This window comes from Primorskyibacter marinus, assembly GCF_003313245.1.
Taxonomy (GTDB): Bacteria; Pseudomonadota; Alphaproteobacteria; order Rhodobacterales; family Rhodobacteraceae; genus Primorskyibacter; species Primorskyibacter marinus.
In genome coordinates this window covers 1-57,671 of sequence record NZ_QJSD01000008.1, presented here as the reverse complement: position 1 = coordinate 57,671, position 57,671 = coordinate 1, and the positions used below count along the sequence as shown (strand labels likewise).

The window sequence follows — 57,671 nt, the reverse complement described above, 5'->3', positions numbered from 1 at the left end:
AAACCTCTGTGCAGGCGTGGAAATACGCCAAGGGGCTATATCTTGTCCCGCTTTTCCTGGTGTTCAATCCCTCGCTGATCGAGGGCGGTCCCGTCCCGGTTGTCCTGTGGAACGGCGTGATCGCCATCCTCGCCCTGACCGCCTTTGCCGCTTCTCTGGAGGGGTTCCTGTTCGGTCCCATGCCGATCTGGGCGCGGGTTCTGGCGCTGCCCGGCATCGTCGCGATCTTTTGGCCCAGCTTGCAGGGCGAAATCGCGGGTGCGTTGCTGATCGCGGTGTTGCTGGCGCTGAATTGGGCAACCGCCCGAAGGCAACGCGACGCACCGACACCGGCCTGACGAGGGGTGGTTTTTGATACTTGGGAACAAACCAGCGCGCCCGGTCAAACAGCGATCAGGCGACCCCCTGCCTGTCGCTTGGGGGCTGCCCTGACACGATCACCGTTTTGCGGCGGCCCATACCGAATGGCGGATGCGCGCGGTTTTGTAGGCGTCATAGATCGCCATCGCATAGACAAAGATCCCGCCCGAATACTTGCCGATAAGCGACACATCCGGGGCCGCTGTCTTCAGCGTGTATCCACCCAGAAGCACCACGAAGAACAAGAACAGCAATCCGCGGACCGGCTGACGGTTCAACACCTGGCCCGACGCGGGCAGAATGATGGCGCTGACCAGTACCAGATAGGGATTGAAGGGCGCGCGCGTGACGATGCTCATGCTGGTATCTTCTCTATCTTGTCGGCTGCCGCGTCCAGAATATCTGCCCGCAACGCCAGAAGCGCCTCCAGTTTCGGGATCACCTGCTCGGCAGGCAGTGGTTTCAGCCCCATTTCCGCGTCGCGGTAAATCAGGTAGCGGCTGCGCTGCGCCTCTTCCGCCAGAAACACGATCCGCAGACCGTCCGGCGAAATCACCAGCTCCTTCACCCTGGGATCATCGAAGATATGCAGATGCCGGCGCATCAGATCCTCGGACGGCATAAGCGCGGGATTGTCTGTGCGGATGGCGCAGGTTTCCGGAAAACCTTCGGGCAGATCCAGCTGGTTGTGCAAGGACTGAAAGCGCGAGAATGGCTCGATCCCGGTGGACCGGACCATCAGATCCAGCGTAGCGCCCACGGGCAATGGGCCGGGCAATGTCACAAGCACCCACAAGGCCGGAAGTTTGCGAAAGGTCAGCGTGTCGGGCATGGCCTGAATGTCGGTCTCTTGCCCCTGATAGCTGCCTGCCAACCGGGCAAACCCGGTGGGGGACACACCCATGCGCGGTTGATCCAACAGCGCACGACACGCGTCCATATAGGCGGCGCGCGTCCGATGCCGCGCAGCAGAGGCACGGCGAATGTTGATCGCGAGGGTCGCTACCAGCGCCCCCAGCACGACGATGATCGCCATGAGCAGAAATCGGTCCATCCCGGCAGCCTTCACTCACAAGGAACCGGCCCGCGAGATTGCGGGCCGGTCCGGGGTCTCAGTATCCGCGCGGACGTGGCCACGGCATGGTGAACTGCGCCGCCCGGCGCACGAAGCGATAGCGCCAGAAATGGAACCACAACGAAACGATGATGTAGAAAGAGATCATCGCGACCAGTTGCGACCCATAGCCAAGGAAGACCGCAAAGAATGTCACCCCGCACAGGCATAGCAACAGGATCGCCGGGATCGGGTGGAACGGATGCTCATACCCCCGCTTGATCGTGTCCAGTGGCCATTTGCGACGGAACAGGATCACGTTCAGCGGCATGAAGGTATATCCCAGCAGGCCCGACAGGATCGAGAAGGTGATGACCTGATCCAACGGCGCACCCAAGGCAAAGATCAGCGCGATCGGGATCAGGAAGATGATCGACCGGTAGGGCGTGCGGAACTTGGGGTGCACCGCTCCGAACCATTCCGGCAGATAATGGTCTCGCCCCATCGCGAACCAGGCGCGGCTGGCATCGTTGATACAGCCATTGGCCGAGGCCAGCGTCGCGAACATGGTGCCGATCCCCAAAAGGATCATCAGTGTCATCGACCCCGACAGCCGTGCCGCGTCAAACAGTGGAACGCCCGCCTGCCCCAGATATTCCCAAGGCATGAGACCCACGCAGACATACCATGTCAGGGTTGCGGCGATCAGCAGCGTCATGATGCCTGCAAGCGTCCCGAAGGGCAGCGACCGCGCAGGCGAACGAACCTCTTCTGCCGCCTGACATGTCCCCTCGATCCCCAGATAGTACCAAAGGCCGAAATGCATCGCGGCCAAGATGCCCAGCCATCCATAGGGAAGATCGGTCATCAACTGCGCGTGACGCAGCGGGCTGTCGCCCATGAACACGGCGGTTGACAGGAACAGGATGATGATCGCCGAGAACGCCACAGCCGTGATGATCAGGCTGAATGTCAGCGTCGCCAGAACCCCGCGATAGTTCAGCCATGCCAGAAACATGATTGCCAGAACAATGAACGGCCGTTGGTCCAGCCCTTCATGCCCCGTCATGCCGGCCACGGTGTCGATCAGGAATCCGAAGGTGATGGCATTCGCCGCCTCCAGCATCGTGTAGGCAAAGACCAGGTAAAGGCCGACATTGAAGGCCATCAACGGCCCGACGATATGCTTGGCCTGGGTATACTGCCCCCCGGCCGCCGCAACGGTCGATGTGACCTCGCTGTCGATCATCGCGACGCAGGAATACAGGATACCGGCGAACCAGCAGGCCAGCAGCGCGGCATAGGCCCCGCCCTTGCCCACGGCAAAGTTCCATCCCATATATTCGCCCACAAGGACGATCCCGACGCCAAGGCCCCAGATATGTGCCGGTCCCAGCACCCGTGCCAGGCCCACTTTGGTCCCACCGGGGCCCATTCCATCCATGTCTTTGGACGTGATATCTGTATCAGACATCCACTTACCCCTCTTAAAGTGTGTGTTCTTCCGTCATCGCCTCAAGCGCGCCCTCGCGCGAGGACATCAGTTCCTCTTCGCTATAGGTGCTGTCGATCCTGAACCAGTCGATGACGATATAAAGCCCGAAGACGATTGAAAGTCCCCACGCGGCGTATTCGAAGATATTCCAGATATCCATTTTCAAAGTCCGATCTTGCGTCTATTTCTTGCCAAATTTCTCTGCGATTACATCGCCGTATTCCTTTTCGGAAAAGCGAAGAATAAGCGCGTAATAGCCGACGACGACCACGATCATGACCAGCAGGCTGAGGATCGAGAACGAGTAGTCAAACCGTGCCGTGATCAGTTCGGCGGCATCGGCCGCTTCGGCATAGCCCAGCTGGTTCCACTTCTCGATCATCGTCGCATTCTGCCCCAGGCTTTCCCATGTCGGGTTCTCGGACACATTGGATGTCTGCGAACTGCCTGCGAGGTTCAGCCACAGCGGCAGGTAAAGCGCGCCGATTGCCAGAACCAGAAGAACGATCACGTCGATGATCTGCCCAAACTTGCTTTGGGTAGGGGGTGTATAATCTGCCATCTTTGTACTTCCGTTCACTGACGTTTCTGCGCGCGGGCAATATCAAGAAACTTGATATCCAGCCCGTACATGAAGTCGCGATCTTCGCGGTAATGGCGCAGCATCGCCAGAATGGCGGCTGTGTTCAGCAGCAAGATCATGCCACCGCCGATCAGCAGCATCGTCCGCGCGGCACTATTTGGTGCAAGCGACCATGTCGCGCTGGCGACGAAGATGATCGCAAGCCACAAACCTACAACAAAAGCCCAGGCAACGCCGATGTCCTGTCGGTGCATCGATTCGATTCGTTTCGCCATGTCAGGCATACGTTTTTCTCCCATGTTGATGTTTGTTGTAACTTTCCAGCGCGTTTTGATAATTTTGTTGCCAAAATTCAGCCTGCCTTGAAGTTAACTCTATTTCGCCCATATTAGGTAAAAATTCCCATAGGTAAACAATTTTTCTCTTAGGGTTAAAAACGCACCGCCCATACAGGGTGAAAAAGCTGCGGAAACAACGCGATTTCGACCGTGGGTTCGGCACAGCCGCCGCGCGCAATGCCGGGTCAATGCGGCCCGGAAACACCCTCTGGAACCGTCAAGTTCATCCATGTCAACTTTGATCACGACATTTCAGATTTCCGAACCCCCGCAGCGCAGCACCACGCGAAGCAACCTCCACGAAATCGCTGTGGCTTAACGCCATGCTCGAAGAACCGGCACGCGGTCCTTGCCATCACTTTCGGATAAGGTAAATTCAGCGCTGTCAGAACCGCGCGCTTTTGCGACGTCAGGATCGTCGCGCAACCTTTGGATATGGAAACGACCATGCCGCGTTGCATCCAGCCCGGATCGCGGTTTGGTCCGGGCGCTTGCTGATCGGCGTGGCAAATGTTTCGTCAGGGTCTGGTTTTCAGGTCGCGTCGGCCGATTGAAAATGGTCGGGACCAACCGTGCAATCCAGATCGCGCAGCCGCCCGTCCTTCAGCCCGTAGATCAAGCCGTGAATGCGTATATCCGCCCCGTGTTGCCACGCCCGGCGAAGGATCGGCGTTTCGGCCACGCGCCGGACACCATCGACCACGTTCAACTCTGCCAGTCTTTCGCGGCGCTGTTCGATGTCCGGCAGCTGCGTCAGATCCGCGGCATAGCTGCGGGCCAGCCTCCGGATCGGTTCCAGCCAGTGATCGGCCAGACCATGGGGGACATCCTCGGTCGCGGCCTTCACACCGCCGCAACCGTAATGGCCGCAAACGATGACCTCGCGCACATGCAGCGTGTCAACGGCAAATTCCAGCGCCGAAAGCAGGTTCATGTCGGAGGAATGAATGACATTTGCAACATTGCGGTGAACAAAGACTTCGCCGGGATCAAGCCCGGCAACCACATTTGCCGGCACCCGGCTGTCCGAGCAGCCGATCCAGAAATACTCGGGTGCCTGTTGCGCGGCGAGCCGGGTAAAAAAGTCCGGCTCTTGTTCCTGCCGCTCTGCCGACCAGTTCCGATTACGCGCAAGAAGATCATTCAACATACGAGGTCTCCGCTGAAGGGCGAAGGTGCCCCGCCGGATCTGGTTGATTCATGTCCCGCCCTTTCGCCTGTGTCAGATCGGCGCAAGGCTTGCGCCTGCAATGCTTGCCGTGGACGCAAGCGTTTCAATGAAATCCCGCGATGCGCGTGCCCAGGCGGCCTTTTCCAACGCCTGCGCGATCTTGGGACGAACCGTTTCATAAGGCAGCACCTGCCCCGGTGCCGTGGCGTTGAGGCGGATGATATGCCAGCCGTGTCGTGATAGCACCGGCGCGGATGTGATGCAATTATCGGACAGGCGGCGCAGCGCGGTCTCGAATTCGGGCACGGTATCGCCCGGCCCCAACTGACCCAGATGACCGCCCGCCTCTTTCGAGCCGCAATCGCTTTCGCGGGCGGCGCGGGCAAACCCCTTTGCATCGCCGTCCAGCTTTGACAACAGCGCCTTGGCGCGGGCCTCGGCCTGATCTCGGGCGATTTCGTCCCGCGGATCGCAGGCGCACAGGATATGCGACACATCCCAAAGCGGTGCGGATCGGTAGCGGCCCGGATCTTTCGCCCATTCGCGGCGCACCGACTCTTCCGTCACCGGCGCGATGTTCAGCGCCTCGTCGAGAAGCGCCCGGATCATCGCCTCGTCCTCGGTTTCGACCCGCCCCGGTGCCAGTTCCGCAGGATCGGGGTGCTGACCGCGCCGCCGCGCCTCTTGCAACAGAAGCGCCCGGATGGTCAGCGCCTGTGCTGCCTTGCGCCACGCGATGCCGGGCTTTTCCTTGGGGCCGGGATGGTTCTGGGCTTCGGCGGCAATCGCTGCCGGGGGTATTTGTTCGCCGTTCACCACAACGTCGGGAAAGAGAGAAACATTCATCGCCGTCACTCCCCTGCTGTCGGGGCGGTGGCACCCGGTTTCGCCTGGCGCGCATCAAACGCATCCCGGCGCTCTTCCAGCGGTCGTTGGCGGCGCGACCGGACGATCTGGTATCCGGGCCGTCTCAGCAGATAGCGAAAGGGTGCTGCAAAGCCCGAGATCATGTGAACCAGCCGGGTGAAGGGAAACAGCGCCGTGATGATCAGGCCAAGGAAGATGTGAAAACGATAGAGCCAGTGCACATCGACCATATCCGTCCAGGCGTTGACGTTCCATGTCAGGATGCTTTGTGACCAGTTCATAAAGCGCACCATTTCCGCCCCATCCATATGCTGAAGCGTTTGGGTGATGGTAAACAGACCCACGATCAACTGAAGCCAGATCAGCGCCAGAATGGCGATATCGGCAAAGCTGGAGGTGGCGCGGATGCGGCTGTCCGTCAGTCGCCGATGCAGCAAGATCGTGGCCCCGATCAGCGACGCAAGCCCCGCCGGGCCACCGATCAAAACGGCCATCCACTGTTTCAGCCCATGGGGCACGCCCAGGGCATCCAGCACCCAAACGGGAGTGAAAAGCCCGATCAGGTGGCCAAAGAACACCGTGATGATGCCCACATGAAACAGGACCGAACCCCAGAACAGTTGCTTCTGGCGCAAAAGCTGGCTCGACGCGCTTTTCCAGGTAAAGGGATCGCGTTCATAGCGCGCGATCGAGCCCACCACGAGAACAGTCAGCGCCGCATAGGGCATGATCCCGAAGATGATGAAGTCGATGTCGAGATTGGCAAACATGTCATGTCCTCCGGTTCAAAGGGGGGGCTGTGGGGCTGTCCATCGCGGCAAGCAGATCGCGCACCTGTGGGCATCCACCGTTCGGATCCGGCCCGAACGTGACCTCGGTCTCCTCCCAGACCGCATCCAAGGCGGCCAGATCGGTCGGGTCGTCATCGGGCAGGGCCAACATTTCGGCCAGCGTCTCGGCATCGGCAGGGCTGCCCGACAGGTGCAGCAGGGCTGCCAATGCGCCGGCATAGCCGCTTTCGCGCCGCACCAGTCGCGCCCGCAACGCGTCAAGGATATGCGCCGCATCTGCAAGGATCTCCTGCGCCTCGGGTTGCGGCCTTGTGGACAGAAACTCCAGCAGCACCGGCAGGTGGTCCGGCAGTTCCGAGGTGGCGGGTTCCACCCCGCCCGCCCGGTAGGTTTCGATCAGGCTGACCATCGCGCCGCCACGCTCCCGGCTTTCGCCGTGGATATGCTCGAACAGGTTCAGCGACAGCGTGCGCGACCGGTCGAACAGCATGACATAGCGCTCTTGCAGATCAACAATATCGCCCTTGGCAAACCCATGCGCGAACTGCCGTAAAACGGCGCGCAGGCTAAGCGGGATACGCGGATCCGCGCCAAGGATCTCGGCAATATCGGGCATGGCGTCCTGTAGCTCTGCCGTCGGGTAGCTCAGCACCAGCGACAGCGCCTTGAGTGTGCGGTCCATCATCAGAATGTCTCCGTCGGAAGGGCAAACGGCTTTTTCTTGCCGCCGAACAGCGTGGTCTTGCCCGTGTCGCCGGTGGAACAGCCATTGCCGTCGGTGAAACCACAGCCGCCGCGAATGTCGCCGCCTTGCTCGTTCTGTTCACGGTGCGACGTGGGAATGGCGAAACGATCCTCGTAATCGGCGATGGCCATGATCTTGTACATGTCCTCGATCACGCGGCCCGCCATGCCCACACGGGCGGCAATCGCTTCGTCACGCACGCCGTCAACGCTGAGGGCGCGCATGTAAAGCCGCATCGCAGACATGCGTTCCAGCGCGTGCACGATGGGTTCCTCGTCCCCTGCCGTCAGCATGTTGGCAAGGTATTTCACCGGGATGCGCAAGCTGCGCACGTCCGGCATCTGATCGCTCATGGCGATCTGCCCCGCCTGTGCGGCGTTCTGAATGGGCGACAGCGGCGGGATGTACCAGACCATCGGCAGGGTCCGGTATTCAGGATGCAGCGGAAAGGCCACCTTCCAATCCATCGCCATCTTCCAGACCGGGCTGACCTTGGCCGCCTCGATCCAGTCCTCGGGCACACCGTCACGGCGCGCCGAGGCGATCACTTCGGGGTCGTTGGGGTCCAGAAACACATCCAGCTGCGCGCCGTACAGATCGGTTTCACGTTCCGAACTCGCCGCCGCCTCGATCTTGTCGGCGTCATACAGGATCACGCCCAGATAGCGGATGCGCCCCACGCAGGTTTCCGAACACACCGTCGGCTGACCGGACTCGATGCGCGGATAACAGAAGGTGCATTTTTCGGACTTGCCGGTATCCCAGTTGTAATAAACCTTCTTGTAGGGGCAGCCGGAAATGCACATCCGCCAGCCGCGACATTTTTCCTGGTCGATCAGGACAATACCGTCCTCCTCGCGCTTGTAGATCGCGCCCGAGGGGCAAGAGGCCGAGCAGGTCGGGTTGAGGCAATGCTCGCACAGGCGCGGCAGATACATCATGAAGGTGTTTTCATATTCCCCGTAAATCTCCTTCTGCACATTCTCGAAATTGTAATCCTCCGACCGTTTGGAAAACTCGCCGCCCAGGATTTCTTCCCAGTTCGGGCCTTTCTCGATCTTCTCCATCCGCTCGCCGGTGATCTTCGACCGGGGCCGCGCAGTCGGAAAGACGCTGCCTTCGGAAGCGGATTTCAGGTGGTCATAGTCGAAATCGAACGGTTCATAGTAGTCGTCGATTTCCGGCATGGACGGGTTGGCGAAAATATTCGCCATGATCCGCCATTTGCTGCCCTGTTTGGGATGCAGCTTGCCACTGGCCGAACGGGTCCAGCCGCCGTGCCAGCGTTTCTGGTTCTCCCAATCGGTCGGATAGCCGGTGCCGGGTTTGGTTTCGACATTGTTGAACCAGGCGTATTCAACGCCGTCGCGGCTGGTCCAGACGTTCTTGCAGGTGACAGAGCAAGTGTGACACCCGATGCATTTGTCGAGGTTCAGAACCTTGCCGATTTGTGCGCGAACTCTCATTCTGCTGCCTCCACTTTTTCGGTTGCGGGCTGATCCAGCCAGTCGATTTTCTTCATCTTGCGCACGATCACGAACTCGTCGCGGTTGCTGCCCACGGTGCCGTAGTAGTTGAACCCGTAGGACAGCTGCGCATAGCCGCCGATCATATGCGTGGGCTTCAGCGTGGTGCGGGTGACAGAGTTGTGGATGCCGCCGCGATTGCCGGTCTTTTCGGACCCCGGCGTGTTCACGATCTTTTCCTGCGCGTGATACATGAACAGCGTGCCTTGCTTGATCCGCTGGCTGACCACCACCCGCGCGGTCAGCGCGCCGTTGATGTTGTAGGCTTCCACCCAGTCATTATCGACCAGCCCGGCCTTCTTCGCGTCCAGTTCGGACATCCAGACAACCGGCCCGCCCCGGTTCAGCGTCAGCATCAGCAGGTTGTCGGTATAAGTACTGTGGATGCCCCATTTCTGGTGGGGCGTGATGAAGTTCAGCACGACATGCGGGCTGCCCTCGGCCGCGTCGTTGTTGACCGCCTTGGTGATCGTTTTCAGGTCCACCGGCGGGCGGTAGCTGACGAAGCCTTCGCCAAAGGCCCGCATCCATTCGTGATCCTGATACAGTTGCTGGCGCCCGGTCAGCGTCCGCCACGGGATCATCTCGTGCACGTTGGTGTAGCCCGCGTTATAGCAGACCTCCTCGCTTTCGATCCCCGACCATGTGGGGCTGGAGATGATCTTGCGCGGCTGCGCCGCGATGTCGCGAAAGCGGATCTTGGTGTGATGCGCGCCTTCGGCCAGATGCGCGTGATGACGGCCCGTGGGCTTTTCCAGCTCTTCCCACGCCTTCACGGCCACCTCGCCATTGGTTTCGGGGGCAAGCATCAGGATCATTTCCGCCGCGTCGATTGCGGTGTTCAGCTTGGGCTGGCCTTTCGAGATACCCTCGTCCAGCACCTCGCCGTTCAGGTCGCGCAGATGCCCGACCTCGTCCTTGGTGTCCCAGTTGATCCCCTTGCCGCCATTGCCCAGCTTTTCCAGAAGCGGCCCGACAGAGGTGAACTTCTTGTAGAGGTTCGGATAATCCCGCTCCACCGCGACATAATTCGGCGCGGTCTTGCCGGGGATCAGGTCACATTCGCCCGTCTTCCAGTCTTTCACATGGGCCTGTGCCAACTCGCCGGGTGTGTCATGCAGCAGCGGAACCTGCACGATGTCCGTCTCCAGCCCCAGCACCTCGGGCGCGACTTCGGAAAACTTCGCGGCAATCGCCTTGAAGATTTCCCAGTCGGATTTGCTTTCATAGGCAGGGTCCACGGCCGCCTGTAGCGGGTGGATGAACGGGTGCATGTCCGAGGTGTTCAGATCGTCCTTTTCGTACCAGCTTGCCGTGGGCAGCACGATGTCGGAATAGACGCAGGTGGTGGACATCCGAAAATCAATCGTCACCAGCAGGTCCAGCTTGCCCTTGGGTGCCTCATCGTGCCAGGCGGCCTCTTTCGGGATCACACCGCCTTCCTCGCCCAGATCCTTGCCCATCACGCCATGATCGGTGCCCAGAAGATGCTTGAGGAAATACTCATGCCCCTTGCCGGAGGATCCCAGCAGGTTCGAGCGCCAGACAAACAGGTTGCGCGGCCAGTTTTCCGGCGCGTCCGGGTCTTCGCAGGACATCTGAAGATCGCCGGATTTCAACTGCTCGACGACGTAATCCTTGATCTCCTTGCCCGCGTCCTTCGCGGCCCTGGACACGTCAAGCGGGTTGGTTTTCAACTGCGGCGCGGAGGGCAGCCAGCCCATACGCTCGGCGCGGATATTGTAATCTATCAGGCTGACATCCCAATCGCCCTTTGGCGCTGTCGGCGACAGGATCTCGCCCGCACTCAGCGTCTCATAGCGCCACTGATCGGTATGCGCGTACCATGCGCTGGTCGCGTTCATGTGGCGCGGCGGGCGGCTCCAGTCCAGTCCGAAGGCCAGCGGTTGCCATCCGGTCTGCGGGCGCAGCTTTTCCTGCCCGACATAGTGCGACCAGCCGCCGCCCTCCTTGCCGATACAGCCGCACATCACCAGCATGTTGATGATCCCGCGATAGGCCATGTCCATGTGATACCAGTGGTTCAGACCGGCCCCCAGAATGACCATGGACTTGCCTTCGGTCTTTTCCGCATTGCCCGCAAATTCACGCGCGACGGCGATGATCTTTTCACGCTCCACACCGGTGATCTTTTCTGCCCAGGCGGGTGTATAGGGGCTGTCATCGTCGAAATCCTTCGACACCCATTTGCCGCCAAGCCCCCGGTCCAGCCCGTAATTGGCGCAGAACAGGTCAAAGACGGTGGCGACAAGCGCCTCCTTGCCATCGGCCAGCGTCACACGCCGCGCCGGGATGTTGCGGGTCAGAACCTCGGGGTGGTCGCATTTCACGAAATCGCCGGTCGCGGCCCCGCCGAAATAGGGGAAATCCACACCGACAACCTCGTCATGGTCGCCGTCAAGGATCTGGCTCAGACGCAACTGCGCCTCGCCCCCCTTGGCGCGCTGTTCAAGGTTCCACTTGCCCTCTTCGCCCCAGCGAAACCCGATAGAGCCGTTGGGCGCGACGATCTGGCCCGACGCCTCGTCATAAGCGACGGTTTTCCAGTCGGGATTGTTGGTCTCGCCCAGCTTGTCGCTGAAATCCTCGGCCCGCAGCATCCGGCCCGGAATAAGGTGGCCATCCTTTTCATCCAGCCGGACCAGCATCGGCATGTCGGTATATTTGCGGGCATACTCCTCGAAATACTCGGCCTGCCGGTCAAGGTGGAACTCGCGCAGGATCACATGTCCCAGGGCCATCGCCAGCGCCGCATCCGTGCCGGCCTGCGGGTTCAGCCAGATATCGCCGAACTTGGCGGCTTCGGAATAGTCGGGGCTGACCACCGCCGACTTGGTACCGCGATACCGGACCTCGGTATAGAAATGCGCGTCGGGCGTGCGGGTCTGCGGCACGTTCGACCCCCAGAGCATCAGAAAGCCCGCATTGTACCAATCGGCACTTTCGGGCACGTCGGTCTGTTCACCCCAGGTCTGCGGCGACGCGGGCGGCAGATCGCAATACCAGTCGTAGAAGGACATGCAGGTGCCGCCCAGAAGCGACAGATACCGCGCGCCGGCCGCATAGCTGACCATCGACATCGCCGGGATCGGGGAGAACCCGAAAACGCGGTCCGGGCCATAGGTCCTGGTCGTATAGGCATTGGCGGCGGCCACGATCTCTGTCGCCTCGTCCCATGTGGCGCGCACGAACCCGCCCTTGCCACGGGTCTTGGTATAGGACGCCCGAAGGATCGGATCGTTCTGAATGGCGGCCCAGGCTGCAACCGGCGTCTTCTTGGCGCGCATCTTGCGCCAGATCCGCATCAGGCCACCCCGGATCAGCGGGTTCTTCACGCGGTTGGCCGAATACAGATACCAGCTATAGGAGGCGCCGCGCGCGCAGCCGCGCGGCTCGTGATTGGGCAGGCCCGCACGGGTGCGCGGATAATCGGTCTGCTGGGTTTCCCATGTGACGATGCCGGATTTGACGTAGATCTTCCACGAGCATGACCCGGTGCAATTCACCCCATGCGTGGACCGCACGATCTTGTCGTGCCGCCAGCGGTTTCGGTAGGTCTCTTCCCAGTCGCGGTTCTCGCGGGTCGTCTGGCCCCACCCGTCCGAGAATGTCTCCAACTCCTTGCTCTGGAAGAAGTTCAGTCTGTCAAGCAAATGGCTCATCTTGCTGTCCTTTCGGTATTCAGGCTGCGGGCGGCGCGTGTCGCCGCCCGCTCAAAGGGGAGTGTCATTGGGCAGGCTGCGCGGTGGCCCCGCCGATACTGCCGCCGCCGCTCTCGATATCGTGCAGCAGGCCACCGGGGCGCGTGTAGACGACCCAGGTGATGACGACGCAGAGCGCGTAGAAGATCAGGAAGCCCCAAAGCGCCCCCACCGCCGATCCGGTCATCGCGATGGATGTGCCGTAGGCCTTGGGGATGAAGAACGCACCATAGGCGGCAATGGCCGAGGTGAAGGCGGTGATCGCGCCGGATTCCATGGCGATCTGCCGCTTGCGGTCCTCCAGCCCCAGATGCGGCATCAGGCGCGGCACCTCGCGGCCCATGATCACCGGGATCATCTGAAAGGTGGACGCATTGCCCACACCGGTCAGGAAGAACAGCGCCATGAAACAGGCGAAGAACCCCGTGAACGACCCGACCCCGAGAAAGAAGATCACGCCGAAGGTGGCCGCGATCATCGCAAGGAACGTCCAGAAGGTGACGCGCCCCCCGCCGAAGCGGTCGCTGATCCAGCCGGTTCCCGCACGGCTGAGCGCGCCCACCAGCGGGCCGAGGAACACATAGTTCAGCGCGTTGATCTCGGGGAAGGCCAGTTTTGTCAGCAGCGGCAAGCCCGCGGAATAGCCGATGAAGCTGCCGAACGTGCCGGTATAAAGGACACACATCAGCCAGTTATGCACACGCCCGAAGATCACCGACTGATCGGCAAAGCTGGCGCGCGCATCGGCGATGTCATTCATGCCCAGCCACGCGGCGACCGTCGCCGCAAGGATGAACGGCACCCAGACGAACCCGGCATTCTGCATCCACAGCATGCCGCCGTCGGACATGGTCTGCGGCTGCCCGCCCATGGCCCCGAACACGCCCGCCGTGATGACGATGGGCACAAGGAACTGCATGACCGACACGCCCAGATTGCCCAGACCCGCGTTCAGCGCCAGCGCATTGCCCTTCTCGGCCTTCGGGAAGAAATAGCCGATATTGGCCATTGACGACGCAAAGTTGCCGCCGCCCGTGCCGCATAACAGCGCCAGCACCAGGAAGATCAGATAAGGCGTGTCGGGGTTTTGTACCGCATAGCCAATGCCCGCCGCCGGCAGCAGCAGCGACGCGGTCGACAGCGTTGTCCAAAGCCGCCCGCCAAAGATCGGCACCATGAAACTGTAGAAGATGCGCAGCGTCGCCCCCGACAGCCCCGGCAGCGCCGCCAGCCAGAAAAGCTGGCCCGAGGTAAAGTCGAACCCGATCGCGGGCAGACGCGCCACAACCATCGACCAGACCATCCAGACCGAAAAGGCCAGAAGCAGCGCCGGGATAGAGATCCACAAGTTGCGCCGCGCCACGGCCCTGCCCTTATCGGCCCAGAAAGCCGCGTCTTCGGGATGCCATTCCTCCAGCACACGCGGAATTTCCATGCGCTCCGGGTTATGGACATCCTGCATCTCGGGCAATGCGGGCAACTGGTCCAGCGCGGTGCCGTGGGCGGCACGTTCCATCGCACGGATCGACAGATGCATCCATGCAAGCGCAATCGCGACCAGCACGAACAGCAGCGCAAAACACGAGGTATAGATGCCGGTCAGGTCCAGAAGCGCGCCGAAGATGATCGGCAGGGCAAAGCCCCCCAGCCCGCCGATCATCCCGACAAGACCGCCGACGGCCCCCACATGCTGCGGATAATAGACCGGGATATGCTTGAACACCGCCGCCTTGCCGAGGCTCATGAAAAAGCCAAGCGCGAACAGCGTGCCGACAAAGGGCCAGAACGCCATGGAGGTGGAAAAGGTGATCAGCCCGTCCTTGCCATGGACCACATAGTCGGTCGGCGGATAAGACAGCATGAACAGCAGGATCATCGAAAAGCCGAAGGTCCAGTACATGACCTGACGCGCGCCGAACTTGTCGCTCAGATGTCCGCCATAGGCCCGGAACAGCGAGGCCGACAGGCTGAAAGAGGCCGCCGCCATGCCCGCCGTCTTCACATCCACTTCGTAGACGTCGATCAGGTAATGCGGCATCCACAGCGCCAGCGCCACGAAGGCACCGAACACGAAGAAGTAGTAAAGCGAGAACCGCCAGACCTGAAGATTTTTCAAAGGCGCGAATTGCTGCGCCAGCGACGGTGCCTTGGCCCCGGAATTGCGGCGCGCCACCAGCTCGGGGTCGTCCTTGGCCAGCACGAAGAACAGCACGCCGATGGTGGCAAGGCCGGCCGCCCAGACATAGGCCACACCGTGCCAGCCGTAAGCCACCATGACGAATGGCGCGACGAACTTGGTGACCGCCGCGCCGACATTGCCTGCCCCGAAGACCCCCAGCGCCGTGCCCTGCCGCCCCGCATCATACCAACGGCTGACATAGGCGACACCGATGATGAACGACCCGCCCGCAAGCCCGATCCCAAGCGCCGCGACCAGATACATGATATAGCTGTCCGCCAGCGTCAGCGCCCATGTCGCCAGCGCCGTCAGGATCATCTGGCTGGAAAACACCAGCCGCCCGCCATATTTCTCGGCCCAGACGCCCAGAAACAACCGCGTGACAGAGCCGGTGAGGATCGGCGTGGCCACCAGCAGCCCGAATTGCGTGTCGTTCAGGCCAAGCTCGGCCTTGATGGCGACTCCGATAATGGAAAAGATCGTCCAGACCGCGAAACACGCGGTAAAGGCGATCGTACTCAGGCTCAGGGCGCGCGTCTGATCGGCGCGCGAGGCTGTGGCTGCGGTCTGCATGGCGGGGCCTCCGGCGAGAAATTGCGTCTTTACCCCTTGGCGGGGGTCACTGCCGTATCTGCATCGCGCGCGGGCCGGATAAGTTGATCCAGATCATAAAACAGAAAAAGAATAGCAAAATAAGCTACTTACAAGACAAATATCATATCCGAAAGCCTGATAGGTCAAGCGCAATTCAGCACAGGTCAATCGAATAATTGACAATTATCAATCAGCTGGCCGATACTTACCCAACGCGACCGCTAAGGAAGTGCCATGTCCGATTCCGAATACCGCGATATTCAGAAACTCGACCTGTTCGCGCAAATGACAGATGGGCATTTCGCCTCTTTGATGCAGGGCGCCTATGTCCAGAATTTCCCTGCTCAGGTCGAATTGATTACCGAAGGCGACCCAAGCGATTTCCTGCATGTCGTTCTGTCCGGCGCAGTCGATCTGTTTTCGGAATGGAACGGCAGGGCGACCAGCATGGCCACCGTGCGGCCGATCTCGACCTTCATTCTGGCCGCGACGATCAAGAATGCGCCCTATCTGATGTCCGCGCGCACGTTGGAAAAAAGCCGGATCGCCCTGATACCCAGCCAGGACGTCCGCGCGATTTTCGACAAGGACAGCGGTTTTGCCCGTGCGATCGTGACAGAGCTTTCGCAATGCTACCGCGCCGTCATCAAGGCCCAGAAGGACATCAAGCTGCGCAGCTCGCTTGAACGGCTGGCCAATTATCTGCTGCGCCAGCAAAGGCATGCCGGCGGTGGCCCGATATTCGAGCTGAATTCTGAAAAGCGCCGGCTGGCATCGGTATTGGGCATGACCCCCGAAAACCTCAGCCGCGCCTTCAAAGGCCTCCAGCCACATGGTGTCACCGTCAACGGCAGCCGCATCACGATCAGCAATCAGGCGGGCCTCGAAGAGTTCGCCAAACCCAATCCGCTGATCGACGATGCCTCGTCCTGACGGCCAGCAAATGTGCGGCACCGGCAGCGCATGGCTTGCGTGACCGGGCGCGCTTGTTGACGGTGACGGCGGGCGCTATTCATTTCCCGCCCCCTGCCCGCATGTCAAAGGACGCCTCCCATGCCGATATATGACCGACACTCGACGGGACATCTGCCATCGGCACATGCATCGGCAGAGACCATCGCGACATTTCTGGCATCCGCGCATGTCGTCGATGTGGCCTCCTGGATCGAACAGTTGCCCATTGCAAAGAGATCACAACAGCTTTTGGATGTCGATCCGGGGCGCCGGGCTAATGTGTTCGGGAAACTGTCACTGCCCGCCCAGACCGATCTGGCAGGCACCATTGCCGCCCCCGACCTGGCCAGAATCGTGACCCGGATGGATGCCGATGACCGCGCCGATCTGTTCAACCATCTCGCGCCGGACGACCAGAAGGCATTGATGGCAGAACTGGACGAGGCGGACCGGGCCGATATTCGCCGCCTTTCCGTCCATGGTGATCGCTCTGTCGGTGCGCTGATGACATCCGACTATGCCGTGCTTGCCGAAGACATGACCGCGCAAGACGCCCTGGCGGCATTGCGCCGGCAAGCACCGGACACGGAAACGATCTACCGCTCATATGTTCTGGACGACAATCGCCACCTTATGGGCTCGATCCGGCTGCATGAACTGGTTCTGGCCGACGATATGACGCCGGTCGCCGCGTTGATGGAATCGGACCCCATTTCCGTCTCCGCGGATGCCACCCGCGAGGACGTCGCGCATTTGATTGCGCGCTATGACCTGCTGGCGCTGCCGGTCGTCGATGCAAATGGCGTATTGCTGGGCATCGTGACCCATGATGACGCGACCGACGCGATGCAGGCGGAAATGACAGAGGATTTTCAGAAGATCTCGACGGTTCTGCCATTCTCGCAGAACATGCGGCAGGCCAGTATCCGGCTGCTTTATTCAAGGCGCATCGTCTGGCTGGCTTTGCTGGTTTTCGGCAACCTCTTTTCAGGCGCGGGCATCGCCTATTTCGAGGAAACCATTCTGGCCTATGTCTCGCTGGTGTTTTTCCTGCCGCTTCTGATCGACAGCAGCGGCAATGCCGGCGCGCAATCGGCCACATTGATGGTGCGCGCCTTGGCCACGGGCGATGTGGTGCTGAAAGACTGGCGGGACCTGATCGGACGCGAATTGTTCATCGCCGCAGCCCTTGGGGCGACCATGGCATTGGTTGTCTTGCCGCTGGGGATCTGGCGCGGCGGGTCCGGTGTCGCGCTGGTTGTCGGGGCGACGATGTTTCTGGTGGTCATCATCGGCAGCCTTGTTGGCATGTCACTGCCATTTCTTCTCAGCCGCCTGCACCTTGATCCGGCAACGGCCAGCGGGCCGCTGGTCACCACGATTTCCGACGCGCTTGGCGTTCTGATCTACTTTTCAATCGCCACGACGATGCTCTCACTCTGAGGGTGGGGCATCCTGCACCTGACACTCCAGGTCGCCGCCTTCCGACATCTCGTTCTGCAAGGTTGCGGTTTCGCCCTTGGTCCACCAGACATGCGCGCCAGAGGCATAGCGCGCCCCGGATCCAGACACGACATTCACGAAAATACGCTGTTCCCCGTCCACCGGAAGGATCGCAAGCGCATTTGCCCCGGCATTGACATATTGCACGGCAAAGCTCTGGCCGTCGCCGCAGGAATAGTTTTGCGCTGTCACGCTATCCATTCCGCCAATTTCCAGCGGGATGGACACGGTCACATCCGCCGAAGCGGTTCCTGCCATCAAAACGACAGCACATGTTGAGAAAATTTTGCGCATGGTGTGAACGACCTTCCTAAGTTGCGGAGTCCATGTCGGCCGGGCCTTCGGGTGAACCAAGCTCACCAATCAATCCTGCATCGGCCAATCGCTCTCGGTCCGGCAGATCTCGCAGATTTAGACCCGAACGCAACAAGAAACTGCTCGGTGGTGACAAAGGTATAGCGCGCAGACAGATCGGCAAGGTCGCGGGCCGGATCAGGCCGCTTGCGCCCGCGCCTCCGAAAGCTCTCTGACCAGCCGCGCCTCTTCCTCCGCCTTCGGCGTCGAGAACCGCGCCAGCAACAAATAAGCCACCGGCGTCAGGTATAGCGTCGAGACCGTGGCCAGCCCCAGCCCGCCAACAATGACCCAACCCAGCGCCTCGCGCGCCTCGGCCCCCGCGCCCGAGGACAGGATCAGCGGCACGCCCCCCAGAACGGTCGAGGTCATGGTCATCATCACCGGACGCAAACGGATCGTCGAGGCATCGAAAATCGCTGAGCGGACGTCCTGCCCCTTGTCACGAAGCTGATTGGCAAATTCGACGATCAGGATGCCGTTCTTGGCCATGATCCCGATCAGCATGACCAGCCCGATCTGGCTATAGACGTTCAGGCTCTGCCCGGTCATCAGCAGCGCAAACACCGCACAGGCCAGCCCCAAGGGCACGGTGGACATGACAACGACGGCCGAGATGAAGCTTTCGAACTGTGCGGACAACACCAGGAATACCACCAAAATCGCGAAACCGAAGGTGATGAACAGGCCGTTATTGGTCTGATCCAGCGTCGCCGCCTCGGCCAGCGGCACGATCCGGTTCTGTTCGGCCAGCACCTCTTCTCCGATGGCCTGTACCGCGATCAGCGCGTCGCCCAGCGACATTTCGGGCGTCAGCCCCGCCGACAGCTCGACCGAACGGTTCTGCCCTTCCCGGTCCAGCTCCGGCGCCACGGCGCGTTCCTCAAGTGTCACGAAACTGGACATCGGCACCATCTGCCCCGCGCCCGTCTGCACAAAGACATTCTCAAGATCGCCGGGATCGTTCACCGGGTCCGAGGTCGATACCATCTGCACGTCATAGCTGGCATCGTCGATGAAAACCGACGCGACCCGGCGCCCGTCCAGCACCGCCTGCAATGCCTGCCCCAGCCCCGAAATGTCGATGCCCAGATCGGCCGCCAGCGTCCGGTCGATCTGCACGAAAAGCTGCGGTTGCGTCTGCTCATATTCCAGCCTGACCTGCCCCAACCCCGGAACATCTCGCATCCGGGCCACCATGGTTTCGGCCACATCCGCAAGCTGATCGTAGCTGTCGCCAGTGATCGCAAAGGCCAGCCCCCTGCCCGCCCCGCGGATCCCCAAAGAGTTCGGCTGAATGGCGAATGCCCGCACCCCGATGATGCCGCGCAGCTTGCCGTTGATCTCGCCCACGATCTCTTGCTGGGCGCGGTCCCGGTCTTCCCAATTCGCCAGCGTGAACACCATGAAACCGCGACTGTCAGAGCCGAACCCGCTGATCGAGAACACATTCGTCACTTCGCCGCTGTCGCGAAGCGGCGCGATCAGATCCTCGATCTGGCGCATCTTCGACTGGGTATACTCCAGCGACACGCCCTGCGGGGCGGAAATGCTGAGCAACGCCACGGCACGGTCTTCCGGCGGCGTCACTTCTTGGCGAATACCCCCCGCCACCAGCGCCGCCGTGGCCGCCACGAAGATGGCGATCAGCACGATCACGGCGGGCATGTTCAGCGCCCCGCGCAAGGTCATTTCGTACAGGCGCACCAGCCGGTTGCCCAACCAGACCATCGGGCCGCGCGGGTCTTTTGCAGGTGGCTTTGTCAGCAACCGGCTGGCCAGCACCGGACACAGGCTAAGCGCCACGACCGAGGACAACAGCACCGCCATCGCCAGCGTGAAACCGAATTCCCGGAACAACCCGCCCGCCTGCCCCGGCAGAAAGGACAGCGGCACGAACACCGCCGCCAGCGTTGCCGTGGTGGTCACGACCGCAAAGAACACCTGCGCCGTGCCGTTCACCGCCGCGGCCCGTGGCCCCATGCCCGCCGCGCGTTGCCGCACGATGTTCTCCAGCACCACGATCGCATCATCGACAACCATGCCCGTGGCCAGCACCAGCGCCAGCAGCGTCAGGATGTTGACCGAAAACCCGACCAGATAGATCGCCGCCAGCGTGCCGACCAGCGCCACCGGCAATGTCAGTGTCGGGATCAGCGTCGCACGCACATCGCGCAGAAAGATGAAAATCACCGCCACCACGATGGCTACGGCAATGCCCAGCGTCTTCAGAACCTCGCTGATCGACCCCGAAATGAAGGTCGCATCATCCGAGGTGACAAAAATCTTCACATCATCCGGCAGGCTCTGGCTGAGGTCATCCACAACCGCCCGCACATTGGACGAGATTTCCAGCGTGTTCGACGTGGCCTGCCGGACAATGCCAATGCCGATGCCCTGCTGCCCGTTGGCCCGCAACACCGTTTCACCCGGCGCTGGCCCCAATGTCACGCGCGCCACATCGCCGATCCGGACGTTTTGGCGGATTTCCAGCGCCTCGAACGCCGCCTCTGTGGCCACGCTTGCCGTGGTGCGGACATTGATGGATTGCCGGTCCCCCGCCAGATCGCCCGCAGGCGCATCATAGGCCACATCGGCCAGCGCCCGCTGCACATCGCCCAGCGTCAGCCCCCGGCTGGCCAGCTCCAGCTGGTCAATATCAATCCGAAAAACCGGCTTTCTGTCACCGTAGATTTGCAGATCTGCCACCCCCTCGACCGAGATCAGGCGATCCTCGATCCGGTCCTCGACAATCGCGGTCAGCTCCTGCGGCAACCGCCCGGCAGAGGTGACGGCGATCCGCATGACCGCCTGCGCATTGGCATCCGCCTTGACGATTTCGGGATCATCCGCCGCTTCGGGCAGTTGGTTGACGATCCGCGCCACCGCGTCGCGCACATCGGTCGCGGCCACGTCAATATCCACGTTGTCGTTGAATTCAAGCGTGACCCGGCTGCGCCCGAACCGCGAATTTGACGCGATGGCCCGCACGCCCGAAACACGCCCCACAGCGCCTTCGATGCGCCCGGTCAGTTCCTGATCCACGGTTTCGGGGGCCGCGCCAGAAAATCTGGTCGTGACGGTCACAACCGGGCGGTCCACATTGGGCAGTTCCCGCACCTCGACCCCGACAAGCGCGGCAAGACCCGCCAGCACGATCAACGCGTTCAGCACAAAGGCAAGGATCGGACGGCGCACGAACAGCGCCGTGCCGGGCGACGAAATGGCAGCGCCGCTCATAGCGCATCCTTGCGGTCCGCGTCCGCCACGGCATTGGCGGTTTCCTGCGGCCCCACAGGCAAGACTTCGGCCCCGTCACGCAGCGTTTGCACCCCTTCGGTCACAACAGCATCCCCGGCGGTCAGATCGTCGGATTTGACCAGAACGGAATCGCTGTTGCGCTGCGCGATGGTGACCTCGACCTTTTGCGCCTTGCCGTCCCGCACGACCCAGACAAAAGGGCCGTCGCTTGACCATTGCACCGATAGCGGCGCGATCGACAGCAGCGTTTCACCGGGAAAGCTGAGGCTGACCGAAAACGCCATCCCCGCGCGTAGAAGATCGTCAGCATTCCGCACCTTGCCCCGCACCAGCAAGGTGCGGCTGGCCCGGTCCACCACCGTGTCAATCGTGGCAATCTCACCTTTCAGGGTCGTGTTGCGCAGGCCCAGCGGCGTGACATCAACCCCCTGCCCTTCCGCGATCTTGCCAACCACCCGTTCCGGCACGCGAAAGTCGATCAGAATCTCGGAACGGTCTGTAATCGTTGCAAGAATATCCTGACTATTGACCCGATCGCCCTGCGAGATGTCGATGATTCCGACCCAGCCGGAAATCGGCGCGACCACTTCGCGCTGCGACAGGTTGAACTCTGCCTCCCGCAATCCAAGCTCGGCGCTGCGCACCGCGTTTTCGGTCTCGTTCAGGCGCACCTCGGTGACCGCACCGCGTGTCTGCAACTGCTTGACGCGCTCTTCTTCCTTGCGGGCCTCGTCCAGCCGAAGCTGGGCCTGCTCCACCGCGATCTGCTCGGCCTCGTCCTCCAGCCGCGCAATCACTGTTCCCGCCTCCACACGCTGACCCGAGGCCAATGTCAGATCGGTGATCACCCCGACAGCGTTCGACCGGACCGTGACGGACCGCAGCGCGCGGCCGTCCCCGATCGCGGTAATCCGGTCGGCGATGGCCCGTTCCTCCGCCTCTTCCGTCACCACCTTCGCAGCCCCTCCCCCGGACCATCCCGCCCCGGAAGGTGCCGCTTCGGTTTCAGGCATCTCGACCCCCAAAAGGTCAAGCAATCCCAGCTTGTCCAAAAGCGGTCTGGACTGCGGGACATAGGCCACCCAAAGATAAAGGCCGCCAGCGGCGACAATCAAAACAAGGATGAGCTGACGAAGAATATGCATGTAAGGCTTTCATCACTGTTGATGTCTTGCACCATTCAGGATCAGACTGGAAAAAGCACGTCAATTTTGCGTTCCCGCCCAGCATGCGGCCTTTGTGCAATCTGCTCAGTATAGATGGTTTCGAACGACTTTGCACCGCGCCCGCCCGCTTTACATTTTCGCAATCATCCAGATCATTGCTCGGACGTGCGGCGATCACTCCAGATCATCGAAAGCCCCCGGCGAAAGCTCCTCCCAAAAGGCCAGAATCGCGTCCGCATTCAGCGCCGACATCCAGCCATGGCGTTCAAAATCATCCCTCAATGACCCTTCAAGCCGCGCCAGAAAAAGCAGCTTGTCCGCATCCCTTTGGGTCGGTTTTCGGGCCGCCGCCAGATCCCTTATCCGCGCAAGCCGACGCGCGCGGGGACTGGTCGGCGGCACAGGGTTTCGCGGCGAAACCCCCTGCCCTCCCTTCTGATGCGGATTGCCGTAATCATGTTTCAGTGCCTTGGAGATGTATCCCACAGCGTTTTTCACCCCGCCTTGCCCCGCAACGTAATCCAGCTTCTGGCCGACATAGGCCTCGCCATGTTCGGCCACCCATTGCCGCGCGAGTCGGTCACTGACGCCCAATTCTCGCAGACGCGCGTAGGTCTGGCTGTTGCGGATGCCTTCTCCGTCATCGAGATCGAGGATCGCGAGCTGCGGATTCTCGGTGATCTGGAACCGGATATCCGTCACCGACCGCCCCATCTTGCGCACCTCCGGCGTGACCACGATGTTCGAGGTCTTGTTCACCTCGGCCACGGCGGGTTTGATGATCTTGGCGTTCAAATGCTTGTAGGTTTCGTAATACGGGCTGTCGGCCACCCCCATCAGGCGGCGAAACAGGTCCAGCGACCACCAGCCTGTGGAGCCGGTCCGGACGAAGCGATAACAATTTTCATACAGAGCGAGCGCATGGCCAGAGGTGAAGCGCCGCTGGATGTTGAGGTTGATCAGCGCAAAGACCTTGGGGTCGTGCAACTTTTCTGCCAATGCGGGCGAATAGGCATATTCGCAGATCCCGCCCTTCAGCTTGGCATAGGATAACAGCGCCGACACGCCCCATTCCTGCTTGCCCTCGGCGTCGAGCATATCCCACTCGGCCACCGTTTCGGCCAGTCCGCGAAGCGACGCCTTGAGCGTGTCCATGTCGTTGGAATTATACCCGATCATCAGACAAAGCGTCCGGGCGTCCATTTGATGAGAGGCCTGCGACGTCAAGGTATCGTAGGCGTTGAGCAGCAGCACATTGGACAGCTTGCGCTGCAACAGCGTCAACTTGCCGGAGACGTGGATCGCCGCCACATGCTTCTTGACCGCTCCACGGCGCAACGGGCCGCTGAGCCGATCGCGGGGAATGTCATCCATACTCACCTCGCTTGACGGCAATGCCGCCTATGCCTCATGCAGCCAAAGATGGTTGCGCTCGATCCGGATGTCTCAGACGACTCGCCTTGCCCCGGTTGCGAATATGATCCGCGAAAAGGTATCCGCCGGCAAGAGTAAACTGGGAACCTCTACCTGCTTCCTGTAGACGGGCACCTGTCCTTCGGACCCAGAGCACAAAGGTATCCATATGCAGGACGCGCTACATTTCTGGAATGACCGAGAGCAGCCCGATTCGCGCCTATGTGAGCCTATCAAGCCGAAAACCCGGCATTTCGTGTCGCTAGAGCCCGGCGTGCCCGGATAAAGGTTCCTCGCATCCCGTAGATGGGTCCCACAAGTCCCGCATCCAGCCCCCTTTCATCCCGTATACGGGCGCTGTAACGCTGCTAATTACTTGTTATAAAACGAATTATTTAAGGTCAAATATCTTAAAGAGTCTGAAAGAAACCAAACATGCCCTGCCTGCCTCGTCTCTATATAGGGTTTTTCGGAAGAGACGGGACTCAAACAGATTCACAATCGATCCGTCATGTGCCATAGTTCAGCGAATATCGCGGTAAACAGCGGACATCCGAGGCAACATGGCAAAAAAACCTGGACTGTCGGGCAAGCCCGAAATCCCCCCTTATTTCAATATTGACCCGGAGACCGCTGCTGGCAAGCTTGCAGATCCGATTGATACGGCGCGGTTCGCCAAAGCGGCGGCCTTTGCCACGCGCGGTCGGGATGATCTGGCGCGCCGGGGATATGCCCCGGACGGGGCCAAGCGGCTGCGCAAGTTTTCGACATGGGAAGTCTGCCGTTATCTGATTCCGGTAAATGCGGCGCATCTGCGGCGCGTTCTGCGCCAGAACCCGGAATTGCCACAGGGCGAAGGCGAAGGTGGGTCGAAATGGTTCACTTTGGAAGAGATCCTGCGCCTGCGCGATTTTTTTGCCAAGGAGGGCGTCAAGGATCGCGACTACCGCGCGTGGCGCCCCGAGGGTCTGCCAGCAAAGGTTGTGGCGGTGGCGAATTTCAAGGGCGGTGTCGGCAAGACCTCGACCTGTGCGCATCTGGCGATGTCGGCCGCGCTGGATGGCTACAAGGTGCTGGTGATCGATCTGGACAGCCAGGGGTCGATGACGTCGATCATGGGTGGCAAGGTCGAGGATGAATGGCAGACGGTGTTTCCACTGCTGGCGCGAGACTATGCGCTGCATCTGACCGAAGAGAATCGGGTCCGCGAGGCCGAAGGGCTGACACCTTACCAATTTGATGAGACGCTGACCGAGGCGTTAGAGGTTTCGCCACGAAACCTCGTGCAGAAAACCCATTGGCCCAACATTGATCTGATCGGCGCGCAGCTGAACCTGTATTGGGCAGAGTTTCAGGTGCCGGTCTGGCGGATGCAGATGCGATCCTGGCCATTGTGGAATTCACTGCTGAACGCGCTGGAAGAAGGCGGCATGCTGGACGAATACGATATCGTGTTGCTCGATACGCCGCCGGCGCTTGGCTATCTGACGATCAATGCGCTGACCGCCGCCGATATTTTGCTTGTGCCGCTTGGCGCCTCATTTCTGGAGTTCGATTCGACCGGGCGGTTCTTTGACATGATCTATTCGACCTTCGCTTCCATCGAGGAGGGCGAGAACCGGTTGCGACGGGCCGAGGGGCTGGACGAGGTGCGGTTCGAATGGGATGCGGTGCGGGCGATGGTGACGCGGTTCGACGCAAACCAGCAGACCGACCTTGCCAATGTGATCCAGGCCTATTTCGGCGATTTCATGACCACATACCGGCAGGAAGTGACCGCCATGGTCGGGCAGGCCGGAGAGCAGGTCTCGGGCATCTACGAGACGGATTATCGCGATTTCAACCGGGAGACCTATGTGCGGGGCCGCGAGACGTTTGACCGGACCTGGGCCGAGGTGAAGGAAGTGATCCTTGGCACCTGGTGGCGCGATCAGCAGATGGCCAAGGCCGAGCAGGAGGACAAGTGACATGGCAAAGCGACGCAAGCTGGAGACACCCTCGGCCGAGGATCTGAGCCGGATCGAAGCGGAACTGAAACTGGATACCGGGGCAGGGCGGGGGGGCGCGCCAATCGCCCAGGTGGCTGCCGAAAGCGCAGGCGCGTTTGATCCGCGCCCGGCCGAACAGCGGGCCGAGGCGGCGAAAAACCGGGTTGATGCGGAACGCCTGCGCGATGCGCAGGGGCGCGGGCTGGTCATGCTGGAAGTTCCGCTGGACGAGATCGACGCCGACGCGCTGGTGCGCGACCGGGTGGTGCTGGACGTCGAAGAGATGGAAGAGCTGAAAGCCTCGATCGCGAAGGGGGGGTTGCGGCTGCCGGTCGAACTGTTCGCGCTGCCCGACGACGCGCGGGGTTTTCGCTACGGGTTGCTGTCGGGCTATCGGCGGCTGAAGGCGTTTCGGGATCTGCACGCGCTGACGAATGAGGATGGCTATGCGCGGATCAAGGCGGTGCTGCGCGATCCCGACGCAATGGGCGGCACCTTTGCCGCGATGGTCGAAGAGAACGAAATCCGCGCCTCGCTCAGCCATTATGAACGCGGGCGCATCGCGGTGATCGCGGCTCAGCAGGGGGCGTTCGTGAATGCCGAAGAGGCGGTGAACGCGCTCTTCCCGATGGCGTCGAAAGGCAAGCGGTCGAAGATCCGGTCCTTCGCGCTGATCTTCGAAGAGCTGGGCGATATGCTGACCTTCCCCGATCTCATCAAGGAGAAGGACGGGCTGAAGATTGCCGCGGCGCTGCGCGAGGGCGGTGAGGCGAAGCTGCGCGAGGCGCTGGCTGAACGGGTGCCGGATAGTCCGGCGGAAGAGGCTGATCTGATCGCCGCAGCGTTGGACGGGTTCGAGCGCAAGGAAAATCCTAGGAGGGGCGGGCGGCCTCGGAAGGCGCAGACAAGGACGGCAGCCAGGACGCTGGGGTCGGGCATCTCATTGCGGGCCGAACAGGACGGGGCGGGGTGGTTCATCCGGATCGGGGGGAAGCATGTCGACGGGGAACTGGTCGAGGTCGCCATGGCAGAGCTGGAACGGTTGCTTGATACGCCGGATCGGCGGGGCTGATGGGGATGGCTTGTCAGGTGGGTCTGTGCGGATGTATACTCCTGATATAGGCGTATGATGCGTGAGGGTGATATGGGCCGTATCAAGGTGAATCTGACATTGGATGCCGAGGTCGCGGAAACGGCGCGGGCGCTTGGCCTGAACATGTCGCGGCTTGCCGAGGGTGCGATCCTTGAGGCCGCGAAGGTGGAACGCAACCGCCTGTGGCGCGAGGAAAACCGGGCCGCGATTGACGCTTATGCCGAGGAAGTGGCCCAGAACGGCTTGCCTCTGGCGCAGTTCAGAAGCTTTTAGGGCCGCGGCCGGTGGCGCAGTTCGATGTTTACCGCCTCAGCTCAGGCCAGCTTGTCGTGGATTTGCAGACCGATCTGATCGGGATCGAGGCGTCCCGTATCGTGGCACCTTTGCGCGAAGAGGGCCGGTATGCCGCGTTCCCGGTATTGACGCCAAAGGTGGTGATTGACGGCACAAGGTGGATCGTCCGGGTGCAAGAGCTTGCCGCCGTTCCGGGGGCCGAATTGCGCGCGCGGGTCGGGTCTTTGGCGGAAGATCGCGACGCGCTCAAGCGGGCGCTGGATGTTCTGATCGACGGGGTCTGAGCGAGGGTGACCGGTCAGCTATTCCTGCGGCTTTGCAACCCTCACTCACATGTTCCGCGCGCGCAACAGGAGGCCGGGGGCTGACACGTTGAGGCAAGGCGGACCAGCGCGAGCCATTGGACACCGCCATAGCCTTCGTGACCGTCAGTGCTTTGCGTTCGGGGCTGCGGATAGATCGTAGATTGCCTTGGTCAGCCAAGCGGGCCAGTCGCGTTCGAAAAAGGCTTTGGCGGTGTCGTCGAAAACCCGGTTTGGCCGGGTCGAGACGCCGATGCCCTCCTTGGTCAAACGCACGAGGATCTGCTGTTCCCCGTCTACGGCCCTTTCACTGCGAAAGCGAAACTCCTCCAATGACACCGCGCGTGTGTCGGGCAAAGCATCGCCGTGAGCATCGCAGATCGCGCGCGCGCCCCGGCTGCCGCCGCCCTTGCGGATATAGTGGTCGAGCGCCGCAAGGACCGCCTGCGAGGCCAGCGCCATTTGTTGCCATTGCAGGGCACGGGCAATCTCGGCGGGCCGGTCATAGGCCAGACCGTTTTGCCGAATATCGGCGCAGAGGGCCGCGGCGGCCTTCAGTGCTGTGCTGACCTGATCGGGGGTGCAGATGATGCCTGCGTGATCGCTCATCCTTGCCTGAACGTCGTCGCGAACGCGGCGATAGGGCAGGGGGCTGTCGGGTTTCAGGATCGCGGCGATCCGGTCCAGCGCATCCGTCACCGCATCGGTGATGTTGTGGGTCGCCGGGTGCGCCGCGCATCCGGTGGCGGCGATATGTTCGGCCGTGCGGGTGCCAAAGACCTGACCTGCGTTGAGTGCCGCACCGCCCGGACGGGTGGCACCGTGCGTGCCTGCGGCCTCGCCAATCGCGTAGATACCGCCGACCGAGCTGCGGCCCCAGATGTCAACGGCAATGCCGCCATTCATATGCTGGTTGTTGACGGCAAATTCCAGCGGATCGGCAGCAATATCAACCTTGTAACGGCGGTAAAGCTCTATCGCGAGGGGGTTCATGTGGCGCAGCCGGTCAATGGGCTGGTCCTGCACCGCGCCTGCCGTGCCCAGATAGGTGCTGACATCCTTGTCCAGCCGGGTCAGGCTGAAGGGCTGATCGCCGGGCACGGGCAGCGGATTGCGGTTGAAATCCATGAAGACGCGCCGCCCCTTCTGGCCCTCGCGAAAGATGGCAAGGTCAACAAGGCTGGATTTGAAATCCAGCATCCGGCTGGCGTGGAACGGCCATTGATAGCCTTTGCGAAAGATGTTCGAGGCCATTTCCTGCGTGGTTCGGAAATAGTCGCCCAGGAAATGATGTTCCTCGCCCGTATCGTCGACGGAATAGATATGCGGCATGGACTGGACATATGTGCCCGAAAGGTTCCACGGGAAGCCTTCGCGCCTTGTGCCGATGCCGAACTGGCTTTCGGTGAGGTTGACCAGATCCAGACCGGCCTCCAGCGCCAGGCCCAGCGATCCGAAACACCCGTTGGGAAAGACGCTGTCGCGGTAAAGCTCTCCGGGGCCGCCTGCTGCCAGAACCAGCGCGGCGCAGCGAAAGGCGACAAGGCCCAGCGGGTTGTCGGGGGTCCGGGATCTGGGCTGGACCGCAAGGATGCCGACAACATGGCGGGCAGGACCGTCGCCTTGGGTCAGAACCCGGACGGCGGTTGTCTGATTGAAGAAGGCAATGCCAAGGCGGATCGCCTCGCGCGCCAACACCTGCACCATCAGCCGCGATGTGCGCGGCCCGCAACTGGTCGCGCGGCCCACCTCGTCATGGTCGGTCTTGTAGCGCAGCGTGCCGCCAAGCGCGTCTTGTGGCAGCGGCAGGCCCAGAAATTGCAGCGATGCCATCGCACGGGGAGAGCCTGTCGCCTCGATATAGGCGGTGTCTTCGTCCATCGCGCCGCCCGCGCGGATCGCCCGTGCCATGGCGGTGAAATTGTCGCCCTGATCCGAGGTATTGGCGGTGTGCAACGTCTGCTTGTCCGAGCCGGAACAGGCGGATGTGCCGCCCCAGGCGCTTTGGCTGATGATCGTGACATCGCCGTCCCGGCGCGCCAGTTCAACCGCGGCGCGCAGGCCAGCGGCACCGCTGCCGACGACGACACAGCCGCAATTGCGGATCGGGATCGTGTGTTCCCCAAGCCCGAGGGTTTCGGCAATCTGCGGGGCAGGGGGCAGGCGCGGCATCTCCACATCGGTCAGCGCGTCAAGAATGTCTTGGGGGATACGGTTGGTCACTGGGGCAATCCGATCGGCTTCTTGGAACGTTCCAATCATCGATACACGGCGCGCGGTTTTGCGTCAACCGGGTCGGCATCGCGGCGCTAAGCTGCGCCTTGGCGTCATGCGTTGGGGTCGCTGGAGGCGCGGACCACCAGATTGACCGGGGTGCGAGTCTCGGGCGGGGGTGTCTTGCCGTCCTCAAGCCAATCGACAACGGTTCTGGCGGCCTGCTGGCCAATTGCCGCAATGTCGCACCGTACCGAGCTGAGCGCCGGGAAGGTCTGGGCAACCTCTTCGATATCGTCAATGCCGACGATGCGAAAATCCGTGCCGACGTTACGCCCGATTTCATAGCAGCCCGACAGCATCCCCAAGGCCACCAGATCGTTGAAGCACAGCGCGGCATCCACGGTCGGGTGCTGGCTTGCCAGCGTCTTGGCGGCGTCTCTGCCGAAGGCGCGCACCGAGCGTCCGGTCAGCACGCAGGGCGGCATGTCATGTTCGCGCAGCACGTCGAGATAGCCGACCTTGCGCTCTTCGGTGACTGTGCGGCCTTCGGGACCGCCGACAAAGGCAATGCGGCGCGCGCCCATCCCGATCAGGTGTTCGGTCGCGGCACGGCTGCCCGCGATATAATCCGGGGCGGAAAGCGGGAACAGGTCAAACCGTTCGTCCACCCAACGCAGCATTTGCAGGGCAGGGATGCCCGCGCGGGCAATCGCATCGAAGGTGGAGGACGGGCCATAGGTGGGGCAGAGGATCAGAGCCGAGACCCCGTGTTCGATCATCGCGCTGACGACCTGTTCCTGCAATTCGGGCTTTTCATCGGTATTGGCCACGACGGCGGAATAGCCACGCTCTGACAGGGCCATCTGGAGCGAGGTGGCGAATTCGGTGAAGAACGGGTTGCGCAGGTCATTGATGACCAGCCCGATCAGCCCCGCATTCGACGAGCGCATATTGGCGGCGGACCGGTTGTAGACATAGCCGATCTGGGCCATCGCGGCGCGCACCTGTTGGCGGGTTTCCTCGCGGACCGAGGGGCTGTTCTGCAAGACCAGACTGACCGTGGATTTGGACACCCCGGCCTGTTTGGCAACGTCGATGATGGTGGGGCGGCGGGTGACAGTCATGGTGGTTGGTTCCCGTAAAGCCCGCCGCCCACCGTTGGGCCCGCCCGGTCAGACGCGCCGGGCCTTTGCGGCCCGGTCACATTGCCCGATGCGCCGCCCGGCTGCAATTCCTTAGTCCGTGACGGGCAGGTCAAAGCACAGGATGCCGTCCTTGCCCTGATCCGCATGCTCGGTCAGCTTTGCGCCGATGGCCTGATGGTCGGGGTGATCCTGATAGGCCTGAAGCGCGTCCCAGTCCCGGAAATCCGCGACAAAGCCGTGCATGTAGCCGCGCTCCATCTGTTCGGGGCTTTCGCTGCGCCCCGAGGTGATGCCCAGCAGACCGGGCAGCCTGCCTTCGATCTGGTGAAGCTCTGCAAAAAGCGCGTCGATCTTGGCTTCGGTCACGTCAGGGCGGAACCGGATCAATACGATATGTCGGATCATCTTCTATCCCATTCCATTGTCGGATTTTATCATGTCGGCGGCCTTTTCACCGATCATTATGGCGGCGGCGTTGGTGTTGGACGAAATCACCGTCGGCATGATCGAATTGTCGACCACGCGCAGGCCGTCTATCCCGTTAAAGCGCAGCCGCGTATCCACCACGGCGGCGTCATCCGGCCCCATCCGGCAGGTGCCCGCGCAATGGTGCGAGGTCTTGGCGTGACGGCAGATGAAATCGAAATAATCCTTGTCGGTCTTCACGTCCGGGCCCGGCAGACGCTCGGCCAGAATATATTTGCCAAGCGGCGACTGTGAGAGGATCTCTTGCGTCAGCTTCAGCCCCCGGATCGACATGTCGCGGTCCAGCGGATCTTGCAGGTAGTTGGGGTCGATCAGCGGGGCCTTGGCCGGGTCGGCGCTTTGCAGCCTTACGGTTCCGCGCGAGCGTGGGCGCAGGTAGCAGGAATTCAACGTGATCCCGCCCTGCGGCATGGCCGCGACGCCGTGTTCAATGCCGGTGCCCAGCCCGAGGTGGAACTGAATATCCGGCGACCGCGCGCTGGGGTCGGCATACCAGAAGCCGCCGGTTTCAAACAGGGACGAGGCCACCGGCCCCTTGCGCCCAAACAGATATTGCAGCCCGGCAAGGGCCGCCCATTGCGGCCTGGCATAGCGGTCATAGCTATACGGCCCGCGAAGTTCGCTGATGCAATAGAGGTCCAGATGATCCTGTAGGTTGGCCCCGATCTGCGGCTGATCCTGCACCATGTCGATCCCCAGCGACGCCAGATGATCCGCCGGACCGATCCCCGAAAGCTGCAACAGGCGCGGCGAGCCGATGGCCCCGGAGGACAGGATCACCTCGGCATTTGCGGTCAGGCGCGTGCCGTCGGCCATTTCAACGCCGGTGGCGCGGCCCTTTTCGACGATCAGGCGGCGGACCTGCGCACCCAGCTTCACAGTCAGGTTCGCACGGTGGCGATTCGGCGCGACATAGGCCATCGCCGCCGAGGACCGGCGCGCATTGCGTTGCGTCAGTTGGTAGTAACAGACCCCGTCCTGTTTTTCGCCATTGATGTCCCTGTTGCGCGGAATACCAAGCTGCGCGGCGGCCTCGAAATAAGCCTCGCAGACGGGCAGGGGGGCGCGTGGTTCGCTGACCCCCAAAGGGCCGCCCTTGCCGTGAAAGGCGTTGTCATAGGTCTCGTTGTCCTCGGCCTTGCGGAAATAGGGCAGCACGTCGTCGTACCCCCAGCCGGTACAACCCATCTGCCGCCAGTCATCGTAATCCTGCGCATTGCCGCGCGTGTAGATCTGGGCGTTGATCGCCGATCCGCCACCGATCACCTTGGCCTGCGTGTAGCGAAACACCTTGTCCTGCATGTGGCGCTGGGGAACCGTCTCCCAGCCCCAACTGCCGATGCCCTTGGTCATCTTCGCAAACCCGGCGGGCAGGTGGTAGAACGGGTGGCGGTCGCTTCCGCCCGCTTCCAGCAGCAGCACCTGCGCCGAGGGGTCTTCGGACAGTCGGCCCGCCAGGACGGACCCGGCAGAGCCGCCACCGATGATGATGAAATCGTAGCCTTTGGGCATGTGTCTTTTCCAAAAGAGAGGGCGGCGGGTCGGGCAGGGGCCTCGGTCTTACGCCGCGAGGTCGGTTTGTGTGATATGCTCTGCCGCGCGGATCGCGAGGGCGGCGATGGTCAGCGCAGGGTTGACCGCGCCCGAGGTAGGCAGGATCGACGCGTCCATGACGAACAGGTTGGCGTGGTCATGGCTGCGCCCGAAACTGTCGGTGACGCTGGTGGCCGGATCATCGCCCATCCGCGCGGTGCCGCATTGATGCGACGGCGTGCGCCGGTCAAAGGGGCGCGAGACGACAACCGGATAGCCCGCCTTGCGCAACAGGCGTTTGATCTTGCGCACCAGCGCGCGGTGGGTGTCCTGGTTCGAGCGTTTCCAATCCAGCACGATCTGGCCGTTTTTCAGGCTGACACGGCTGTCGGGGTCTGGCAGATCCTCGGACACGGCATAGAGATCGACGGACCGTTTTGCGATCCAGTTCGCCAGAACGGCTGGCAGAGCAGAGGAGGCGCGCAGGATCGGACCCGAGATCTTGCCCAGTAGCTGGACATTGCCAAGCGGTTCGCCACCCGGCCCGCCCGTCAGGTAGAAATCGTTTACCATCAGTGTCTTCTGGTAGATGGACGGATTGGTGCGGAACGGATGCAGGGCCAGAATGGCCGAACTGTTATGGTTCATGAAATTGCGTCCGACCTGATCCGAGGAATTGGCCAGACCCGTTGGATGCGCCTCATTCGCCGAGGCCAGCAAGAGGGCCGCGCTTTGCACCGCACCTGCGGCAAGGACAACGATCCCGGCAGAGATCACCTGACCGGAGGCAAGCGCGACGCCTGTCACCCGGCCCTCTGGTCCGACATGCACGCGGCTGACCCGGCTGTTGGTGCGCAGCGACACGTTTTCATGCGCCAGCGCTGCCGCCAGCCCGCCGGTTTCGGCGTCCAGCTTGCCGCCCGAGGTGTTGGGATAAGCGTCCCAGGGCGTGCTGGCCCGCGACAGCCAGCGGTCAAGATCGACGCCAAGCGGAAGGGGTGCGGGATGCAACCCGACCGATGTCAGCCTGTTCCGCAGGTCGGCAATGGCCGGTTCGTCCGGGACCGGGCCGAAGGGGTAGGCGGTGGAATGCGCAGGCTCGGACGGGTCGCAGCCGGTCTGGCCGCGCACCGCGTAAAGCTGTTCTGCCTTGCCGTAATAGGGTTCAAGGTCGTCATAGGCGATCGGCCAGCCCGGCGTGGTGCCGCCGATATGGCGCAGCGGACTGAAATCCTCGGCGCGGTAGCGCAGCAGCACCGCGCCGTAGAATTTGGAATTGCCGCCGACATAGTAGTAATTGCCGGGATTGAACGGGGTGCCAGCGCCGTCCAGCCATTGTTCGTCCGGGCGATAGTGCCCCTTGGCAAAGATCGCCTCGGCATCGCGGTCATGGGCAGAGGGGCGCAGGTGATCGCCGCGTTCCAGAATGACGATACGGCGGCCGGTCGGCGCAAGCGCGGCCGCAAGCGTCGCCCCGCCCATGCCGGAGCCGACAATCACGATGTCTGCCGTATCACGCATTCACGACACGCGTTTTTCGGTTTCGGGATCGAAGGCCACGGCCTTTTCCATGTTGATTGCAAAGGGGAAGGTCTGACCGGGATGCACATCCACATCGGCGCGGAACCGGCCCGTCACCTCCTTACCGCCCATCTGGGTGCCGACGAACGTGTCGGACCCGGCCGGTTCGGTGATGTCGACATGGGCCTCGATGACATGCACCGACTGGCTGTTGCGGTCGGCACCGTCGCGGTCGGTGATCGCCTCGGGGCGCAGGCCCAGCACGATTTCGCGGCCGTCGTGACGCTCGAACCCGCGCGCGTCGGGGAAGGGCAGGGTGGCGTCCTGGCCATCGGCCAGCTTCGCCTTGGCCACGGCCTTGCCATTCTCGACGGCGATGCGGGCCGGAAACAGGTTCATCGAGGGCGAGCCCATGAAACCCGCGACGAACATGTTGGCGGGGTTGTCATAGACCTCTTTCGGGGTGCCAAGCTGCTGGACATGGCCGCCGAACATCACCGCGATGCGGGTCGAGAGGGTCAGCGCCTCGATCTGGTCATGGGTGACGTAGACGATGGTGGTTTTCAGCTTCTGGTGCAATTTCTTGATCTCGGTGCGCATGTCCACGCGCAGCTTGGCATCGAGGTTGGACAGCGGTTCGTCGAACAGGAACACATCCGGATCGCGCACCAGCGCCCGGCCCATGGCGACACGTTGGCGTTGGCCGCCAGACAACTGACCGGGCTTGCGATCCAGCAGGTGTTTGATCTGCAAGAGATCGGCCACCTTGTTCATCGCCGTGTCACGCTCTGGTTTGGGGACGCCGTGCATTTCCAGACCGAAAACGATGTTCTGCCCGACATTCATGTTGGGGTAGAGCGCATAGGACTGGAACACCATCGCGATATTGCGATCCGCCGGGCGCACCCCGGCCATCGACTGGCCCTTGATGGCAATGTCGCCGGTGGTGATCTCCTCCAGCCCGGCAATCATGTTCAAAAGCGTGGACTTGCCGCAGCCCGAAGGGCCGACCAGCACCAGAAATTCGCCTTCTTCGATCGAGATGTCTGTCTCATGCAGCACCTTGACCGCCCCATAGGATTTGGTCGCGTTCTTGATATCGAGAAAACCCATCGGATTATCCTTTCACAGATCCGGCCATCAGCCCGCGAACGAAGTAGCGGCCGGCGACGATATAGACGAGGAGGGTGGGCAGGGCGGCCATGATGGCGCCCGCGAAATGCACGTTGTATTCCTTCACACCCGTCGAGGATTGCACGAGATTGTTCAGCGCCACGGTCATCGGCTGGCTGTCGAAATCCGAGAACGAGGCCCCGAACAGGAAGTCGTTCCAGATATTCGTGAATTGCCAGATGACGCAGACCACGGCGATCGGCCCGGATGAGGGCAGCATGATGCGCCGGAAAATGGTGAAGAACCCCGCGCCGTCGATCATTGCCGCGCGCACAAGTTCGGTCGGGAACTGTTGGTAGTAATTGCGGAAATAGAGCGTCGAAAAGCCGATACCGTAGACGAGGTGGACAAAGACCAGCCCCGGCACGGTGCCCGCCAACCCGACGATCCCCAGCATCCGCGCCATCGGGATCAGCACCATCTGGAACGGGATGAAGCAGCCGAACAGCAGCAGCCCGAAGATGATCGTGTCGCCGCGGAACCGCCATTTGGTCAGCACATAGCCATTGAGCGCGCCCAGCACGGTCGAAATCGCAACTGCCGGGACCACCATGACGATGGAGTTCCAGAAAAACGGGCGCAGGCCGGTGGCCTCTACCCCGATCTGTGCGGTGGACCAGGCGCTGGCCCAGGGGGCGATGGTCCAGACGTCGGGCAGGGACATCATGCCGCCGGCCTGAATTTCGCTGAGCGGTTTCAGCGAGTTGACCACCATCACATAGAGCGGCAGCAGGTAGTAGAGGCAGAACAGCGCCAGAAGCGTGTAGATGACAAAGCGGGATCCGGCGCCGGTGCGGACCACGGTTGCGGTTGCATTGCTGGACATCACGACTTCTCCCGCAGTTCGGAGTAGATGTAGGGCACCATGATCGCGGCAATCGCCATCAGCATGATCGTGGCCGAGGCCGCACCGATGCCCATCTGGTTGCGTGTGAACGTGTAGGAATACATGAAGGTGGCAGGGACTTCGGTGGAGGTGCCCGGCCCGCCGCCGGTCAGCGCGATGACAAGGTCGTAGGACTTGATCGCCATATGCGCCAGAACCACGAAGGCCGACATGAAGGCGGGACGCAGTTGTGGGATGACGATCCGGCGGTAAAGCGCGATGTTCGACGCGCCGTCGATCTGGGCGGCCTTCAGCACCTCATTGTCGATGCCGCGCAGACCCGCCAGAAACATCGCCATGACAAAGCCGCTGGTTTGCCAGACCGCCGCGATGACGATGGTATAGATCGCCATGTCGCCATCCTTGATCCAGTCGAAGGTGAAGCTTTCCCAGCCCCAACTGCGGATGACCGCCTGCAACCCGATCCCCGGATCAAGGAACCACTTCCACGCGGTGCCGGTGACGATGAACGACAGCGCCATCGGGTAAAGGTAGACGGTGCGGATGAACCCTTCTGCGCGGATCTTCTGATCCAGCAGGATCGCCAAAGCCAGCCCCAGTGCGCAGCAGATCACGATATACAGAGACCCGAAAATCAGCAGGTTGGTGATCGCCGTGTCCCAGGCGCGGATGCGGAACAGTTTGGAATAGTTTTCCCAGCCCACAAGATCGAAGGAGGGAAGGATGCGGCTGTCGGTGAAGGACAGATAGAAGGTGAAGATAATGAAGCCGTAGACGAAAATCAGAACCATCGCCAGACTTGGACTGAGAACCAGTTTCGGCAACGCTTCACGCAGCCAGTCATTGCCGCCGCGGCGACTTTGGGCACCTTGCGCCATGGTACGTCTCCAGTTTGGTGGGGTGGGAAAGCGCAGCATGGCGCTTTCCCGCAGGTGCCTTGATTACTTCGAGATATCGACGGCTGTGACCAGCTCCTCCACCGCTGTTGCGGAGTCGAATTCGCCGTTGAAATGCGCGGTAATCACGTCATACATGGCGTTCTTGACCGAGGCCGGGTTGGCATGGCCGTGCCCCATGGACCCAAGAAGGTTGCCGCTGGCATCGGCGGCCTTGAAATCCTCGTATGCGCGCTGGCCGCAGGCATCGAGTTCGCTTGCATCCAGATCGGTCCGCGCGGGAACAGAGCCTTTCACCTTGTTGAAGGCGATCTGAAATTCCGGCGACATGATGGCATTGGCCAATGCGGCCTGTTCGTCCGAGACACCTTCGCCCTGCGAGAACATGGCGAATTGGTCAGAGTTGAAGGTTACCTGATCCTGGCTGCCGGGGAAACGGAAGCAGAGGAAATCCTCGCCCGGCACCTTGCCTGCATTCAGGAATTCGCCCTTGGCCCAGTCGCCCATCAACTGGAACGCCGCTTCCTTGTTGATCACCATGGCGGTGGCAAGGTTCCAGTCGCGGCCCGAGAAGTTGTCATCGACAAAGCCGCGCAGCGTGGCCATGCGGTCGAAGACCTCTTTCATCTGATCGGAACCCAGCGCCTCTGCGTCGAGGTCGATCATCGAGGCCTGATAGAATTCAGGCCCGCCGACAGCCAGCACGACGCCGTCAAAGAATGTGGCTTCCTGCCAGGCCTGACCCCCATGCGCGAGCGCCACATACCCGGCATCCTTGGCCGCCTGAAGGGCCGCGACAAACTCGTCCCATGTTTGCGGTTCTTCCAGGCCAAGTTCGTCCATGATGGCCTTGTTGGCCCAGACCCAGTTGGTGGAATGCACGTTCACCGGGGCCGCGACCCACTGGCCCTCATAGGTCGAGAATTTCTGAAGCGCGGCGGGCACCACCTCGTTCCATCCGCCCTCTTCGGCAATGTCGTTGAGGTTGGCAAGCGCGCCTTCCTTGGCCCAGTCGGTGATGTCGAAACCCAGCATCTGCACGGCCGTGGGCGGGTTGCCAGAGGTGACGCGCGCGCGCAGCACCGTCATCGCCTGCGTGCCGCCGCCACCGGCCACGGGCATGTCCTGCCAGCCGATATCCTGACCCGACAGGTCTTCTTTCAGCACGTTCAGCGCCGAGGCTTCGCCGCCGGATGTCCACCAGTGCAGCACCTCGACATCCGCCGCCTGAGCCATCCCGGCCGTCGCCAGAAACGCGGCGGCAAGTGCCGTTTTTCCACCAAAGTATCTATGCATTAGGTATCCTCCCATATTCATTCGTTTGCTGACGGCCGCCGTGGCGGCGTCAGGTCGTCTTCACCCAAGGTGCCCTGCTGCGTCCGATGCGCATGACCAGTGATTTCACCTCAAGGAATTCTTCAAATCCGTAACGTCCGATCTCTCTCCCTTGTCCCGACTCCTTCATTCCGCCGAACGCAATTTCAGGAAATCCGTCCATCCATGTGTTGGTCCAGACCGTTCCCGCCTGCGCTTTGCGGGCAAAGGCAAGACAGGTGTGGACATTCTCGCTCCAGACGCCCGCAGACAAACCGTAGGTCGAGTCATTTGTCAGGGCAACAGCTTCGTCGAAATCGCGGAATGTCAGGACCGTCAGGACGGGGCCAAAGACCTCGTCGCGGGCAATTGCCATGTCGGGCGTCACGCCGCGCAGAACGGTGGGCTGATAGAATTGATCGCCCAGCCCCGGCACAGTCAGCGTGCTGCCGCCAAGACAAACCTCGGCCCCCGCATCGGCCGCATCCTTGACGTAGCCGTCGATCTTGGCCTGGTGATCGGCGGTCACGATGGCACCGACCTGGGTGTCGGGGTGCATCGGGTTGCCGAACACCACCTTGCGCGACAGGGCGACGACGCGGGCGATGAAATCATCGGCGATGTCTTCATGCACGATGATCCGGCTGGATGAATTGCAGCATTGGCCGACGTTGAAATACACGCCGAAGGTCACGGCATCGGCGGCAGAGTCCAGATCGGCATCGGCAAAGATCACCTGCGGGTTCTTGCCGCCAAGCTCCAGCGCGACTTTCTTGAGCGTTTCGCCCGCCGATTTGGTGATCGTCTTGCTGTGATCCCCAGCGTTATCTGGCGGTGTTCCTTCAGCGCTAAGTGGCGCCAATTACCAGCGTGGAGCGTGCGGCCTCGACGACGTCGTCAGTAACGAGTGATAGCTCGTTGATCTTTAGGATGCGTTCTATTTGGACAAAGAGGCGATGCAGCAGCCGGAAGTTCCCGCCGGTGATGCGGGCAATGGATGCGATCGCTTGGTGATCAGTAAAGTCGGCGGCGTCCAGTTGCAGGCCGAGTTTTCGCCAGTGGCGGGTGAGGACGAAGGTCAGTTCATCCCCCTTCAGCGCGCGATAGTGGTGTGCGAAGCCGATCCGGCTGTAGAGCTGCGGATAGCGTTCCAGTTTTCGTTCCAGGCCGGGCATTCCGATCAGGATAACGCCGATACCGGTCCGGTCGAAGATATCGCGCACATGTTCAAGACTTTGCGTCGAAAGTCGTTCGGCCTCATCGACTACCAGAACTTCTATAGACCCTTGAGCATGGCGTTCCGGAATAACCATGCTCGGATTGAGCGCCAGATCGATGGAACCTTCTGCGCGGGTTATAAGACGGCGTAAATCTTCCCGAACCTCCCGAACCGGGCCGCCGACTGTCGGTGTGTAGAAAACTGTGCGTGACTTGGCCAATGCCTCATAGGCGATGGCGTCCGATGCGTCGCGTGGCCCCCACTCCGTCAGGAGCGCTTCGGCCTTGTCCCACCGGGCGAAACGCCGCGCCGACATCGTTTTTCCGACACCAGCCGTGCCGAAGCAGATTCCGATATACCGGTGTTTCTGCACCGCAGCTGCGAACTCGACAAAGCGGCGATGCTCTTTCGTGGCGATGAATGTGCCATTGCGCTGTCCCGTCATTGTCAATCATCAGACTGATAGGTTCGGAGTTTCGACTTGCGTTGCGGTCGAGGCGCGGTCTCGGTCGTCCTGCGGGCTGTTCCCTCCGGGAAATATTCCGCAACGACGCCGACCCGTTCATTAACCTGCTGGCGCAGGGCCCGCCGCTGCGCCGCACGGGCTGTCTGTATGTCTTTCAGCGTGATCGTCTCATGGGCATGTTTCGGGCTGATGGCGCGGCACAGGAAGCGGTTCTTGTGGAAGACGCGGATCTCACCAAGGTCGCGCGGATCATATCGGATCGTGACGCTTTCGCCGACATAGGGAGCAAGGATCGTGCTCATGAAGCGCAGCCCTTGAAAATGCACACCGTCGCGGCGCACGAGCCGAGGCTTTGCGACCATGACGAGTAACAGGTCGAGGTCGTCAATAGTGTTGGGCATTTGAGGAAGCCAACCGTCGGCGCACCACGACGTCAGCGGCGGCAGCCCCGTTTCGCGATGAGTGCGAGAATTGTAGGTCTCCGTGATCCACGCGCCGATGACGGCATTGAGATCGGCCAGCGACAGTTTCGGCGATGTTGCTGGTTTCCCGTTCACGACGTTGCCGGAGAGCTCCGGAAGCAGTTCGGTGTTCAATGTGCCGAAAAAACGCTCAATTTTTCCGCGCCCCTGCGGTCGCGCTACGGCGGAATGGATGATCTGGAACCGCAGGCTGGCAGCTGCCTGTTCGAGATGTTCTGATGTGAAGTCGCTCCCGTGATCGACATAGAGAATTTCTGGAATCCCGCAGATCGGCCAGTCCGGATTCAGCTTGCGCCAGATGGCCTGTCGAAGCGCCAAGGACGTTTGCAGAGCCGACGGTGCGCCGAGAAATACTAGGTATCCAGCGATTGCGCGGGAATAGTCGTCCATAATCGCAGTCAGCCAAGGCCGCACCGATTTTCCGTTCGCGTCGATGATCAATATATCCAGCATCGTATGATCCGCTTGCCAGAGCGCATTCGGTGCGCTCGCTCTGTGTCGGTGGATCAGCTCGAAGCGGTCTCGATAGGCGCACGCCCCATCCTGCGCTAGCGTGACCATCGCAGGACCGAGTGCCTGTACGATGGAATGAACGGTGCCATAGGATGGAACTGACCAATCCCTGCTTTTGGCAACAGTTTCAGCGCGTCGATAGATTGCGGCACAGGACAGCCGGGGCTTGCGAAGCGCGAGCCCCTCGATCAAAGTGATCAGTGGCCCGGGTAGCTTGCGAGTGCCGCGATCAGATCGCGCTCTGACCTTCAATCCGTCCAGACCTTCCAGCCTGTATCGCGACAACCAGCGTTGCGCCGTCCGGATCGGCACATCGGCCGCGCGGGCGGCAGTGGTCAGAGAAACGCCCTCTTCCAGATGGGGTCGCAGAGCGGCGAACCGGCGCATCGCTTCGTCCATTCTGCATCTCCAATCTGTCCGAAAGGGGAACGCTGAGCGGACGCCGTCTCGCCTCGGGCCCACACCTTATATTTAAGGGGAAAATCGATTCTCATTTAGCTGGTACGGTGATAGTATCATTTAACGGGCCTTTTTCGTTACAATTCTACATGGCTCCAGAATAATTTTTCCGAAGGACGCCCCCATGTCTGAAACTCGTATTGGATACGCCCGATGCTCGACCGATAAACAGGACCTTGCCGCTCAGAAGGCAACCCTCCTGCATCTCGGTGTGGCTGAGGACCGCACCTATACTGACCATGGCTTGACCGGAACGAACCGCGAGCGGCCAGGACTGGCGCAGGCCTTGGCCGCCGTAAGAGCCGGCGACACGCTGGTGGTCCCAAAACTCGACCGGCTGGCAAGGTCGGTTCCGGACGCTCGCTCCATCGCAGACGAGTTGGCAAAGCGCGGGGTTAGGCTTGCCTTAGGGGCGTCGGTCTATGATCCGCACGATCCGATGGGAAAGATGTTCTTTAACATTCTTGCCACCTTCGCCGAGTTCGAGGCTGACCTGATCCGCATGCGCACCAAAGAGGGCATGGCAGTCGCCCGCGCTAAGGGGAAGCTGAAGGGCAAGAAGCCCAAGCTGTCGGATCGCCGCCAGACAGAGTTGCGGCGCATGTATGACACGGGCGACTACTCCATCAGCGATCTGGCAGAACTGTTCGATGTTTCGCGGCCGACAGTCTATCGCGTCCTACAACGGACGCCGAGCGCCGAAGTATCCATCGAAGCGCGCTAGCTGACCTTCGCCGCGCTCTACATCAACAACTGCTCTGCGGACAAACCGGAATTGTGCGGCTGCAGATATTGCTCACGCAGAATATTGTCGCGCTTGCAGCGACATGGGTGCGGCGATGCGGTGGATTTCACCAAACCGGTCTTGCGATGCGTTGGAACCGAGCGAAATCAAACTCGCCGTTCACGGCACCTCTCCTAAGACCGCTTTTGGAAGTTCACATTTGCTGCAGCATGTATCTATGGGCTCTGTAACAGGGCTCAATGCGAGCTCAATTTCCTCGATGTCTCTCGTGAGCTGATTTAGTGTTGTGATGAAAAGTGTTTCGAGACACAGAACTCGCTGATATCTAAACCTGCTGACCTGCAGGACGATCCAACACACAGTCAGAACAAAGTATCTACAACAGAGTCCTCAGTATCGCTTGGCTGAGTGAATCCCAAGTCCTTGCGTAGTTCTGCAGGTGACATTCCGAAGAGTTTTTTTATCGTTCTGGAAAAGTGAGGCATACTTTTGAACCCACATTTGAAGGCGATTTCGGATTGCGCGAGACCAGATTGAATTAGGAGTTGTCGCGCGGTTGAAGCCCGCACTCGCCATAAATAGCGCGAGGGCGTAATTCCTATATGCTTTTTAAAGGCGCTGATCAGATATTGCTGCGTAATACCTGAATTACGGGCGATTGTCGGCATATCTAGTTTTTCGTCAGAAATATTCTCCTTTATAAATCGACGAGCAATAAGGATCGCTTTGGGAATTTTTCTGTCTGCCTCGGATTGATGAGCTTCAACCAGAAATGCACGAAGGGCAGCGTGACCAATCGCATCTCGCATTGCATTAAGTTCTGGTCCAGAAGAATGACCTGCTTCTAGTCCGATCTCCTGCAATTGAGCTAGCCTTTGAGTTGTCGACACCGTCTCGTAGCCGTGACACATCTGGCGAAATTCAAGTTTCTGCAGGCGCGGTAAAAACCCTTCGCACCAAATCGCAGTCGTGCACTCGCCCTTGCGATAGTGAAATTCAAACTTTTCATTTGCAACGGCAACGCCAGTTTGTCCTGCCGCGACTAGAATTTCGGCGTCTTCCGTACGCATGATGCAGCAACCTTGTTCAACCGTTAATAGTGACAGGTACGGGCGCAAGATAGGGCCGAAGACACCTCCGTTAGGGTAAGTCATTTTGCCGAAGGAATATCCGCGAACGTAGTTGAGTAGCTGGTCCATAAAATCAATCAAAGATCAAAATGCCGAATAGTGGTTCTGTGACATGGCGACGCAAGTGATCACCATTCAGACACAGAGATGGGTGGTGGCAAAGATTAATATGCACTGGATATTAATTTCAGGCAACAAAAGTCGCGATTCAGTCATTTTAAAGTTGATTTAGGTCAACAACATTGTGGGCATCAATAGCCTCTTCAAGCCTCCAAGGGGCTGCCAGCCAATTTCGCCAGTATGGAGAATAACGGATGTTCCAAGCCACAAATCACTCAAAGTACGCAGGTGATCTGCCACGAAACTGTACCTTTGATGAGAGCGATTGGCGGATTTTGGCATCGTTCTGGCATCCCGTGGCTTTTGCTCATGAGATCGAGGACAAACCGGTCAATGCGCGGCTGTTGGATGTTGATCTGGTGATCTACAGGACGTCGGAAGGTATCTCGGTTGCACGTGACATCTGTCCTCACCGCGGCACACGGCTAAGCGGTGGCTGGATGGATGGCGACACCCTGGTATGCCCCATGCATGGGTTGTGTTTCGATCATTCGGGTCAATGCACCAAAATTCCGTCCATAGCCGATCCGAATGCAAAAATTCCGCCAAAGATGCGCCTGATGTCGCTGAAATCCGAAGTGCGCTATGGTATCGTCTTTGCCTGCCTTTCGGACGAACCCGCACATCCGTTGCCTGTCTGGCCCGGGATTGAAGACGAGAGCCTGAAAAATCTCTACATTCCAAGCGGTACTTGGCATGCCGCGGCAAGCCGACATGTCGAGAATTTCAACGATGTCGCCCATTTCCCGTGGGTACATCAGGGTACTTTCGGCGGCAAGACGGCAGATCCAATCCCTCCTTATAAAGTCGAAAAGACGGATTACGGCCTCAGCTTTCAGTTGCCTTATCTGGAAGGAGGCAATCGTTTTCCGGATGATGTCGAGGGGAGTGAGCGCCAAGTGACTTATACTTATCAGCTGACGCTGCCATTCTCGACCATCATCATCATCGCGCCAAATGACAGCGATTACCGTCAGTATTTTGCGGACACGGTCTGCCCTGTCTCTGCGCATGAAACTCGTATTTTCCAGGTCTGCACCGATACGACAAGCGATCCGGATGCCGATTTCCTTGTGAAAGAGTCCTTGTTGATCAACGACGAAGACAAGCCGATGGTCGAAGGCCAGCGGCCAGAGGATTTGCCGCTGGATCTGACCGAGGAAATCCACATTCCGGCGGACCGGATGTCTGTCGAATACCGCCGAACCTTGGCCAAGCTTGGCCTGGGCGCGCCGATGGCAAGCTGAAGACGGTTGGAGGTCCGAAAGATGAACAGCGGTTTGCTCGAGGTAAAAGTTGCTGCGAAAACGATGCTCGCAAAGGATATCGCCGGGTTCGAGCTTGTTCATGCAGACGGTTCCTCCCTGCCCGGATTTACGGCGGGTTCTCATATAGATGTGCATTTGGGTGATGGCCTCATCCGGCAATACTCATTGTGGAATGATCCATCGGAATCACATCGCTACTGTCTGGGCGTTCTGAAGGAAGAAGCCGGTCGCGGCGGTTCGGCGGCCATGCATGAACTGACCGTGGGCGCAACGCTTTCGATAAGCGTGCCGCGCAACAATTTCGAACTGAACGATTCCGCCAAGCACTCACTGCTCCTGGCTGGGGGTATCGGGATTACGCCTATCCTCGGCATGGCGCAGGCGCTGCATGAACGGGGCGAAAGCTTTGCGTTGCACTATTGCGCCCGTTCGCCCGAACGTATGGCATTCAAAGGCATGGTCAAATTGTCCGGGTTTGCAGAAAACGCCCATCTGCATTTTGACAACGGTCCCGCCAAGCAAAAATTCGATATCGATGCGCTTAGGCAGCCGCCCGAAGAAGGGACGCACCTATATGTCTGCGGACCCACCGGGTTCATGGATGCCGTACTGGCATCGGCAAGTGATGCCTGGCCTGCCTCCAGCCTTCATCGCGAGTATTTTACCGCAGACCTGCAGGCTGTCGACGGCGAGGACCGGCCCTTTCAGATCAAGCTGGATTCCACCGGAGATGTACTCGACGTACCCGCCGACCGGACAATCGTAGAAGTGCTGGCTGACGCCGGTATAGAGATTCCCACATCATGCGAACAGGGAATTTGCGGAACCTGCCTGACGCCGGTTCTGCAAGGCACACCGGATCACCGTGATCTAGTGCTGACAGAAGAGGAACATGCCGACAACGATCAAATGACGCTTTGCTGCTCGCGTGCGTTGACCGATCTGCTGGTTTTGGACCTGTGAGAAACCTAAACGGGAGGAAAAAATGAAAAAACGTAAATTCTTGTCGATAGCCGGCGCCAGTGCCATCGCACTGTCCTCGGTCTTCGTTTCGGCACAAACGGCCGCCGCTGACGATCCGACGGATCTTAACATCGCGATCATCCTATCGGCGGGGATCGAATCCCCCTGGGACGGCACTCTGATTGACTCGCTTGAACGCGTGAAGGCGGAAAAACCCCATGGGCTTGACATGAACTGGCAATATACCGATCCGCTATGGGGTGACGACGCGGGTGAAGCGATGCGCCTCTTCGCTGAATCGGGTGAGTTCGACGTCATCTGGGCCCATTCGACATATTCCGACCAAGTCAAAAAGCTGAAGGACGAGTTTCCGGATATTCTTTTCGTCGTGGTTGGCTCGGGCAACGAGGGATTGGGCGGCAACCAATACTGGGTGTATAAGCGTATTCACGAAGCCTCCTATGTTCTGGGTGTCATGGCCGGCAAACTGACCGAAAGCAACACGCTCGGTGTCGTGGGGACATTCCCGGCAGACGACGTGAACGATGAGATCAACTCGTTCTTTGCGGGAGCTCGGTCGGTCAACGAAAACATTGTCCAGAAAGTCGCCTTCATCGAGAGCTGGTATGATCCGGGTAAAGCGGCAGAAATGACCTCCGCCCAGATATCAACGGGGGCTGATATCATCTTTTCTCTCGCGGCCAATTTCAAACCCTGTGAAGAGGCGGAAATTTTGTGCTTTGCCAATTTCGGGGACCAACACAGCTATTCACCTGAAACGATCGTATCCAGCGCGCTTGCATTCTGGGACCCTGACGTGAACTGGATCATCGACGAATGGTGGGACAAACAGGTGAACGGCGAACCCTACGACGGGAACACCGACATCATCTGGCGTGGCATGGCTGATGGTGGAGCTGGTATCGCCCCTTATCAGGCGCTTGCAGATAAGGTGCCGGACGACGTGAAGGCCTTGGTCGATGCGACGATCGCCGAAATAAAATCCGGATCGCTCGTCGTCGACGTCAACGTCAAAAATCCGGTTTCAAACTGATCGGCACTCCCTGCCGATCTCGCGCCCGCTCATAACCTCCTCCTCCCTGGGCGGGCGCAACTTATCGAAAAGCCATCGGAACCGAGTCATCATGTCCACACTTCTGAAAGCCGTAAATCTAACAAAACGCTTCCCAGGTGTCATCGCCAACGAGGACGTGAACTTTGAGCTGAAGCCGGGTGAGGTACACTGCCTCTTCGGTGAAAATGGTGCGGGAAAATCCACACTTTCGTCATGTCTGTTTGGCTTCTACCAGCCAGAAGGCGGCCACATCGAATTTAATGGCAAGCCCGTGGCCTTTCGGTCGCCACGCGACGCCATTCATATCGGTATCGGAATGGTCCATCAGCATTTTGTGCTGGTTAGCGAGTTCACCGTTCTCGAAAACATTGTTGTGGGCACACACGAGGCGGGATGGAAACTACAGATGCAAGAAGCCAGGGCAAGGGTCGAGGAGCTTTGCCGGGAATACGAAATCGATCTGGATATTGATGCCAACGTGCGTGATCTGGCCGTCGGTCAGCAGCAGTGGGTTGAGATGCTCAAGGCGCTCTATCTCGACGCCCGGGTTTTGATTCTGGATGAACCGACGGCGGTGCTCACACCGGAAGAGTCGCGAAAACTTTTTCGGATCATCGATCATATGTGCGAGTTGGGCCTGTCGATCCTGCTCATCAGCCACAAGATGGTCGAAGTCATGCGGTCGGATCGGGTCACGGTCCTGCGCAAGGGAAAGGTCGTGGGAACGGTAAAGCCGTCGGATGTTACCCCGGACGAATTGACACGCATGATGGTGGGGCGGGACGTGGATTTACGGGTCGCGCGCGACCGCTCTGATGACCGCGACCGAACAGAGCCGCCGGTTCTGATCGTGGAAAATCTTGTCTATCGCGACGGGCGGGGAAAACTGGCGCTTGACGATGTCAGCCTGGCAATCAGGAAAGGGGAGATATTGGGTCTGGCAGGCGTGTCGGGCAATGGGCAGAAAGAGCTGTTTGAATCACTTTCAGGTGTCCTGATCCCTGACAGCGGCAGCATCATATTGGGTGGTGAACAGATCAAAGGCCTGCCCTCGCGCCACTACATGGATCGAGGTGTGGGACTGGTGCCCGATGACAGGTTTCGCGAAGGCCTGATCCCGGAGTTCAATATTCGCGAAAACATGATCCTAGGGTGGCAGCGCCACGATGACTATACCAAGGGTCCATTCCTGGATCACAAGCAGATCGGCACGATCGCTGATGGCCTGATCGATGAGTTCCAGATTACGACACCATCCGGATTGACGCCAGTCAATCACCTGTCGGGTGGAAATGCGCAAAAGGTAATTCTAGCAAGAGAATTTGTGCATTCCAGAAAGCTGCTGCTGGCCAACCAACCGACACGTGGCCTCGATCTCGGGGTTATCGAGTATGTCTACAAGCAGATCATTGTCAAGCGCGACGAAGGCTATGCCGTTCTATTGGCCTCAGAAGAACTTGAAGACCTCCTTAATCTATCGGACCGGATTGCCGTGATATCAAGCGGACGGATAACCGGCGTGGTCGATCCGCAATCAACCACGATAGAAGAAATTGGCCTCTTGATGGCAGGCGGGCAACAGGGGGTCGCAGCATGACCAGCATCAATGAACCGGCTGAAAACCTTTTCCCGGAGCCGGTGCCGAAATGGCGGATCGAGCGTCGGGTAAATCCCAAGCGGTCCTGGACTTTTGCCATGTATGCGCTGGCGACACTCTTCGGATTGTTCCTATCCGCATTGCTGCTTTTGACGAGCGGGGCGGATGTTTTCAAAGCCTATTCCGCGCTTCTGAAGGGCGCCTTCGGTAGTGAGAAAGCCCTTTATGCCACGATGGCGAAGGCAACACCGCTGATCCTGACCGGGTTGGCGACCGTTGTCGCCTTTCGCGCCCAGGTCTGGAGCATTGGCCAGGAGGGTCAGGTCTATGCCGGGGCGATGGGCGCCTATCTTGGTTGCCTTGTATTCATTGGGCTGCCGGCATGGCTTTATGTCTGTCTTATCATCCTCAGCGGCATGATCGGCGGCGCGCTGCTAGGAACAACCGCAGCGATTCTGAAAGACCGGTTCGACGTAAACGAAATCATTTCGACCGTCATGATGAATTACCTGATCGTGTTCCTGTTGTCGTATCTGATCGGAGGCGGCCCCTGGACCGAGGTTTCCACGACAGTCGTCTATCAGCAAACCGGCCCGATTCCGGCCGCGTCGGAACTCCCCTATCTGCTGGGCAGCACGAAACTGCATTTGGGATTTATCCTTGCGTTGACCGCAGCATTGGTTTGCTACGTCCTTCTGGAAAAAACCCCCTTGGGATACGAAATCCGCGCGATGGGGTTCAATCCGATCGCCCTGGCCTATCGCGGCACGAATATTGGCCGGACCATCATCATCGTTATGGCAGTAAGCGGTGCGATTGCGGGACTGGCCGGGGTGTCTGAAATCTTTGGAACTGCCCACCGCCTCCGCGCCGATACGCTTTATGGCCTGGGCTATACCGGCATCATCATCGGCATGATCGGAGGATTGCGTCCGCTTGGCACGGTCGTGGCGGGCATCGTCTTCGGCGGGCTTGCCAGCGGGGGTCTCTACATGAAGCTGCTGGCTCAAGTGCCGGATGCATTGGTCCCGGCCATGCAAGGCATCCTGCTGCTCGCCTTCCTCTGCGCGGGAGTTGCAGCACGCTACAAACTCGTGAGGACCGAGAAAGATGTCTGAGTTGTTTCAGGAAGCCATTCTTGTCAGCATTCTGGCCGGAACAGTGCGCATCATGACGCCCATTCTGTTTGCTGCCATTGGCGAGTTGGTCACGCAACGCGCAGGTATCTGGAACATGGGCGTCGAAGGCACCATGCTGATGGGAGCGTTTACCGCCTACATCGTTGCAACGGCAACCGGCTCGATATGGCTCGCTGTCCTTGCCTCAATGGTCGTTGGAGGCCTCGTTGGTCTTCTGACCGCGTTTATGACGGCAACGATGCGCGTAGACCATTTCATCACGGGTCTGGGGATTAACCTGCTGGTCGCCGGCCTGACGCTTTACTGGTTCCGCATCTATATCAAGGGGCGGGCGCAACCGACCTTTGACGGTTTCGAGAATGTTCCCATTCCGGTCCTTTCTTCGATCCCTTGGCTGGGGGAAATTCTCTTTTCGCAGCGGTTGCTGACTTATGTTGCATTTGCCGCGGTGCCTGCCATCTGGTTCCTACTCTATCGGACACGTTGGGGGCTTGAACTGCGCTGCCTCGGCGAAAACCCCAAGGCACTGGATATTAAAGGACTCAGCGTCACCGGGCGTCAATACATTGCCGTGCTGATCGGGAGTGTAATGACAGGATTGGGCGGCGGGTTTCTGATGCTGGGCTTCTCCGACCGTTACCTAGCAGATATCACGGCAGGACGTGGTTGGTTGGCCATCGTAGCCATCATTGCCGGAAACTGGCTGCCTCGTGGCGTTCTTGCCGCCGTGCTTGTCTTTGCGCTGCTCGAAAGCATTGCGACACATGTCCAAGTACTGGGGCTCAATGTGCCGCACCAGATCTTCCTGGCGATGCCGTATCTTGCCTCGATCCTGCTGTTGATGGGGTTGCGCAGAAAATCCAGCCAACCCTTGCGCTTAGGCATTCCCTATTTCCGTTGAGCAATGAATGGAGCCCACGACATGACCGAATTGAAATGTACAGACCCAGTGATCCTGAACCAGTGGCATCCGCTTAGTTCAATCGACGAAATCACGCCGGGCTTAATCCATTCGACCATGCTTCTGGAAGAAAATATTTCCTATGGCATGGACACAGACGGAAATGCTTATGCTTGGCCATTTGATAACCAACTTCCAACGCGGAGCCGGTTAACCTCGAAAACGGTCCGCAATCCGCTACCCATACATATCGCGCACGGCTACGTCTGGACGTCGCTTGGAGAGCCGCCTGAAACGCTGTTCTCATTTGAGGAATATTACGAGGCCGATCGTATAAATGTGCCGACGGGTGTGTTTGGCGTGAATGTTTCCGCTGGCCGTGCCGTCGAGAACTTTTTGGACATGAGTCACTTTCCTTATGTTCATACCGGCATTCTTGGGGAAGAGCCGCATACCGAGGTTAAGGAGTATGCAGTTGAGGTTTCAGAAACTCGTGACGAAGTGTTGGCTACACAGTGCCAATTCTATCAACCAAAGGCCGCGCTAGCTTCTGAAGGCGGTGCGATGGTCGATTACACGTATCGGGTGCCGCACGTAAACTGCGCATTGCTCTACAAATCCAGCCCCAACGATGCGTCACGCAGTGACGTGATCTATATGTTCCTGCAACCCATGAGCCAGGATTGGGTGCGCGCGCATACAGGGATGTGCGTCATCGATGAAGACAACACCTACGAGAGTATTCGGTATTTCCAGCAGGTGATCTTCGGGCAGGACAAGCCGATATTGGAAAACCAGTATCCGAAGCGGCTTCCGCTGGATCCCAGATCCGAAACTCCAATTCGAGCCGACAAAACGGCCATCGCGTTTCGACGCTGGTTGAGTCGGAAGGGTCTGCGCTACGGCGTGATCCCTGCAGCAGCATAGAAAGAGGGTATGTCATGACGACAGATCTGACTACTTGGCACCCGATTGCATCAAGCACTGATCTCCCGATGCGGCACATTTATCATGGACAGCTTTGGGGGCGCGAAATGGCAGTGTGGCGGGCCGACGACGGCCACGTCAATGTCTGGGAAAACCGGTGTTTGCACCGGGGCGTGCGCCTGACGGTCGGCCTGAACGAAGGTCGTGAGCTGAGGTGTCTCTATCACGGCTGGCGCTACGCCAACCGGACGGCTGGCTGCACTTACATCCCTGCGCACCCGGCTGATGCACCAGCGCGGACAATCTGTAACAACACGTATTCAGCAGTGGAATCACATGGTTTGGTTTGGTCTGCCGTTGATCCGATCGGAGAATTCGAAGCGCCAGCTGTGTTGAATGGCAATGACGTTTTGGCGCTTCGACCAATACCGGTAAAAGCCGCCCCTGACATTGCTTTGAAACATGCTAAGTCTTATCGCTTTTCTCCAATTGGCGAGGGGTGCGCCGATGTCACTTTGGTTGAAGAAACTGATAATCACGTCCAATTGCACGCTAAGCAAGACCAGTCAAAAGCAACGCTTCTGCTGTTTGTCCAGCCGGTGGATGCCGGGCGATCCATCTTGCGTGGCGTGTTAACAGACCAGCCAGCCGACGCCGGCAACATTTTGCGCCATCATAATCGCAGGATGCAAGCGCTGCGCGATGTCATCGAGGCGGAAGCCACAATGCTGCCGGTCCCGGAACCAATTGAAGTTCAGTTTTCGAAGGTCGACGAAGAACTAGCCAAAATGCCAGCCCGCGCGAAATCTGGTCCAAAAGCTGAATTGCGTGTCTCTGTGGCGCATAAATGGGATGCCTCTGAAGGTGTCGCGGGTTTTCGGCTGGAGGCGCTGAATGGACAGCTGCCCACTTTCCAACCCGGAGCGCATATCGACCTGCATATGCCCAACGGGATGTCACGCCAATATTCTCTGACCAATGCACCTGGCGAAACCGATTTTTATCGGATTGGCGTCAAGCGGGAACCGGACTCACGCGGCGGTTCGGAATGCATGCACAATGCTGTTCAGGCAGGAGATGTGCTTGCAATCTCTGCGCCCCGCAACAATTTCCCGCTTCGGCGCGATGCATTGAAAACAATTCTTGTTGCCGGCGGCATCGGGATCACGCCGATGCTGGCCATGGCCCAAACCCTTCACGTTCAGGGGTTGGGCTATGAGCTGCATTATTTCGCGCAATCCGAGGCGCATTTGTCCTTCCCGGATGTGCTGAAAACATTTGGCAGCAATCTGATCCCACATATTGGACTTGATCCGGCATCGACGGGCGGCGCGCTGAAGGAATTGCTGTCCGGCTACGACTACGCGCACCACCTGTACATTTGCGGCCCCGGCCCAATGCTTGAAGCCACCCGAAAAATCGCTGCCGAAGCCGGTTGGCCCGAAGACGCGGTGCATTTCGAATACTTCAAGAACACCAAGGAAATAGACGACAGTTCCACTTTCGAAGTGGCGCTTGCACGGTCGGCACTCACGCTGCAAGTGCCAGCAGGCAGGACCATTCTTGAAATTCTTCAGGAAAACGGGATCGAGGCACCCAGTTCCTGCGAGCAGGGGGCGTGCGGCACCTGCCTGACAACGGTAATCGAAGGCGAGCCCGATCATCAGGACGTCTATCTTTCCGACAGCGAGAAGGCGTCGAACCAGAAAATCATCACCTGCGTGTCACGAGCCAAGTCAAAGCGGCTTGTGCTGGATATCTGAGGAGGCCGAAATGAAACTCTATGACTACGAGCTTTCGGGGAATTGCTTCAAGATCAGATTGTTCCTGAACATTCTTGGTATCGAATATGAAAGCCAAACCGTCGATTTCTATCCGGGGCTTGAGCATAAATCGCCCGAGTTTCTCCAGTTGAATCCACTAGGACAATTGCCGGTCATCGAGGATGAGGGCAAGGTCCTGCGCGATGCCCAGGCCATACTGACCTATCTGGCGGTAAAATATGATGCGAGCGGCCTATGGTATCCCGTCTCTGACCCTGGCCGCTTGGGAGAGGTTGCGCAATGGCTCGCCTTTGCCGACGGCATCACCGGAACGGCTTCGGCTGCGCGACTGCATGATGGGCTGTTCTATGAACTGGATGTCGAAGCCGCGCGCGCCGGTGCCCATCGTTTGTTCCGCATCCTTGACGAACATTTGTGGTTTGCCGAACGGGTCGGCCGCGATTGGCTTGTGCCTGGCGACCATCCCACGATCGCGGACATTGCTTGTTTCCCCTACGTGGCGCTCTCGGAGGAAGGGGGTATTTACAGACAGGGTTACCCTGCAATCCGGCGCTGGTGCGACCGGGTGAAACGGATACAGGGCTTTGTCGGCATGTCCGGCATTTTCACGACAAGCCACGCGGCCTGAGATCACTAAATCAATGAACTTAATTAGCAGGAGAATCGCTATGCGAACACGTGCGGCAGTTGCCGTTGAGGCGGGCAAACCGCTGGAAGTTATGGAAGTGAACCTCGACGGCCCCAGGACGGGCGAGGTTTTGGTCGAGATCAAGGCGACCGGTCTTTGTCACACCGACGAATTCACCCGCTCGGGTGATGACCCCGAGGGGATCTTCCCAGCGATCCTGGGCCATGAGGGCGCGGGTGTTGTCGTCGAGGTGGGTGAAGGTGTCACCAGCCTTGAGGTCGGTGATCACGTGATTCCTCTCTACACGCCCGAATGCCGTGAATGCGATTACTGCCTAAACCCCAAAACCAATCTCTGCCAGTCGATCCGCGCGACGCAAGGCGCCGGGCTGCTGCCCGATGGCTCGACCCGGTTCTCGATGCTCGACGGCACGCCGATTCACCATTACATGGGGTGTTCGACCTTCGCCAACCACACGGTCGTGCCCGAGATCGCCCTGGCCAAGATCCGTAAGGACGCGCCTTTCGACAAGGTCTGCTACATCGGCTGCGGCGTGACCACCGGCATCGGCGCGGTGATTAATACCGCTAAGGTCGAGATCGGCAGCCGCGCTGTCGTCTTTGGCCTGGGCGGCATCGGGCTCAACGTGATCCAAGGCCTGCGCATGGCAGGCGCCGACCAGATCGTTGGCGTGGACCTGAATGACGACAAGGAAGTAATGGCCCGCCAGTTTGGCCTGACCGATTTCGTGAACCCGTCGAAGGTCGATGGTGACATGGTCACGCACTTGGTCGAACTGACCGGAGGCGGAGCGGATTACACGTTCGATGCCACTGGCAACGTAAACGTCATGCGCACTGCGCTGGAAGCCGCCCACAAGGGCTGGGGCGAAAGTGTCATCATCGGCGTGGCCCCTGCCGGCGCCGAAATTGCCACTCGCCCGTTTCAGCTGGTCACCGGTCGGGTCTGGCGCGGCACAGCCTTCGGCGGCGCGTCGGGGCGGACGGATGTGCCCAAGATCGTCGACTGGTACATGGACGGCAAGATCGAGATCGACCCAATGATCACCCATAAGCTGACACTCGACCAGATCAACGAAGGCTTCGAGCTGATGCACAAGGGCGAAAGCATCCGCGCCGTCGTGGAATTCTGATCGATGGAACTGATCGAAAGTACGACATGCTTCGGCGGAAAGAACGCGGTCTACAGGCATCCATCTGATGCCTGTGGCTGTGACATGACTTTTGGCATCTACCTGCCTCCACAGGCCGAGACATCTTCAGTGCCGGTACTCTGGTACCTGTCGGGTCTGACCTGCACCCACGAAAACGCGATGTCCAAAGCTGGGTTGCAGCAATTTGCTGCCCGGCGCGGGGTAGCGCTGGTCTTTCCAGACACCTCTCCGCGCGGCGAGCATGTAGCCGATGACGAGGCCTATGATCTGGGCAAGGGCGCCGGGTTTTATGTGAATGCCACCCAAAAGCCCTGGGCCTCGCATTTCCGAATGTATGACTATGTCGTCAAGGAACTGTTCCAGATTATCTGCAGCCGCTTCCCTGTCACCGAAAGACACGGGATCACCGGCCACTCCATGGGCGGACACGGCGCGCTGACACTGGCGATGCTCAACCCCAGGAAATATCAATCCGTTTCGGCGTTTGCACCGATTGCCAACCCGACGGCCTCAGACTGGGGCAGCAAACAACTGGCAAGCTATTTGGGGGATGATAAGAAACTCTGGGCTGACCACGATGCCAGCCTTCTTTTGGCAGACAGGGGCTGGTCGAAAGACATCCTGGTGGATCAGGGCGCTGACGATCAGTTTTACGCCCTGCTGAAACCTAAAACACTAACAGCAGCCGCCGAAGCAGCAGGCGTGCCGGTCACTTATCGCGAGGCAGCTGGCTACAACCACAGCTACTATTTCGTCGCCTCCTTTGCCGAAGATCATCTCAATTGGCACGCTGATAGATTGATGTACCGATCAAAGGTCTTCCGCGCCGACCAACGCTTTGACAGAAGCGGGACGAAGCGTCGCTTTGAACGGTAAAAAAGATGAAGCACACAACTCACGACTTTTCAATAACGCAAGAGACAGGGGGGGCGCAGAGCGACAGCACAATTGCGATTGTTGTTCTCGATGGGTTTTCTACACTGAGTCTGGGTGCAATTGTCGAACCGCTTCATTTTTTCAGGAAAAAATTCCCCAGTATCGCGCCCAAGTTTCTACTAGTCGGCGGGCGCGATAAAGCCGTCAGATCGCAAAGCGGCGTTGCGTTTTTTTGCGATGAAACGCTTGCTGAGTTTTCTCTCCGATTGAGCAAGAGAAACGGGGTGTTAGCCATCTGCTTTTGCTGTGATTCTTACCAGCGGTTGGAGGAAAGTTCTGATATCCTGAGCCTGCTAAGGCGGTCCAAACGGTCTGGTATGGCGCTTTATGGGATCGGGCGCGCGTCGTGGATATTCGCGAAAATGGGGCTATTGGATGGGCACAAGGCTACCACGCATTGGTCCTCGCTGGTTGCGTTCTCTGAAAGCTTTTCTGATGTGTCCGCCAGGAACGTTCTATTTGTCTCCAACGGATCGACGACAACATGTGCCGGTGAATTGGCGGCCCTGGACATGATCATCCACTCTATTGCCAAGATCTCGCGAGAAGCCGCGCAATACGTATGCAATCAACTGCTGATTTCCTATCCGCGCGACCCTGACATCCGTCAGCCTGGATCTCAGGTCGACAGGCTTCGGCATGTCCCTGAAGCTCTGAGGGCTGCAGTCAGGCTAATGTCACAAAACATTGAGGAACCACTCTCAAAAGAGGAAATAGCAAATACGTGTGGGACGTCCGTAAGAAGCATTGAACGGCAGTTTGAAGTGCATCTCGGCAAATCGCCAATGCAATTCTATACAAGCCTGAAACTAGAGCGCGCTTACGAGCTGATGTCTCAGACCAACTTGCCTCTAAGAGAAGTTTCCATCGCCAGCGGATTCCGATCGTTCGGGAATTTCTCAAAACAATTCAAAAGAGAATACAGGTGCACACCATCCAAGTTCCGGCGGTAAACGTCAAATCCAGCGGTTGGTGAGCTTGCAGCTACGTCTTGACCGGTGATCTGTGAGCCTGCGTAATGATTCTCGTTTCGGTCTACATGGATGGCCGATCTTTTATGTTGCCTTGCAGCACTGAGAAATACGCAGCCGCGGAAATATTAGTGCTGCGAGCGCACGCTGCGAGATTTGCAAACTTCTCCTTTGGGCTCAAACCGGACTTTTGCCGCGCAAAGCGCGGATGACAGCTACGCTGCTTCCAGCACCAGCCTACGCCACTTGGCCATAAAGAAAGTGCGCCAAACATCGCGGAAGATCACAC

At 59.7% G+C, this 57,671-nt stretch carries 50 protein-coding genes (1 of these 50 running past the window's edge); 20 read left to right on the top strand and 30 right to left on the bottom strand.

Features of this window, described 5'->3' with window-relative positions:
- A protein-coding gene (locus DMZ65_RS11610) for a TRAP transporter permease (protein WP_116599059.1) crosses the window boundary here: on the top strand, positions 1-338 show its 3' end. Its footprint begins 1,645 nt before the window's first position; only the last 338 of its 1,983 coding nucleotides appear in the window; its start codon lies beyond the left edge, outside the window; it ends in the stop codon at positions 336-338.
- A 99-nt stretch (positions 339-437) separates the two neighbouring features.
- On the opposite strand, the gene DMZ65_RS11605 is transcribed toward DMZ65_RS11610, so the two are convergent.
- From DMZ65_RS11605 to DMZ65_RS11550, 13 genes are all read right to left on the bottom strand, one after another.
- Entirely contained in the window at positions 438-719 is a 282-nt protein-coding gene (locus tag DMZ65_RS11605) for a hypothetical protein (RefSeq protein ID WP_116599058.1), read from the bottom strand.
- Entirely contained in the window at positions 716-1,414 is a 699-nt protein-coding gene (locus DMZ65_RS11600; protein WP_116599057.1) for a hypothetical protein, read from the bottom strand. Before DMZ65_RS11600 ends, DMZ65_RS11605 begins: the two co-directional genes overlap by 4 nt.
- Before the next feature lie 58 nt (positions 1,415-1,472).
- Complete coding sequence (locus DMZ65_RS11595) at positions 1,473-2,888, bottom strand: APC family permease (protein ID WP_232824976.1); 1,416 nt, start codon at positions 2,886-2,888, stop codon at positions 1,473-1,475.
- 13 nt (positions 2,889-2,901) lie between these two features.
- Positions 2,902-3,069 carry a hypothetical protein gene (locus DMZ65_RS19680; RefSeq protein ID WP_179141504.1) on the bottom strand — a complete coding sequence of 56 codons (168 nt, stop codon included), beginning with the start codon at positions 3,067-3,069 and terminating at the stop codon, positions 2,902-2,904.
- 21 nt (positions 3,070-3,090) lie between these two features.
- Positions 3,091-3,471, bottom strand: coding sequence for a hypothetical protein (locus tag DMZ65_RS11590; RefSeq protein ID WP_116599120.1), 381 nt, complete (start codon positions 3,469-3,471; stop codon positions 3,091-3,093).
- Positions 3,472-3,485: 14 nt separating this feature from the next.
- The gene (locus tag DMZ65_RS11585) at positions 3,486-3,767 is read right to left on the bottom strand and encodes a hypothetical protein (RefSeq protein ID WP_232824975.1); all 282 of its coding nucleotides are present in this window, start codon (positions 3,765-3,767) and stop codon (positions 3,486-3,488) included.
- Between the two features lie 595 nt (positions 3,768-4,362).
- The gene (locus DMZ65_RS11580; RefSeq protein WP_116599056.1) at positions 4,363-4,980 is read right to left on the bottom strand and encodes a carbonic anhydrase; all 618 of its coding nucleotides are present in this window, start codon (positions 4,978-4,980) and stop codon (positions 4,363-4,365) included.
- Positions 4,981-5,052: 72 nt separating this feature from the next.
- Positions 5,053-5,847 carry a peptidylprolyl isomerase gene (locus DMZ65_RS11575; protein ID WP_116599118.1) on the bottom strand — a complete coding sequence of 265 codons (795 nt, stop codon included), beginning with the start codon at positions 5,845-5,847 and terminating at the stop codon, positions 5,053-5,055.
- Between the two features lie 5 nt (positions 5,848-5,852).
- Positions 5,853-6,638 carry a respiratory nitrate reductase subunit gamma gene (narI, locus tag DMZ65_RS11570; RefSeq protein ID WP_116599055.1) on the bottom strand — a complete coding sequence of 262 codons (786 nt, stop codon included), beginning with the start codon at positions 6,636-6,638 and terminating at the stop codon, positions 5,853-5,855.
- 1 nt (position 6,639) lies between these two features.
- Positions 6,640-7,341 carry a nitrate reductase molybdenum cofactor assembly chaperone gene (gene narJ, locus DMZ65_RS11565; protein ID WP_116599117.1) on the bottom strand — a complete coding sequence of 234 codons (702 nt, stop codon included), beginning with the start codon at positions 7,339-7,341 and terminating at the stop codon, positions 6,640-6,642.
- Between the two features lie 2 nt (positions 7,342-7,343).
- Entirely contained in the window at positions 7,344-8,870 is a 1,527-nt protein-coding gene (narH, locus tag DMZ65_RS11560) for a nitrate reductase subunit beta (RefSeq protein WP_116599054.1), read from the bottom strand.
- Positions 8,867-12,613, bottom strand: a complete 3,747-nt coding sequence (locus DMZ65_RS11555; RefSeq protein WP_116599053.1) for a nitrate reductase subunit alpha — start codon at positions 12,611-12,613, stop codon at positions 8,867-8,869. Before DMZ65_RS11555 ends, narH begins: the two co-directional genes overlap by 4 nt.
- 64 nt (positions 12,614-12,677) lie before the next feature.
- Positions 12,678-15,404 (bottom strand): nitrate/nitrite transporter, encoded by a 2,727-nt coding sequence (locus tag DMZ65_RS11550; RefSeq protein WP_116599052.1) that lies wholly within the window; start codon positions 15,402-15,404, stop codon positions 12,678-12,680.
- Between the two features lie 255 nt (positions 15,405-15,659).
- On the opposite strand from DMZ65_RS11550, the gene DMZ65_RS11545 reads away from it, so the two are divergent.
- The gene (locus DMZ65_RS11545) at positions 15,660-16,358 is read left to right on the top strand and encodes a cyclic nucleotide-binding domain-containing protein (RefSeq protein ID WP_116599051.1); all 699 of its coding nucleotides are present in this window, start codon (positions 15,660-15,662) and stop codon (positions 16,356-16,358) included.
- Between the two features lie 120 nt (positions 16,359-16,478).
- Positions 16,479-17,822, top strand: a complete 1,344-nt coding sequence (mgtE, locus tag DMZ65_RS11540; RefSeq protein WP_116599050.1) for a magnesium transporter — start codon at positions 16,479-16,481, stop codon at positions 17,820-17,822.
- Here mgtE and DMZ65_RS11535 read toward each other — a convergent pair.
- The 4 genes from DMZ65_RS11535 to DMZ65_RS11520 all read right to left on the bottom strand — a co-directional run bounded on the left by DMZ65_RS11535 (position 17,814) and on the right by DMZ65_RS11520 (position 24,037).
- Positions 17,814-18,140, bottom strand: a complete 327-nt coding sequence (locus DMZ65_RS11535; RefSeq protein ID WP_157960615.1) for an MliC family protein — start codon at positions 18,138-18,140, stop codon at positions 17,814-17,816. The genes mgtE and DMZ65_RS11535 overlap by 9 nt on opposite strands.
- A 234-nt stretch (positions 18,141-18,374) precedes the next feature.
- Complete coding sequence (locus tag DMZ65_RS11530; protein WP_116599048.1) at positions 18,375-21,476, bottom strand: efflux RND transporter permease subunit; 3,102 nt, start codon at positions 21,474-21,476, stop codon at positions 18,375-18,377.
- A complete protein-coding gene (locus tag DMZ65_RS11525; RefSeq protein WP_116599047.1) occupies positions 21,473-22,642 on the bottom strand; it encodes an efflux RND transporter periplasmic adaptor subunit in 1,170 nt (389 codons plus the stop codon). The genes DMZ65_RS11530 and DMZ65_RS11525 overlap by 4 nt, the downstream gene beginning before the upstream one ends.
- A 195-nt stretch (positions 22,643-22,837) precedes the next feature.
- A complete protein-coding gene (locus tag DMZ65_RS11520; protein ID WP_198662679.1) occupies positions 22,838-24,037 on the bottom strand; it encodes a replication initiation protein in 1,200 nt (399 codons plus the stop codon).
- Between the two features lie 602 nt (positions 24,038-24,639).
- Between DMZ65_RS11520 and DMZ65_RS11515 the strand changes: the two genes are divergently transcribed.
- From DMZ65_RS11515 to DMZ65_RS11500, 4 genes are read left to right on the top strand one after another with little or no spacing between them, the layout of a single operon-like run.
- Positions 24,640-26,043, top strand: a complete 1,404-nt coding sequence (locus DMZ65_RS11515; protein ID WP_116599045.1) for an AAA family ATPase — start codon at positions 24,640-24,642, stop codon at positions 26,041-26,043.
- 1 nt (position 26,044) lies between these two features.
- A complete protein-coding gene (locus tag DMZ65_RS11510) occupies positions 26,045-27,136 on the top strand; it encodes a ParB/RepB/Spo0J family partition protein (RefSeq protein ID WP_116599044.1) in 1,092 nt (363 codons plus the stop codon).
- 57 nt (positions 27,137-27,193) lie between these two features.
- The gene (locus tag DMZ65_RS11505; RefSeq protein WP_232824974.1) at positions 27,194-27,430 is read left to right on the top strand and encodes a type II toxin-antitoxin system CcdA family antitoxin; all 237 of its coding nucleotides are present in this window, start codon (positions 27,194-27,196) and stop codon (positions 27,428-27,430) included.
- Between the two features lie 11 nt (positions 27,431-27,441).
- Entirely contained in the window at positions 27,442-27,735 is a 294-nt protein-coding gene (locus DMZ65_RS11500) for a CcdB family protein (protein ID WP_116599043.1), read from the top strand.
- 144 nt (positions 27,736-27,879) lie between these two features.
- Here DMZ65_RS11500 and DMZ65_RS11495 read toward each other — a convergent pair whose 3' ends face one another.
- From DMZ65_RS11495 to DMZ65_RS11440, 12 genes are all read right to left on the bottom strand, one after another.
- The gene (locus DMZ65_RS11495) at positions 27,880-29,976 is read right to left on the bottom strand and encodes an FAD-dependent oxidoreductase (RefSeq protein WP_116599116.1); all 2,097 of its coding nucleotides are present in this window, start codon (positions 29,974-29,976) and stop codon (positions 27,880-27,882) included.
- Between the two features lie 104 nt (positions 29,977-30,080).
- Positions 30,081-31,094 (bottom strand): LacI family DNA-binding transcriptional regulator, encoded by a 1,014-nt coding sequence (locus DMZ65_RS11490; RefSeq protein WP_116599042.1) that lies wholly within the window; start codon positions 31,092-31,094, stop codon positions 30,081-30,083.
- 111 nt (positions 31,095-31,205) lie between these two features.
- Complete coding sequence (locus DMZ65_RS11485; RefSeq protein ID WP_116599041.1) at positions 31,206-31,520, bottom strand: Dabb family protein; 315 nt, start codon at positions 31,518-31,520, stop codon at positions 31,206-31,208.
- A 3-nt stretch (positions 31,521-31,523) separates the two neighbouring features.
- Positions 31,524-33,113 (bottom strand): GMC family oxidoreductase, encoded by a 1,590-nt coding sequence (locus DMZ65_RS11480; RefSeq protein ID WP_116599040.1) that lies wholly within the window; start codon positions 33,111-33,113, stop codon positions 31,524-31,526.
- 48 nt (positions 33,114-33,161) lie between these two features.
- Complete coding sequence (locus tag DMZ65_RS11475; protein WP_116599039.1) at positions 33,162-34,655, bottom strand: FAD-dependent oxidoreductase; 1,494 nt, start codon at positions 34,653-34,655, stop codon at positions 33,162-33,164.
- Entirely contained in the window at positions 34,656-35,768 is a 1,113-nt protein-coding gene (locus tag DMZ65_RS11470; RefSeq protein WP_116599038.1) for an ABC transporter ATP-binding protein, read from the bottom strand.
- Positions 35,769-35,772: 4 nt separating this feature from the next.
- Complete coding sequence (locus tag DMZ65_RS11465; protein WP_116599037.1) at positions 35,773-36,654, bottom strand: carbohydrate ABC transporter permease; 882 nt, start codon at positions 36,652-36,654, stop codon at positions 35,773-35,775.
- Positions 36,654-37,553 (bottom strand): carbohydrate ABC transporter permease, encoded by a 900-nt coding sequence (locus DMZ65_RS11460; protein ID WP_116599036.1) that lies wholly within the window; start codon positions 37,551-37,553, stop codon positions 36,654-36,656. The genes DMZ65_RS11465 and DMZ65_RS11460 overlap by 1 nt, the downstream gene beginning before the upstream one ends.
- Positions 37,554-37,616: 63 nt before the next feature.
- Positions 37,617-38,867 carry an ABC transporter substrate-binding protein gene (locus DMZ65_RS11455; RefSeq protein WP_116599035.1) on the bottom strand — a complete coding sequence of 417 codons (1,251 nt, stop codon included), beginning with the start codon at positions 38,865-38,867 and terminating at the stop codon, positions 37,617-37,619.
- Between the two features lie 49 nt (positions 38,868-38,916).
- Positions 38,917-39,747, bottom strand: coding sequence for an aldehyde dehydrogenase family protein (locus DMZ65_RS11450; RefSeq protein WP_198662678.1), 831 nt, complete (start codon positions 39,745-39,747; stop codon positions 38,917-38,919).
- A complete protein-coding gene (locus DMZ65_RS11445) occupies positions 39,734-40,549 on the bottom strand; it encodes an AAA family ATPase (RefSeq protein ID WP_025031068.1) in 816 nt (271 codons plus the stop codon). The genes DMZ65_RS11450 and DMZ65_RS11445 overlap by 14 nt, the downstream gene beginning before the upstream one ends.
- Positions 40,550-40,551: 2 nt before the next feature.
- Positions 40,552-41,964, bottom strand: coding sequence for a TnsB C-terminal domain-containing protein (locus DMZ65_RS11440; RefSeq protein WP_157960614.1), 1,413 nt, complete (start codon positions 41,962-41,964; stop codon positions 40,552-40,554).
- 184 nt (positions 41,965-42,148) lie between these two features.
- On the opposite strand from DMZ65_RS11440, the gene DMZ65_RS11435 reads away from it, so the two are divergent.
- A complete protein-coding gene (locus DMZ65_RS11435; RefSeq protein WP_116599034.1) occupies positions 42,149-42,748 on the top strand; it encodes a recombinase family protein in 600 nt (199 codons plus the stop codon).
- A 383-nt stretch (positions 42,749-43,131) separates the two neighbouring features.
- Here the strand turns inward: DMZ65_RS11435 and DMZ65_RS11430 are convergent, their stop codons facing one another.
- Positions 43,132-43,968, bottom strand: a complete 837-nt coding sequence (locus tag DMZ65_RS11430; protein WP_116599033.1) for a helix-turn-helix transcriptional regulator — start codon at positions 43,966-43,968, stop codon at positions 43,132-43,134.
- Positions 43,969-44,315: 347 nt separating this feature from the next.
- Between DMZ65_RS11430 and DMZ65_RS11425 the strand changes: the two genes are divergently transcribed.
- From DMZ65_RS11425 to DMZ65_RS11370, 12 genes are all read left to right on the top strand, one after another.
- Positions 44,316-45,266 carry a Rieske 2Fe-2S domain-containing protein gene (locus DMZ65_RS11425; RefSeq protein ID WP_157960613.1) on the top strand — a complete coding sequence of 317 codons (951 nt, stop codon included), beginning with the start codon at positions 44,316-44,318 and terminating at the stop codon, positions 45,264-45,266.
- Positions 45,267-45,287: 21 nt separating this feature from the next.
- Complete coding sequence (locus tag DMZ65_RS11420) at positions 45,288-46,250, top strand: PDR/VanB family oxidoreductase (protein ID WP_116599031.1); 963 nt, start codon at positions 45,288-45,290, stop codon at positions 46,248-46,250.
- Between the two features lie 22 nt (positions 46,251-46,272).
- The gene (locus DMZ65_RS11415; protein WP_116599030.1) at positions 46,273-47,304 is read left to right on the top strand and encodes a BMP family lipoprotein; all 1,032 of its coding nucleotides are present in this window, start codon (positions 46,273-46,275) and stop codon (positions 47,302-47,304) included.
- A 91-nt stretch (positions 47,305-47,395) separates the two neighbouring features.
- Positions 47,396-48,922, top strand: a complete 1,527-nt coding sequence (locus DMZ65_RS11410; protein ID WP_116599029.1) for an ABC transporter ATP-binding protein — start codon at positions 47,396-47,398, stop codon at positions 48,920-48,922.
- Positions 48,919-50,040: an ABC transporter permease gene (locus tag DMZ65_RS11405; RefSeq protein ID WP_116599028.1), complete on the top strand. Its 1,122-nt coding sequence runs from the start codon at positions 48,919-48,921 to the stop codon at positions 50,038-50,040. The genes DMZ65_RS11410 and DMZ65_RS11405 overlap by 4 nt, the downstream gene beginning before the upstream one ends.
- Positions 50,033-50,962: an ABC transporter permease gene (locus DMZ65_RS11400; RefSeq protein ID WP_116599027.1), complete on the top strand. Its 930-nt coding sequence runs from the start codon at positions 50,033-50,035 to the stop codon at positions 50,960-50,962. The genes DMZ65_RS11405 and DMZ65_RS11400 overlap by 8 nt, the downstream gene beginning before the upstream one ends.
- A gap of 21 nt (positions 50,963-50,983) precedes the next feature.
- Complete coding sequence (locus DMZ65_RS11395) at positions 50,984-51,889, top strand: aromatic ring-hydroxylating oxygenase subunit alpha (protein ID WP_116599114.1); 906 nt, start codon at positions 50,984-50,986, stop codon at positions 51,887-51,889.
- Positions 51,890-51,903: 14 nt separating this feature from the next.
- A complete protein-coding gene (locus tag DMZ65_RS11390; RefSeq protein ID WP_116599026.1) occupies positions 51,904-53,652 on the top strand; it encodes a Rieske 2Fe-2S domain-containing protein in 1,749 nt (582 codons plus the stop codon).
- A gap of 10 nt (positions 53,653-53,662) precedes the next feature.
- On the top strand, positions 53,663-54,301 hold the full coding sequence (locus DMZ65_RS11385) for a glutathione S-transferase family protein (protein WP_116599025.1): 639 nt from the start codon (positions 53,663-53,665) through the stop codon (positions 54,299-54,301).
- 40 nt (positions 54,302-54,341) lie between these two features.
- Complete coding sequence (locus tag DMZ65_RS11380; protein ID WP_116599024.1) at positions 54,342-55,454, top strand: S-(hydroxymethyl)glutathione dehydrogenase/class III alcohol dehydrogenase; 1,113 nt, start codon at positions 54,342-54,344, stop codon at positions 55,452-55,454.
- 3 nt (positions 55,455-55,457) lie between these two features.
- Complete coding sequence (fghA, locus tag DMZ65_RS11375) at positions 55,458-56,351, top strand: S-formylglutathione hydrolase (protein WP_116599023.1); 894 nt, start codon at positions 55,458-55,460, stop codon at positions 56,349-56,351.
- A gap of 5 nt (positions 56,352-56,356) precedes the next feature.
- Complete coding sequence (locus DMZ65_RS11370) at positions 56,357-57,364, top strand: GlxA family transcriptional regulator (RefSeq protein WP_116599022.1); 1,008 nt, start codon at positions 56,357-56,359, stop codon at positions 57,362-57,364.
- Positions 57,365-57,671: the final 307 nt, after the last annotated feature.

Excerpts from the sequence above, each read along its gene's own strand:
- DMZ65_RS11605 (WP_116599058.1), bottom strand. The coding sequence starts at position 719 with ATGAGCATCGTCACGCGCGCGCCCTTCAATCCCTATCTGGTACTGGTC.
- DMZ65_RS11600 (WP_116599057.1), bottom strand. The coding sequence starts at position 1,414 with ATGGACCGATTTCTGCTCATGGCGATCATCGTCGTGCTGGGGGCGCTG.
- DMZ65_RS11595 (WP_232824976.1), bottom strand. The coding sequence starts at position 2,888 with ATGTCTGATACAGATATCACGTCCAAAGACATGGATGGAATGGGCCCC.
- DMZ65_RS19680 (WP_179141504.1), bottom strand. The coding sequence starts at position 3,069 with ATGGATATCTGGAATATCTTCGAATACGCCGCGTGGGGACTTTCAATC.
- DMZ65_RS11590 (WP_116599120.1), bottom strand. The coding sequence starts at position 3,471 with ATGGCAGATTATACACCCCCTACCCAAAGCAAGTTTGGGCAGATCATC.
- DMZ65_RS11585 (WP_232824975.1), bottom strand. The coding sequence starts at position 3,767 with ATGGCGAAACGAATCGAATCGATGCACCGACAGGACATCGGCGTTGCC.
- DMZ65_RS11580 (WP_116599056.1), bottom strand. The coding sequence starts at position 4,980 with ATGTTGAATGATCTTCTTGCGCGTAATCGGAACTGGTCGGCAGAGCGG.
- DMZ65_RS11575 (WP_116599118.1), bottom strand. The coding sequence starts at position 5,847 with ATGAATGTTTCTCTCTTTCCCGACGTTGTGGTGAACGGCGAACAAATA.
- narI (WP_116599055.1), bottom strand. The coding sequence starts at position 6,638 with ATGTTTGCCAATCTCGACATCGACTTCATCATCTTCGGGATCATGCCC.
- narJ (WP_116599117.1), bottom strand. The coding sequence starts at position 7,341 with ATGGACCGCACACTCAAGGCGCTGTCGCTGGTGCTGAGCTACCCGACG.
- narH (WP_116599054.1), bottom strand. The coding sequence starts at position 8,870 with ATGAGAGTTCGCGCACAAATCGGCAAGGTTCTGAACCTCGACAAATGC.
- DMZ65_RS11555 (WP_116599053.1), bottom strand. The coding sequence starts at position 12,613 with ATGAGCCATTTGCTTGACAGACTGAACTTCTTCCAGAGCAAGGAGTTG.
- DMZ65_RS11550 (WP_116599052.1), bottom strand. The coding sequence starts at position 15,404 with ATGCAGACCGCAGCCACAGCCTCGCGCGCCGATCAGACGCGCGCCCTG.
- DMZ65_RS11545 (WP_116599051.1), top strand. The coding sequence starts at position 15,660 with ATGTCCGATTCCGAATACCGCGATATTCAGAAACTCGACCTGTTCGCG.
- mgtE (WP_116599050.1), top strand. The coding sequence starts at position 16,479 with ATGCCGATATATGACCGACACTCGACGGGACATCTGCCATCGGCACAT.
- DMZ65_RS11535 (WP_157960615.1), bottom strand. The coding sequence starts at position 18,140 with ATGGCAGGAACCGCTTCGGCGGATGTGACCGTGTCCATCCCGCTGGAA.
- DMZ65_RS11530 (WP_116599048.1), bottom strand. The coding sequence starts at position 21,476 with ATGAGCGGCGCTGCCATTTCGTCGCCCGGCACGGCGCTGTTCGTGCGC.
- DMZ65_RS11525 (WP_116599047.1), bottom strand. The coding sequence starts at position 22,642 with ATGCATATTCTTCGTCAGCTCATCCTTGTTTTGATTGTCGCCGCTGGC.
- DMZ65_RS11520 (WP_198662679.1), bottom strand. The coding sequence starts at position 24,037 with ATGGATGACATTCCCCGCGATCGGCTCAGCGGCCCGTTGCGCCGTGGA.
- DMZ65_RS11515 (WP_116599045.1), top strand. The coding sequence starts at position 24,640 with ATGGCAAAAAAACCTGGACTGTCGGGCAAGCCCGAAATCCCCCCTTAT.
- DMZ65_RS11510 (WP_116599044.1), top strand. The coding sequence starts at position 26,045 with ATGGCAAAGCGACGCAAGCTGGAGACACCCTCGGCCGAGGATCTGAGC.
- DMZ65_RS11505 (WP_232824974.1), top strand. The coding sequence starts at position 27,194 with ATGCGTGAGGGTGATATGGGCCGTATCAAGGTGAATCTGACATTGGAT.
- DMZ65_RS11490 (WP_116599042.1), bottom strand. The coding sequence starts at position 31,094 with ATGACTGTCACCCGCCGCCCCACCATCATCGACGTTGCCAAACAGGCC.
- DMZ65_RS11485 (WP_116599041.1), bottom strand. The coding sequence starts at position 31,520 with ATGATCCGACATATCGTATTGATCCGGTTCCGCCCTGACGTGACCGAA.
- DMZ65_RS11480 (WP_116599040.1), bottom strand. The coding sequence starts at position 33,113 with ATGCCCAAAGGCTACGATTTCATCATCATCGGTGGCGGCTCTGCCGGG.
- DMZ65_RS11475 (WP_116599039.1), bottom strand. The coding sequence starts at position 34,655 with ATGCGTGATACGGCAGACATCGTGATTGTCGGCTCCGGCATGGGCGGG.
- DMZ65_RS11470 (WP_116599038.1), bottom strand. The coding sequence starts at position 35,768 with ATGGGTTTTCTCGATATCAAGAACGCGACCAAATCCTATGGGGCGGTC.
- DMZ65_RS11465 (WP_116599037.1), bottom strand. The coding sequence starts at position 36,654 with ATGTCCAGCAATGCAACCGCAACCGTGGTCCGCACCGGCGCCGGATCC.
- DMZ65_RS11460 (WP_116599036.1), bottom strand. The coding sequence starts at position 37,553 with ATGGCGCAAGGTGCCCAAAGTCGCCGCGGCGGCAATGACTGGCTGCGT.
- DMZ65_RS11455 (WP_116599035.1), bottom strand. The coding sequence starts at position 38,867 with ATGCATAGATACTTTGGTGGAAAAACGGCACTTGCCGCCGCGTTTCTG.
- DMZ65_RS11445 (WP_025031068.1), bottom strand. The coding sequence starts at position 40,549 with ATGACGGGACAGCGCAATGGCACATTCATCGCCACGAAAGAGCATCGC.
- DMZ65_RS11440 (WP_157960614.1), bottom strand. The coding sequence starts at position 41,964 with ATGGACGAAGCGATGCGCCGGTTCGCCGCTCTGCGACCCCATCTGGAA.
- DMZ65_RS11435 (WP_116599034.1), top strand. The coding sequence starts at position 42,149 with ATGTCTGAAACTCGTATTGGATACGCCCGATGCTCGACCGATAAACAG.
- DMZ65_RS11430 (WP_116599033.1), bottom strand. The coding sequence starts at position 43,968 with ATGGACCAGCTACTCAACTACGTTCGCGGATATTCCTTCGGCAAAATG.
- DMZ65_RS11420 (WP_116599031.1), top strand. The coding sequence starts at position 45,288 with ATGAACAGCGGTTTGCTCGAGGTAAAAGTTGCTGCGAAAACGATGCTC.
- DMZ65_RS11415 (WP_116599030.1), top strand. The coding sequence starts at position 46,273 with ATGAAAAAACGTAAATTCTTGTCGATAGCCGGCGCCAGTGCCATCGCA.
- DMZ65_RS11410 (WP_116599029.1), top strand. The coding sequence starts at position 47,396 with ATGTCCACACTTCTGAAAGCCGTAAATCTAACAAAACGCTTCCCAGGT.
- DMZ65_RS11405 (WP_116599028.1), top strand. The coding sequence starts at position 48,919 with ATGACCAGCATCAATGAACCGGCTGAAAACCTTTTCCCGGAGCCGGTG.
- DMZ65_RS11400 (WP_116599027.1), top strand. The coding sequence starts at position 50,033 with ATGTCTGAGTTGTTTCAGGAAGCCATTCTTGTCAGCATTCTGGCCGGA.
- DMZ65_RS11395 (WP_116599114.1), top strand. The coding sequence starts at position 50,984 with ATGACCGAATTGAAATGTACAGACCCAGTGATCCTGAACCAGTGGCAT.
- DMZ65_RS11390 (WP_116599026.1), top strand. The coding sequence starts at position 51,904 with ATGACGACAGATCTGACTACTTGGCACCCGATTGCATCAAGCACTGAT.
- DMZ65_RS11385 (WP_116599025.1), top strand. The coding sequence starts at position 53,663 with ATGAAACTCTATGACTACGAGCTTTCGGGGAATTGCTTCAAGATCAGA.
- DMZ65_RS11380 (WP_116599024.1), top strand. The coding sequence starts at position 54,342 with ATGCGAACACGTGCGGCAGTTGCCGTTGAGGCGGGCAAACCGCTGGAA.
- fghA (WP_116599023.1), top strand. The coding sequence starts at position 55,458 with ATGGAACTGATCGAAAGTACGACATGCTTCGGCGGAAAGAACGCGGTC.
- DMZ65_RS11370 (WP_116599022.1), top strand. The coding sequence starts at position 56,357 with ATGAAGCACACAACTCACGACTTTTCAATAACGCAAGAGACAGGGGGG.